The organism is Mesorhizobium sp. B2-2-4, from assembly GCF_006442375.1.
Lineage (GTDB): Bacteria > Pseudomonadota > Alphaproteobacteria > Rhizobiales > Rhizobiaceae > Mesorhizobium.
The window spans coordinates 458,464-516,134 of sequence record NZ_VFWB01000004.1 but is presented as its reverse complement, the minus strand read 5'-3'; the positions used below and the strand labels follow the sequence as shown (position 1 = coordinate 516,134).

Annotated in this window: 51 protein-coding genes and 2 pseudogenes (2 of these 53 only partly in view); 25 read left to right on the top strand and 28 right to left on the bottom strand. The window is 59.0% G+C overall.

The annotated features are described in order from the left end of the window. A protein-coding gene (dacB, locus tag FJ959_RS13475; RefSeq protein ID WP_140562247.1) for a D-alanyl-D-alanine carboxypeptidase/D-alanyl-D-alanine-endopeptidase crosses the window boundary here: on the bottom strand, positions 1-142 show its start. It extends 1,460 nt beyond the left edge of the window; only the first 142 of its 1,602 coding nucleotides appear in the window; its start codon is at positions 140-142; the stop codon falls past the left edge of the window. A 66-nt stretch (positions 143-208) separates the two neighbouring features. Beyond that, positions 209-1,861 (bottom strand): ShlB/FhaC/HecB family hemolysin secretion/activation protein, encoded by a 1,653-nt coding sequence (locus FJ959_RS13470; RefSeq protein WP_181172033.1) that lies wholly within the window; start codon positions 1,859-1,861, stop codon positions 209-211. A gap of 634 nt (positions 1,862-2,495) precedes the next feature. On the opposite strand from FJ959_RS13470, the gene FJ959_RS13465 reads away from it, so the two are divergent. Continuing rightward, positions 2,496-3,053 carry a DUF1003 domain-containing protein gene (locus tag FJ959_RS13465; RefSeq protein WP_140562244.1) on the top strand — a complete coding sequence of 186 codons (558 nt, stop codon included), beginning with the start codon at positions 2,496-2,498 and terminating at the stop codon, positions 3,051-3,053. A gap of 217 nt (positions 3,054-3,270) precedes the next feature. Here FJ959_RS13465 and FJ959_RS13460 read toward each other — a convergent pair whose 3' ends face one another. The 3 genes from FJ959_RS13460 to FJ959_RS13450 all read right to left on the bottom strand — a co-directional run bounded on the left by FJ959_RS13460 (position 3,271) and on the right by FJ959_RS13450 (position 6,349). Beyond that, positions 3,271-3,558: a DUF768 domain-containing protein gene (locus tag FJ959_RS13460; RefSeq protein ID WP_140562242.1), complete on the bottom strand. Its 288-nt coding sequence runs from the start codon at positions 3,556-3,558 to the stop codon at positions 3,271-3,273. A gap of 1,120 nt (positions 3,559-4,678) precedes the next feature. After that, a complete protein-coding gene (locus FJ959_RS13455) occupies positions 4,679-5,929 on the bottom strand; it encodes a phospholipase D-like domain-containing protein (RefSeq protein WP_246679065.1) in 1,251 nt (416 codons plus the stop codon). Between the two features lie 93 nt (positions 5,930-6,022). Beyond that, complete coding sequence (locus tag FJ959_RS13450) at positions 6,023-6,349, bottom strand: low affinity iron permease family protein (RefSeq protein ID WP_140562275.1); 327 nt, start codon at positions 6,347-6,349, stop codon at positions 6,023-6,025. A gap of 513 nt (positions 6,350-6,862) precedes the next feature. Here FJ959_RS13450 and FJ959_RS13445 point away from each other — a divergent pair. The 6 genes from FJ959_RS13445 to FJ959_RS32605 all read left to right on the top strand — a co-directional run bounded on the left by FJ959_RS13445 (position 6,863) and on the right by FJ959_RS32605 (position 12,471). Further along, positions 6,863-7,621, top strand: a complete 759-nt coding sequence (locus FJ959_RS13445; protein ID WP_224704873.1) for a Crp/Fnr family transcriptional regulator — start codon at positions 6,863-6,865, stop codon at positions 7,619-7,621. 365 nt (positions 7,622-7,986) lie between these two features. Then, entirely contained in the window at positions 7,987-10,671 is a 2,685-nt protein-coding gene (locus tag FJ959_RS13440; RefSeq protein WP_140584666.1) for a PAS domain S-box protein, read from the top strand. A 106-nt stretch (positions 10,672-10,777) separates the two neighbouring features. After that, on the top strand, positions 10,778-11,143 hold the full coding sequence (locus tag FJ959_RS13435; RefSeq protein ID WP_140584665.1) for a response regulator: 366 nt from the start codon (positions 10,778-10,780) through the stop codon (positions 11,141-11,143). A 173-nt stretch (positions 11,144-11,316) separates the two neighbouring features. Further along, complete coding sequence (locus FJ959_RS31770; RefSeq protein ID WP_181172032.1) at positions 11,317-11,487, top strand: hypothetical protein; 171 nt, start codon at positions 11,317-11,319, stop codon at positions 11,485-11,487. Beyond that, complete coding sequence (locus FJ959_RS31765; RefSeq protein ID WP_181172031.1) at positions 11,478-11,654, top strand: hypothetical protein; 177 nt, start codon at positions 11,478-11,480, stop codon at positions 11,652-11,654. The genes FJ959_RS31770 and FJ959_RS31765 overlap by 10 nt, the downstream gene beginning before the upstream one ends. A gap of 460 nt (positions 11,655-12,114) precedes the next feature. Beyond that, on the top strand, positions 12,115-12,471 hold the full coding sequence (locus FJ959_RS32605; RefSeq protein WP_140584628.1) for an EF-hand domain-containing protein: 357 nt from the start codon (positions 12,115-12,117) through the stop codon (positions 12,469-12,471). Between the two features lie 411 nt (positions 12,472-12,882). On the opposite strand, the gene FJ959_RS13425 is transcribed toward FJ959_RS32605, so the two are convergent. Further along, positions 12,883-13,104: a DUF768 domain-containing protein gene (locus tag FJ959_RS13425; protein WP_140562268.1), complete on the bottom strand. Its 222-nt coding sequence runs from the start codon at positions 13,102-13,104 to the stop codon at positions 12,883-12,885. 371 nt (positions 13,105-13,475) lie between these two features. Further along, positions 13,476-13,646, bottom strand: coding sequence for a hypothetical protein (locus FJ959_RS31760; protein WP_181172030.1), 171 nt, complete (start codon positions 13,644-13,646; stop codon positions 13,476-13,478). A 146-nt stretch (positions 13,647-13,792) separates the two neighbouring features. Between FJ959_RS31760 and FJ959_RS13420 the strand changes: the two genes are divergently transcribed. After that, a complete protein-coding gene (locus FJ959_RS13420; RefSeq protein WP_224704875.1) occupies positions 13,793-14,005 on the top strand; it encodes a hypothetical protein in 213 nt (70 codons plus the stop codon). A 651-nt stretch (positions 14,006-14,656) separates the two neighbouring features. On the opposite strand, the gene FJ959_RS13415 is transcribed toward FJ959_RS13420, so the two are convergent. The 3 genes from FJ959_RS13415 to FJ959_RS13400 form a co-directional block, all read right to left on the bottom strand. Beyond that, positions 14,657-17,278, bottom strand: a complete 2,622-nt coding sequence (locus FJ959_RS13415) for an EAL domain-containing protein (RefSeq protein ID WP_224704877.1) — start codon at positions 17,276-17,278, stop codon at positions 14,657-14,659. Positions 17,279-17,814: 536 nt separating this feature from the next. Further along, positions 17,815-18,903: a class I SAM-dependent methyltransferase gene (locus FJ959_RS13410; protein ID WP_224704878.1), complete on the bottom strand. Its 1,089-nt coding sequence runs from the start codon at positions 18,901-18,903 to the stop codon at positions 17,815-17,817. An 885-nt stretch (positions 18,904-19,788) separates the two neighbouring features. Next, a protein-coding gene (locus FJ959_RS13400) for an IS5 family transposase (RefSeq protein ID WP_224704923.1) occupies positions 19,789-20,552 on the bottom strand; the annotation gives its coding sequence in 2 pieces (ribosomal slippage) (positions 19,789-20,243 and positions 20,243-20,552; 765 coding nt in all). A 258-nt stretch (positions 20,553-20,810) separates the two neighbouring features. Here FJ959_RS13400 and FJ959_RS13395 point away from each other — a divergent pair. Both FJ959_RS13395 and FJ959_RS13390 read left to right on the top strand, forming a co-directional pair. Beyond that, positions 20,811-21,212 carry a hypothetical protein gene (locus FJ959_RS13395; RefSeq protein ID WP_140584629.1) on the top strand — a complete coding sequence of 134 codons (402 nt, stop codon included), beginning with the start codon at positions 20,811-20,813 and terminating at the stop codon, positions 21,210-21,212. 175 nt (positions 21,213-21,387) lie between these two features. Next, entirely contained in the window at positions 21,388-21,615 is a 228-nt protein-coding gene (locus FJ959_RS13390) for a hypothetical protein (protein ID WP_140584630.1), read from the top strand. Positions 21,616-22,895: 1,280 nt separating this feature from the next. On the opposite strand, the gene FJ959_RS13385 is transcribed toward FJ959_RS13390, so the two are convergent. From FJ959_RS13385 to FJ959_RS13360, 5 genes are all read right to left on the bottom strand, one after another. After that, positions 22,896-23,267: a cupin domain-containing protein gene (locus FJ959_RS13385; RefSeq protein WP_140584631.1), complete on the bottom strand. Its 372-nt coding sequence runs from the start codon at positions 23,265-23,267 to the stop codon at positions 22,896-22,898. Continuing rightward, on the bottom strand, positions 23,267-24,235 hold the full coding sequence (locus tag FJ959_RS13380; RefSeq protein WP_181172029.1) for a Crp/Fnr family transcriptional regulator: 969 nt from the start codon (positions 24,233-24,235) through the stop codon (positions 23,267-23,269). Before FJ959_RS13380 ends, FJ959_RS13385 begins: the two co-directional genes overlap by 1 nt. Before the next feature lie 1,351 nt (positions 24,236-25,586). Next, the gene (locus tag FJ959_RS13375) at positions 25,587-25,982 is read right to left on the bottom strand and encodes a hypothetical protein (RefSeq protein WP_140646494.1); all 396 of its coding nucleotides are present in this window, start codon (positions 25,980-25,982) and stop codon (positions 25,587-25,589) included. A gap of 837 nt (positions 25,983-26,819) precedes the next feature. After that, entirely contained in the window at positions 26,820-28,388 is a 1,569-nt protein-coding gene (locus tag FJ959_RS13370; protein WP_246679030.1) for a pilus assembly protein, read from the bottom strand. A 1,358-nt stretch (positions 28,389-29,746) separates the two neighbouring features. Next, entirely contained in the window at positions 29,747-30,154 is a 408-nt protein-coding gene (locus FJ959_RS13360; protein ID WP_140584634.1) for a LuxR C-terminal-related transcriptional regulator, read from the bottom strand. A 302-nt stretch (positions 30,155-30,456) separates the two neighbouring features. Between FJ959_RS13360 and FJ959_RS32255 the strand changes: the two are divergent. Then, positions 30,457-30,627, top strand: a pseudogene (locus tag FJ959_RS32255) (nucleotidyltransferase); the annotation flags it as partial. Positions 30,628-30,754: 127 nt separating this feature from the next. On the opposite strand, the gene FJ959_RS31755 reads toward FJ959_RS32255, so the two are convergent. From FJ959_RS31755 to FJ959_RS13335, 4 genes are all read right to left on the bottom strand, one after another. Continuing rightward, complete coding sequence (locus FJ959_RS31755) at positions 30,755-31,168, bottom strand: hypothetical protein (protein WP_181172028.1); 414 nt, start codon at positions 31,166-31,168, stop codon at positions 30,755-30,757. A 98-nt stretch (positions 31,169-31,266) separates the two neighbouring features. Next, a complete protein-coding gene (locus tag FJ959_RS13345; RefSeq protein WP_140584635.1) occupies positions 31,267-32,481 on the bottom strand; it encodes an ATP-binding protein in 1,215 nt (404 codons plus the stop codon). 8 nt (positions 32,482-32,489) lie between these two features. After that, positions 32,490-32,903, bottom strand: a complete 414-nt coding sequence (locus FJ959_RS13340) for a response regulator (RefSeq protein WP_140562225.1) — start codon at positions 32,901-32,903, stop codon at positions 32,490-32,492. Continuing rightward, positions 32,896-34,194, bottom strand: a complete 1,299-nt coding sequence (locus FJ959_RS13335; RefSeq protein WP_140630301.1) for an ATP-binding protein — start codon at positions 34,192-34,194, stop codon at positions 32,896-32,898. Before FJ959_RS13335 ends, FJ959_RS13340 begins: the two co-directional genes overlap by 8 nt. A gap of 797 nt (positions 34,195-34,991) precedes the next feature. On the opposite strand from FJ959_RS13335, the gene FJ959_RS32250 reads away from it, so the two are divergent. Next, a complete protein-coding gene (locus FJ959_RS32250; protein ID WP_246679064.1) occupies positions 34,992-35,372 on the top strand; it encodes a hypothetical protein in 381 nt (126 codons plus the stop codon). Then, positions 35,369-35,857 carry a hypothetical protein gene (locus tag FJ959_RS32245; protein WP_246679063.1) on the top strand — a complete coding sequence of 163 codons (489 nt, stop codon included), beginning with the start codon at positions 35,369-35,371 and terminating at the stop codon, positions 35,855-35,857. Before FJ959_RS32250 ends, FJ959_RS32245 begins: the two co-directional genes overlap by 4 nt. 35 nt (positions 35,858-35,892) lie before the next feature. Here FJ959_RS32245 and FJ959_RS13325 read toward each other — a convergent pair whose 3' ends face one another. The 5 genes and pseudogenes from FJ959_RS13325 to FJ959_RS13300 form a co-directional block, all read right to left on the bottom strand. Next, positions 35,893-36,759 (bottom strand): serine hydrolase domain-containing protein, encoded by an 867-nt coding sequence (locus FJ959_RS13325; protein WP_140584636.1) that lies wholly within the window; start codon positions 36,757-36,759, stop codon positions 35,893-35,895. 621 nt (positions 36,760-37,380) lie between these two features. After that, positions 37,381-38,870 (bottom strand): annotated as a pseudogene (locus FJ959_RS13320) (ABC transporter ATP-binding protein); the annotation flags it as partial. Positions 38,871-39,930: 1,060 nt separating this feature from the next. Next, entirely contained in the window at positions 39,931-40,620 is a 690-nt protein-coding gene (locus FJ959_RS13310; protein WP_140547177.1) for an RraA family protein, read from the bottom strand. Further along, positions 40,613-41,863 (bottom strand): alpha-hydroxy acid oxidase, encoded by a 1,251-nt coding sequence (locus FJ959_RS13305; protein WP_140559966.1) that lies wholly within the window; start codon positions 41,861-41,863, stop codon positions 40,613-40,615. Before FJ959_RS13305 ends, FJ959_RS13310 begins: the two co-directional genes overlap by 8 nt. Further along, positions 41,860-42,765: an SMP-30/gluconolactonase/LRE family protein gene (locus tag FJ959_RS13300; protein ID WP_140559967.1), complete on the bottom strand. Its 906-nt coding sequence runs from the start codon at positions 42,763-42,765 to the stop codon at positions 41,860-41,862. Before FJ959_RS13300 ends, FJ959_RS13305 begins: the two co-directional genes overlap by 4 nt. Before the next feature lie 568 nt (positions 42,766-43,333). Here FJ959_RS13300 and FJ959_RS13295 point away from each other — a divergent pair. The 6 genes from FJ959_RS13295 (at position 43,334) to FJ959_RS32480 (ending at position 47,037) form a co-directional block, all read left to right on the top strand. Continuing rightward, a complete protein-coding gene (locus FJ959_RS13295; RefSeq protein WP_140630299.1) occupies positions 43,334-45,178 on the top strand; it encodes a winged helix-turn-helix domain-containing protein in 1,845 nt (614 codons plus the stop codon). A gap of 102 nt (positions 45,179-45,280) precedes the next feature. After that, entirely contained in the window at positions 45,281-45,577 is a 297-nt protein-coding gene (locus FJ959_RS13290; protein ID WP_140581860.1) for a DUF4242 domain-containing protein, read from the top strand. Between the two features lie 130 nt (positions 45,578-45,707). Continuing rightward, positions 45,708-45,866, top strand: a complete 159-nt coding sequence (locus FJ959_RS13285) for a DUF1127 domain-containing protein (protein WP_140559970.1) — start codon at positions 45,708-45,710, stop codon at positions 45,864-45,866. A 27-nt stretch (positions 45,867-45,893) separates the two neighbouring features. Then, positions 45,894-46,115 carry a hypothetical protein gene (locus tag FJ959_RS13280; protein ID WP_140559971.1) on the top strand — a complete coding sequence of 74 codons (222 nt, stop codon included), beginning with the start codon at positions 45,894-45,896 and terminating at the stop codon, positions 46,113-46,115. A 323-nt stretch (positions 46,116-46,438) separates the two neighbouring features. Beyond that, complete coding sequence (locus FJ959_RS32485) at positions 46,439-46,888, top strand: sulfotransferase family protein (RefSeq protein WP_210239947.1); 450 nt, start codon at positions 46,439-46,441, stop codon at positions 46,886-46,888. Next, on the top strand, positions 46,861-47,037 hold the full coding sequence (locus FJ959_RS32480; RefSeq protein WP_281405963.1) for a sulfotransferase: 177 nt from the start codon (positions 46,861-46,863) through the stop codon (positions 47,035-47,037). The genes FJ959_RS32485 and FJ959_RS32480 overlap by 28 nt, the downstream gene beginning before the upstream one ends. Positions 47,038-47,667: 630 nt before the next feature. Here the strand turns inward: FJ959_RS32480 and FJ959_RS13270 are convergent. Further along, positions 47,668-48,054, bottom strand: coding sequence for a RidA family protein (locus FJ959_RS13270; RefSeq protein WP_224704881.1), 387 nt, complete (start codon positions 48,052-48,054; stop codon positions 47,668-47,670). 149 nt (positions 48,055-48,203) lie between these two features. Here FJ959_RS13270 and FJ959_RS13265 point away from each other — a divergent pair, with 149 nt between their 5' ends. The 5 genes from FJ959_RS13265 to FJ959_RS13245 are packed head-to-tail and all read left to right on the top strand — an operon-like array spanning position 48,204 to position 52,959. Next, positions 48,204-48,845, top strand: coding sequence for a TetR/AcrR family transcriptional regulator (locus tag FJ959_RS13265; RefSeq protein ID WP_181171873.1), 642 nt, complete (start codon positions 48,204-48,206; stop codon positions 48,843-48,845). Next, positions 48,830-49,843, top strand: coding sequence for a TauD/TfdA family dioxygenase (locus tag FJ959_RS13260; protein WP_140581855.1), 1,014 nt, complete (start codon positions 48,830-48,832; stop codon positions 49,841-49,843). Before FJ959_RS13265 ends, FJ959_RS13260 begins: the two co-directional genes overlap by 16 nt. Positions 49,844-49,867: 24 nt before the next feature. After that, a complete protein-coding gene (locus FJ959_RS13255) occupies positions 49,868-50,815 on the top strand; it encodes a sugar ABC transporter permease (RefSeq protein ID WP_140559974.1) in 948 nt (315 codons plus the stop codon). Next, a complete protein-coding gene (locus tag FJ959_RS13250) occupies positions 50,805-51,641 on the top strand; it encodes a carbohydrate ABC transporter permease (protein WP_140581853.1) in 837 nt (278 codons plus the stop codon). Before FJ959_RS13255 ends, FJ959_RS13250 begins: the two co-directional genes overlap by 11 nt. Positions 51,642-51,669: 28 nt before the next feature. Further along, positions 51,670-52,959: an extracellular solute-binding protein gene (locus FJ959_RS13245; RefSeq protein ID WP_140559976.1), complete on the top strand. Its 1,290-nt coding sequence runs from the start codon at positions 51,670-51,672 to the stop codon at positions 52,957-52,959. A 1,282-nt stretch (positions 52,960-54,241) separates the two neighbouring features. On the opposite strand, the gene FJ959_RS13240 is transcribed toward FJ959_RS13245, so the two are convergent. Further along, on the bottom strand, positions 54,242-54,451 hold the full coding sequence (locus FJ959_RS13240) for a hypothetical protein (RefSeq protein WP_140560141.1): 210 nt from the start codon (positions 54,449-54,451) through the stop codon (positions 54,242-54,244). Between the two features lie 958 nt (positions 54,452-55,409). Here FJ959_RS13240 and FJ959_RS13230 point away from each other — a divergent pair. Next, on the top strand, positions 55,410-55,625 hold the full coding sequence (locus FJ959_RS13230) for a hypothetical protein (RefSeq protein ID WP_140559979.1): 216 nt from the start codon (positions 55,410-55,412) through the stop codon (positions 55,623-55,625). Positions 55,626-56,207: 582 nt separating this feature from the next. Here FJ959_RS13230 and FJ959_RS13215 read toward each other — a convergent pair. After that, complete coding sequence (locus FJ959_RS13215; RefSeq protein WP_140559981.1) at positions 56,208-56,453, bottom strand: DUF982 domain-containing protein; 246 nt, start codon at positions 56,451-56,453, stop codon at positions 56,208-56,210. A 143-nt stretch (positions 56,454-56,596) separates the two neighbouring features. Further along, positions 56,597-57,671 carry the 3' portion of an aldehyde dehydrogenase family protein gene (locus FJ959_RS13210; protein ID WP_140630297.1) on the bottom strand. 380 nt of this gene lie beyond the right edge of the window, so the window shows 1,075 of its 1,455 coding nt (coding positions 381-1,455); the start codon falls outside the window, past its right edge — the gene reads right to left on this strand; the stop codon is at positions 56,597-56,599.

Sequence of the window (57,671 nt, the reverse complement as noted above, 5' to 3'; positions counted from 1 at the left end):
CTGCTATGACAGCAGAAACGCTTGCCGGCGTGTCGCCTTCGATCCGGGGAAGGGTGTCGGCGCGCACGCCCGTACTACATAAGACGCCCAGGTTTACTAGAGCCACGAGGCTGGTCACGGACATCGAACGGATCGTGATCATGGGCAATTCCTTTTCATGAGCGTGGATCCACGCGCTGGGCGAGGTTTGAGCGTAGAGGACGCATGGTTAGAAGCGCACCCCCGCCGCGACGCGGAACAGGGCGCCCTCGACACCGAGCTGGGCTTCATCCTTATAGGGCGTAGCCACGTAGGCCAGGAGGTTGAGGTGGGTTCCGATCCCGGCGCGGATGCCGATACCGACGGAACCGAGCGAAGCGAACTCATAATCCCTGCCCGGCGGGTTCCACACCGCTCCATAGTCAACGAATCCGAACAGGCTGGGATTAGCCAGCCACGGCATGGCGGCATCGATCCCTTTCCGAAGCTCGAACGCGGCCGCGATGCCATCGTCGCCGGTGATCGAGGAGCTGTCGAAGGCTCGGCTATAGGGGTCGCCTCCCAGGTCGAAGCGGACCGCCGAAGGGAGCTCGGTGAAGGCGTACTGGCCGGTGAACTGCAGTTGCGCCGTGAGGGTATCGGTAATGTCGCGTGAGAGCGTGCCTTCACCGAACATGTAGGTGAAATCGGCGTTCTCGGTATTCGAGCCGAGACCGCTTAAACCCCGGCCCAGGCCGGCCTCGGCGACGACGGCGACACCGCCTATGGTGGTGTCAAACGTGGCTGCCGCCGTCAGCCATCGATTGCTATTGCGCGCCGCCGGATCGCCATTGACGTCGACTGCCACATCCTTGGTATTGATCGCGAATTTGGCGAAGAGATTGTGGTCGATCGTGCGCACAATCGCGTAGTTCAAAAAAGCCTTTCCGAACGTGCTCCCGACGTGAATGTCGTCGTCGTCCAGCGGATTCGACCAGACTTGGCCGAACTCATACCCGGCGACGAACCCCGACGGCCCGAGCGGAAATGCCTGCCCGAACCGGAGAAACACGAGCTTGTCCGGGTCGGCGGGATTGGTCACCGCGAGCGCCTCGGTGCCCTCGAACAATCCGAGAGCATCGTTGACGCGCGCGATACCGGAAAGCTGCAGCGGCCCGGTTGATGGCGTGCCCAGATTGTCGAGGCGGGCATCGAGCCCGCTCCTCTTGAAGTCGACCTTCAAAACAAGCCTCCCCGCAGCCGGATCGTCCTCGACCTTGGAAAGCTTGGCCTCCACCGTGAAGCCGGGGATATCGGCGACGAGCAAGGCGTAGCGCTCAAGGTGAGAGACACGGACCGGTCGTTCCGCCACCATGCGGGCAATATACGGCTTCAGCCGTTCCTCGAGACCGGGCTGATCCGATTCCACGACAACATCGCGGAGATAGGATTCGTAGACGACGATGCGGATCCGGCCGCTGCTGAAATCCTGCTTCGGGACCAGGGCCGCCGCATAGTAATCGTGTTCACGGTAGATGCGTTCGATTCCGTCGATGATCTCCTTCATATCGAGGAGTGAAACCTCTCGACCAATCAGTTTCCCCCAAAGCGCAGAGAAGATCGCCGGATCGAGCGTCACCGCTCCTTCGAGGTCGATTTTGCGGAGCCGGAAGCGGATGGTTTTGAGCTGCTCGGGGGACAGGCCGGCGACCGGCGCGGCATGCGTAACGGTGATACTTGGAGGCCGCCGAGGCGGCGGCTCGAACCGCTCAATGACAGTTGTCTGATCTCTGATGACGCGGTCCGCGTCCTGCGCCTGAGCGCGAGCGACCAGCACCGCCAGAAAGCTTGAGGCGATCAGCACCAGTCTGGTCGCCAGACAAAGCCGGTCGTGGTGAACCACTCTTTGCTCCAAAACTGCCCACGAATTTCTCAAGCCGCAGACATTCTAACCGAGAGCAATTGTCTCAGAAAAAGAAGTTGTCTCAGATAAATGGTGACGCGTGCATAGAATTCTTTGCCTTTTCCAGGAAAAATGATCCTGGAAATTCGGAGCGGTTCCGCAGTTGAGCAATAAGAACAAAGGAGTAGCGACGGCGCGGAAAACTGATCAGAGCTGCGTGCGATGCCGGCGCATCTGGCCACCTCGTCGACATAGTAGCTGGCATAACATTCACGCTTAGGATAAACGCGCGGATTTTTTTACGCCGTAGGCTGTTTGCGATATCGGTGCGCCAGCTCTCTTCACGGGGAGCGCGGGCGAGGTGTGCGGCCCCAACTCTCGCGCGCGGACCCGCTCTGCCGCGGATGCCGTCGCTTGTGCGAGCCCCGGACTCGACATCGCAATCGTATGGAAGGCACGATCAGCGTCGCCAGGCCCATCCGTGCCGGTGACCGTCTCGCTATCACAACGTCTTCTGACAGGTCTCTCACTGGGTGAGCCATCGTAATGAGATTAGGTCAACGCTCCTGAGACTGCATGGATCGAAACGCCAACCGGCCAGTTAGGTGGGTCAGGTGCAGACACGGAGAGAACTGTGAGCCCGAATGCCTCAGGCAATGACATAGGACACGCCACCCCAACCAGACCAGCCGCGGACGGTCTCGCTCCGGCCTTGGCCCGCAACATCGAAGCAATTGTTCAACGACGAAAGCGCGATGCGAAAGCAGCCACTGCGGAGCAACGCGCTGCGGCAGCAATCAGCAAGTTCGCAGGCAGCATGATCTTCGTCTATATTCATCTTGTTTTCTTCGGCGGCTGGATCGTCCTCAACATTAAGCCCGTTGGCTTTGTTCAGCCTTGGGACCCATCCTTGGTCATCCTTGCAATGATTGCATCCGTGGAGGCGATTTTCTTGTCCACGTTCGTGCTCATCAACCAGAACCGGATGGCCGCTGAGGACGATGCCAGAGCAGACCTCGATCTTCAGGTGAGCCTGCTGAACGAACATGAGACGACCAAGCTTATCAAGATGGTCGAGGAGATTGCCAGGCGCTTGAATATTCGCACGGAAGCGGATGATGAATTGAACGAACTGAAGCGCGACGTCGCGCCTGAAGCTGTTCTCGACAAGATCGTGGAGGCAGAGGAGTAGGCAACTCTGGGGGAGAGGGCGTCGCCAATGTCCCACCGATAGCGACACTTGTCCATGAGCGCTCGTCGTGCTGTGAACGCGCTCTGGTTGACTTGATGGGCCGCCGAGGACAGCGTGTCTCCGCCGAGGACAGCGTGTCTCGTCGGACGACACAATATTCCACAGCACACCATGATCAGCGGCCCCTCTCACCACAGTCACTACCGGCAGAAGCGGACTATTCGGGTTCTGCCGCCTCAAGAGCGTCGATGACCGGAGCAAGCGAGTCATCTTCCTGACGCGGCGCCTGCAACTCGCTGGTCGCATTCGCCTTGTCGAGGGCTTGCTGGATGGCGTCTTCTATGTTGTCGATCTCTTGTTCGCGAACCTCGCGCCCATATCCGGCAGCATCCGCATCCTGTTCGAACTGCTGCACGAGCCCTGCGACGGTGACTGGTGCGTCCGCAGGCACATTGCCGACATTCTCCTGCAGCCAGCTTCGAAAGAACTCTATGGTCGCACTCATCTCGCCTCCTGAGCCGGACAACTGCCGCAGAGAGTGGTTGTTCCATGGCCCTGTCAGGAATTGCGAACTCCACCGGCATCGACCGAAGTCCCCAGCATGCCATTGCCGCAAACGAAGCGAGCCGCCTTCCCCTTCACCGTCGCCTGTCAGCAACTCATCTGTCTTGGTTGGTTGGATCCCCTACGCTAGATCGGTCTGCACAGCCTGGATGGAGTTCGACGCCGATGGCGGCGATGGACCGATGCTGCCCGCATTGTGCTCGCGCTTCGGCGCTTTCGCAGGCAGTCCGGTTGGGAATGCCGCATGCAGAAAAGCACTCCGACAGTCTTCTTCACGAGTGATACTCATTTCAGTGACGCGCGCATCCGGCGGATCGAGCGGCGGCCGTCCAGCTCGCTCCTTGAGCATGACATGACGCTTATGACGCTCTGGCAGATTACTGTAGAGGGGCGAATGGGTCCTCCGTGCTGGCCACCCGAGTCGGCGGCGACGCGGTCTGCACCGCCGACCCACGACATTGTTCCCGCGCGCGCGCTCTTCGATGAAAGGCGTCGCCAGAGCACGGCGATACCTCGCCTTGCAACGATCGCGCATGTCCAGGTGGAGCGCCCGGCGGGCGTCTAGCCCCGTGGTCGGGTCGTCGAGGATCGGGAGGCGCGACCGGTGCATCAACGCCCGGGAGATCTCGCCGCTGCTCAGCTGGCGGCCCGAAAGCGAACGGACCCGCTCATCGCGCCAGTCGAGCTCCTCGCAAATTCTCCTTCGCCGACGTCTGCGGCAAGTCCATGCAGCGTGGGTTAGCGTAGGTTTTCGGCGGCGGTGAGATGGGGCCAAGTGCCGGCGGCTTGGCCGGCATGGAATGACCCACACACCGATCAGCCCGAACTGGGCGTGAAAGAAATCAGTGACTAGCGAGAACAGTTCCGTGTTCCCGGCGCCGCTGGCGCTGCGTGTATGACAAGGTGGGCACTCATGCATCGGCCGATGAAGTTGCAGGGCGCGTTTTGAGCAATTCGCTCGGTGTTATTGCGGGGTTGCTCCCATTCTTGCGCGTGGCGCACCATATTAGCCATTTGACGGGCGCAGATGCCGTTTGCGGGGACTCGCCCACCAAGAGGCTCTAGAGTTGCGAGTGTAGTCTGCTGGCCAGCCAGTCCGATACTTTTTCGGTCAGGGGGCGCGCTTCCCATTCGCCCAAACTGATCTGCCTTGATCGCGCAAGATCCTGGCTGAACAGGTCGATCTGCGTTTTGGCAAAATCCCGGCCGTAGACATTCAGCGTGGCTTCGTCGTTCAGTCGCAAAGAGCGCTCGTCCAGGTTGGCAGAGCCAAAGCTCGTCCAGACGTCGTCGACGATCAGGAGTTTGGGATGATACATCGTTGGCTGGAACTCGAAGATCCGGACCCCAGCTTTGAGCAAGTCGCCCCAGAAGTACCGCGAGCCCTTTCGGACCAGGGGCACGTCTGTGAGCCAGTTGGGCACGATCACGTCGACTGCTACCCCTCGTTTCCTGGCGTCCAGGATCTGCTGCAGGGCAATATCGTCAGGCACGAAATAGGCCATTCCGATGCGAAGATGATCCTTGGCGGCAGCTATCGCGGCCAGCATCATCAGTTCCATGTTCTCCGAGCCATTTGGCTGCGAGGATAGAATCAACTGAGCTCCAAGCGTCCCCGCAGGTTCGGAGGGTGGGTAGAACTTCTCACCCTGCAATGTCTCCCCGGCCGTTTCCAACCAGTTTTCCGCGAAAGCCGCCTGGAAGGCAGACACTGCGGGTCCTTTGACTTGATAGTGCGTGTCGCGCCACTCATCTGGGTTGCGGGCGTTTCCGAGCCAGTTGTCGGCAATACCGACGCCGCCGGTGAACGCGACCAGCCCGTCGACGATCAGCAGCTTGCGATGGGTCCGGTTGTTTACACGATCCAACGTATACCAATGGATAGGTCTATAGCGCTGGAACCGCACGCCGGCGCTTGTCATGATCTCGATCAGCTCTTCATCAAAAGGCAGGCTGCCGACCCAGTCAACGAGCACACGGACCTCGACACCGTCTCGGGCTTTGGTTGCCAACGCGCTCGCGAACTCATAACCGACGACCCCCGACCAATAGATATAGGTCTCGAAATCAATTGTAGAGCGAGCCGCATGGATCGCCTGCAGCATCGAAGGAAAGATCTCATCTCCGTTGACAAGGGTTTGTACCGAGTTTGATTCGAACAGCTGTCCTTGCGAATAACTGCTCATGCTCCTGACAAATTCAGGATCCGCCGCGTCGAAACGGTGCGGCACAAGCGTTCGCAAAATGCGTGGCTCTGGTGCCAAGTTTATGCTCAGCAACGTGATCAGGCTGGCGACGACGGCAACGGCCACGTATTTGAGGCCCTTGAGCAGCCTTCGCAGATTTAGGCCAAACCTCACTGGGTCCGCGCCCGCCCGTGGCGCCGCGAGTCCGCTTGGCACATCTCAATCGCCCTGCTGTTTACGAGTGCGATGCTTTTCGATTTCCTCTGGTTCTTCATCATCGATTCTGGTGATGTTTGATGCCGAGCTATTCGTTCGCAACATCTCATCCAGCTTGGCATGGATCGCCTGCGTGTCGCGATGCTCTGCGCGCTGAATGAACAGTGTCATGGCCCAGGTGAACAGGGTCGCCGCGCCATGCCAGTTCAAACTTTCCCTGTCGAAAAATAGCCAAAGGGCGGCGTAAGCCAGCAACACCAGGAATGCTGCCGGCCGAGAGGTCAATGTGCCGATTGAGGTGAGCACGCTCGTGATCGGGTGATTTGCCATCATCAAGAACTTTCGACTGCAACGCGGGTTCCCATTCTTGGCCCAAGCTCTGCAAACGTGCTTGAAGGTTTTGCCGCAAGCTGATCCGACATCTTGGGTGGCCACAGTTTAGGACGAACCCGGAACTTGGTGACCATGGTCGGATGCGGCGGCGTGAAGGTGTCGCTCCACGGCAAGATATGAAGCCTTCTTCATGTGTGGCGGAACCTTCGGCGTCGTGCAGCTTTACGTTCTTTAGGTGGAGATCATGAGGGGAGATGCAGCTTGTCTTCGCCGGCGTGGGTGGTGTGCAGCACGCGGGCGAGCGCTCGGTGACGCCACTGTGATGTCCGTGCGAAAAAAATGAATCGCTAGCTTGCCGCCTTCGACCCCGCAGACAGTCGTACCATCATATTGGTCCGACACTCGGCGATTCTCGGAACGTGACTACTTCCAAGTGATGGGGTGAGGTATGGGACACGATACTACCTGACCTGAGCTTTTGAGCCCGCTCGACATTAAGGAGGTAACCCCTTGCCAGGTGAGATGATACTGCCGAACAGATCAGGTTTCGATTTATCCGTGTTGTTCAAGGTGCTGGAGCGACGGGACGATCTCACGGTCCAAGACCGGGCAGTACTTCAGGACGGCCCCTGGCGCGTGCGTGATTACGAAGTCGACGACGAAATCGTCGTGGAGCACTCCGAACCCAAGGAGAGCTGCGTTATCGTCTCGGGGATCACGGGAAGAAATGTCACCTTCGCCGACGGCAGGCGCCAGATAACGGCCCTCCACATTCCAGGCGACTTCGTGGACCTGCATGCATTCCTGTTGCACGTTATGGACCACAACGTCGTTGCTTTGGCGCCAACTCGCATGGCGTTCATCGGGCATGATACGCTGCGTCGGATCACCGAGACCCACCAGCACCTGTTCCGCGTGCTGACAACGGTATTGGCGGTGGATGCCGCCATCCAGAGGGTTTGGATCGCGTGCCTCGGGCGCCGGTCCGCAGAGGCCCACCTGGCGCACATCATTTGCGAGATGTTCCTGCGCATGGAGGTCGTCGGCTTGACCCGGGAATGGTCATTTGAATTTCCTGTCACGCAAAGCATGCTGGCGGATACGGTCGGGCTGTCTGTTGTCCATCTCAATCGGACGCTCATGGCATTGCGCCGTGCTGGCCTTATCACATGGCAGCGTAAGGTGGTGACCATCACGAACTGGGATCGCTTGGCGCGAGCCGCTGAGTTCGATGCGACTTATCTCAACCTTCGCAAAGAGCCGCGATAGAGACTTTTATTCGCGGGCTTCGTCGTCTCCAGCAGCAATGATGGCCCAAGCAATGGCGCACGGCACGCTCGGCTTGAGAGGCAGGTGGAAGACCCCAACGGGCAAATTGCCGACGCACTGCTCAACCACCTCGACCCGTGCACAATCGTGCCGACGCATAGTGCTTCGGGCCGCACGGCAGGCGATTTCTTCTGGCTCCTCTGCTGCATTTGAACCTATCCGGGCGGCCCTCAAGCATGGGATCCGCGATGTTCATGCACCTTGGGTTAACGGATCTGATGCGTCTGGCGCCGATTAAAGCGATCAGTTTGGAACTTTTCATCCCCACAAGCGTTTGAGGGGGCTTGTGGGAGACGGGGTACCAAATGAAGCAAGGGGTTCTTCCTGCTCAAGTCGACGAGATAGCCTCTCTCTCGGAGGTGCCCGACCCGATACTCACCAATGAGTTTGAGGATTTCTTCGAGAATGCCGCCATCGCACTTCACTTCGTCGGGAAAGATGGCACCATCTTGCGTGCCAATCGCGCAGAATTGCAAATGTTGGGATTCACGGCCGAGGAATATGTAGGCCGCAACATTCGCGAATTTCACGCAGATCCGGTTGCTATTGCAGACATATTGGACCGCCTGTCCCGGCGGGAGGAACTTCAAAACCACCGCGCGCGGCTGCGGGCCAAAGATGGCTCGATCCGCTGGGTAGAAATAACCTCCAACGTTCGCGCATTGGGTGACCGTTTTCTCAATACCCGCTGTATCACCACCGATGTGACTGAAACGGTCAAGGCGCAGGAGCTGATACGCGAACAGGAGCGGCGGCTTGCCATTACCTATGAGAACGCTGCCGCAGGTATCGTGGAAGCAAACGCCGAAGGCCAGCTGCTGCGGGTAAATTCCTATCTGTGTGACCTTTTGGGTTACTCGCAGGATGAGCTGATTGGGCGATCGATTTTTGACCGCACCTTTCCCGCCGATGCTGAAGCAGATCGCGAGCAGTATCGACGGCAAGTGGCTGGCGAGATCGACAGCTACACACTTGAAAAGCGATTTGTTCGCAAGAATGGATCAGTTTTTTGGGCTGTTGTGAATTCGTCGAGCGTTCATGACTGCGACGGGTCATTTCGATACGCTGTACGTGTTCAGCACGATATCAGCGAGCGCAAGCGGGTTGAGGCGGCGCTTGCCAAACGTGCCGAGGAGCAGGGTGCGATACATCGATTCACCGAAATGCTGCAGCATGCGCGCACGCAAGAGGATGTGTATGCGCCGGCGCTCGATGCAATCCAACGTGCGCTCCAATGCCAGCGTGCTTCGATATTGCTGTTGGATAAAAACGGGCGCATGAAGTTTGTGGCTTGGCGTGGCCTGTCCGACACTTACCGCGTAGCGGTGGAAGGACACTCGCCTTGGTCAGCGCAGAGCCAAGATCCGCAGCCGATCTGTGTCGACGATGCACAGCAAGCGGATTTGCCGGAAGAATTGAAACAAGCGATCCGGACTGAGGGCATCGGTGCGGTCTACTTCATTCCGATCACACAAGGTGGACGGCTTCTGGGCAAATTCATGGCCTACTTCGACCAGCCTCAAGAGTATTCGGAACAGCAGATTGAAACGGGTCGGACCATCGCTCGTCAACTCGGTTTCGGCATCGAACGCATAAAGGGCGAAAATGCTGCTCAGAGGCTGGCAGCAATCGTGGAGTCTTCCCATGACGCGATCGTCAGCAAGGATTTGAATGGGATCATTTTGACATGGAATCGCGGAGCTGAGCGCCTGTTCGGCTATTCGGCCTCGGAAGTGCTCGGCAAGCCCATCACGATCATCATCCCTCCGGATCGGCTGCAAGAGGAGCCGCTCATCCTGGGTCGGATACGCAAGGGCGAAATTGTCGATCATTTCGAAACAGTCCGGCGCCACAAGGATGGGTCGCTAGTGGACATTTCTCTGACGATATCGCCTGTCCGAGACGCAGCGGGCCGTATCGTTGGCGCCTCCAAAATTGCCCGGGATATAACTGCGCAGAAAATCGCGGAAGCAAAGGTGCGCGACAGTGAACGTCACCTTCAGGATCTTCTCGCCGCCATCCCTGCTGCAATCTACACGACCGACGAGCAGGGCAAGATCACCTATTTCAATGAGGCAGCGGTCGAACTCGCCGGCCGCACGCCGGTGATCGGCAGTGATGAATGGTGCGTCACCTGGAAGCTCTATTGGCCAGATGGAACGCCACTTCCTCACGACCAGTGTCCAATGGCTGTTTCCCTTCGTGAAGGGCGGCCGGTCCGGGGAGTTGAGGCAATTGCCGAGCGGCCGGACGGCACGCGGATTCCATTCATTCCCTATCCGACACCGATGCGGGATGCAGCTGGAGAAATTGTCGGCGGCATCAACATGCTGGTCGACGTCAGCGAGCGCAAGCAAGCTGAGACACAACAGCGGATCCTGCTTAACGAACTCAACCATCGCGTTAAGAACAACATGATGATGTTGAAGTCCTTGCTTTCGGTAGCGGCCAGGACCAGTCAAAATTCGGAGGCACGCAAGACGCTCGACGAGGCAAGCAAGCGAGTGGCGACCATGGCTGCGGCTCAACGTGTCCTCTACGACACGCCAGATGCATCCAATTTCAGCGCGCCACTTTTTCTCGGGGCTATTTGCGAAACGACAAAGCAGGTGTTTCCAGCGAACGTCCAACTCGTTTGCGACGCCGATCCCATCCAGTTGCCCAACGATATCGCGATGCCGCTTGCGCTCATACTCAATGAGCTTTTGGTCAATGCCGTCAAACATGGATCTGCGGGCAAGGCAAGCAACATTATTCGGGTTGGGATCAAGCAGCACGGTCAAAAGCAGGTGTTGACGGTAGAGGATGAAGGTTCAGGTTTCGATCTGAGGGCGGTGCGTCATTCCTCGTCAGGTTTGCGGTTGGTTGAGGGATTGGCGCGACAGATTGGTGGGATTCTCGAAGTTGAGCGAGATCCGTCTCGTTGCATCGTGATTTTTTCTCAGGCTCCCGGGGAGAACGGCTTTGACGTTAAAAACGGCAATAGTTGAGACAAGCCGGACGGGGGTTTCGAGCCGACCATCCAGACCTCAGCTAGTTTTCTCCAGAGACGATGGGACTGGTGCAGAAGCGAGAGTTTCCGGCAAACCATCCATCATGATCGTCGAAGACGACTACCTCATCGCCATCGATGTCGAGGCTAGTCTTGGCGATGCAGGTTTTGTCTTGGCTGGGATAGCCAGTACAGCCGAGGAGGCCATCATAATTGCGCGCTCGGCTCAGCCTGCGATTGCCCTGATGGATATCCGCTTGCTTGGCAAGCGGGACGGAATTGACGCAGCGTTGGAACTCTACCGGGACTTCGGCATACGGTGCATCTTTGCAACCGCGCACGCTGACCGCGACGTAAAGCTTCGAGCCGAAGCGGCAAGACCACTCGGCTGGGTTCAGAAACCCTACTCTACGGCGATGCTCATCGAAGCCATCCAAAGGGGTTTGCAGGAGCTCGACAACAAAGGCTGAGCGTCACGACCGGCAGCCAGTGCTGGCGGAGCCCTGGCTTTGAAATTAACCGACGCAATCTTCGTTGCAGTCGCGAATTGGTACGCTCCAAGCTGGCCGGCTGATCTATTGGGACTGTACGCATATAGACCACCGAAATCCATTTTGCCTGGCCTGACAACCCAGAAGGCCTGGTGTCTCAGCCAATTAACTGGGCCTACAATCATTGGCTGCTCGGACTTGTCGCGGGGATTTCCGATATGAGCTTCTTCGGCGAAGCCGCCGAACGCTGTCTCGACATCGTCGCACGCAAACACGCCCGCATGGAAGGACACCTTACGGTGGACGTCGCAGAGTGGGTTTAGCCAATCTCCCGACCGTCAATATCGGCCCGTGGTGGGCCGACTACCATAGATCGCTGGAGAGGCTGCACACCGGCTATGCGTGTTCGATGTCCTGCCCGTCTCTCGGCGATGTCTGCTCCAGGCTGCTCGCCCTCGTTCTGACCGGCGCTTTTTCGGTCGGCAGTTAGAACCCGGGGCCGTTCGCGCACCCCGAGGCTCCCGGCTTGGCCGAGTCCTCCTTAGCTTCTCAGCGCCGGCACGGAGCCGCTCTTCTTGAATGGATGCCGTCGACGACCGCTTTCCAGACGCAAGCGAAGGTGCCCCCGTTGCCCGACCTGAACATCGCGGACCGTCAGTCGGAAAGGACCGAGGCATCTGACTCGGCTGCTAGCCGAGCGTGCGAATCGGAACCAAAGTTTGAGGAGCAAGTTTGGCCGTGAATGCCAAAGTTTGGCACAACCATCCAAGGAAGGAGAATCCGATGAAAGTGCAATGCGGGCCGGCGGCAGTTGCCGCTGCTTTGGTCTTGTTGAGCTTGCCGGCGATGGCCCAGACGAGCGGGACACCGGACCTTAAACTGCCAACGCAGCAGTCTGGATCCACGCCGCCCCCGGCCCCACCGGACATATCGACGACCAGACGCGTGAAATGATGCGCCAGATGATCGACGAGATGTTGCAGGAAAAACAGCAGGGAGATGGCGGTACCGAAGGAGGACCTCCGCGCCGCAAAGATTGGCACCGGGACATCGCACAAGGGCCTCGCGAGGCGGGCAGGATATCTCGAAAGGCTGATCGCATGGGGCCCCGCATGATGTACTTTGCCCGTATGCAAATAATGTTTGCGATAATGGACGCCGACGGCGATGGAGCCCTTTCGCACAGCGAGATCCAGGACGTGATCGGGCGGATATTTGACGCCGTCGACGAGAACGGCGATGGCAGGATTGACCTCGAGGAGATTCAATCCTTCTCACAGGCTCGTGGAGGTGGAGACATGCAGTAGTAGCGCTGCGAACTTGCCTCGTGATCGGGTGACGGCCGCGATTGTATGGTCCACCATGGTGGTATGTTCGCCAGGAAGCGCGATTCCTCGAAACCGCGTCTGGGCCGATACTTTGCCGAGCAGGCATCACCGAACAGGTCCTCGAAATGCGTCAAGCGCCGCCGCAACGAGCGCCCATGTTGGAATTCGAGGCAAAAAAATTGCGCGGGCGCCAAAGCTATCCGGTCTCGGCCCGCCAAGTCCCGGGAACACGGCCGCGAAGAGGACCATTTGTCCACCTGGCCTGCGGCCGGAGGTGGCCATGCGCGGCCTGCGGCAGCTCTCATTTGGCATGAGAAGCCCGGTCACAGGTGAACCGGGGCGGCAAGGACGGCTGATCTGGCGATGAGGCGGAGAGATTCAGACGTTCCCTCAATCCGCCATGCCGGCCTCATGGTGTACTATTGCGTCAAGGATTGCGTTGTACAAACTGACGGTATCTTCCTCGATTTCTGTGCTGCTGATGCCAGCCGCTTTCGCATCCGAAAAAAGCTTCTGGGTGAGTTGGGCAACCGAGCTGACATCCGCCCCGACTGTTTCCGGGACGTTGCTTGATATCCATTTGTGAAGGAAGTTGGTTCCACGCGTGCTCATCGAGAGAACAACCACCAGATGAACAGCGCGCAAGCCCCAACCACAACCGCTGAGACCGCTATCAAAATGCCCCTGCCGTTCTGCCATCCGGGCGGCGGCGGAGGCACCACCTTTTCAGGCTTGGTTCGATCGTCCATTCCGCAACAAGCTGCGGGGAGATCTTAGGTTCCGCTAATCCCGTTTCCCGGAAAAATAACTTCCATGGCTGCCACATATTCAATTTTTCACTCCAGCGAAAGCGCCTTCGGCTCCGACCTGCAGGAGGTGCTAAGGCCGGGTCAGTGAGAACAGCACGCCTGGCGATTTGCTCGCGTCGGCATACCGGCGATTTCTGGCCGCGAACCGCGTATTGCTTGAACACATGACGTCCCTTAATTGCGGTCTCTCAAAAACCTCGCCTCCCGCAGCAATGAATTCCAATCGGGGCCGATGAGCTTGATCAGGTCACGCGCCTGGCGTTCCGAGATGCCGACTTCTTTAGCCAGCCGCCGAGCAAGAAGCCGCATGCCCTGGTCTTCCCGTTCGCTGCCGTCATCTTCCATCGAAACCTCCTACGGCCGAACGTGGCAGCGCTGGTTTGGTTTCGACAGGCAAAAAAAAAACGCCGGCCGGAGCAAGTGGGCGGATTATTATTGCCGAATTTGGCCGCCCTTCTTGACGAGACGCATCACCGCCACAGAACTACCAAATGACTTCAAGGATCGACGCAACTCGCGACCTAATGCTGTCGGATACAGCCGACCTAATTGCTGCTGCAAGTGCGGCCCGGGAACTCTATGGCCCAGACGCGGCAACGGCAGTGGTCTACTGCGGCATGGAAGCACATTTCGCTGGGCGGACAGCCGATTTTCATTTCTGGTTTGATGTTTTTCGCGACCTGATTGAGCCCAAAGCTCACTGAAGCGGCTTGAATAAAGGGCGAGGTACGAGGCCGTTTGACCGCGCGTCCTGGCCGTCTGGAATCCGTTTGGAGCACCGCAAGGACATGCTCCTGGAACTGATTGGGAATGGCCGAAGGAGCCGCGCTCGCTAGCAGCGAAGGCATCCTTCGATGAGAAGTAGCGCGGCCAGCACGAAGCTCTATCGCCGCGCATCACCCGACCTGACGCCAGAACATGGACGGCGTGCCATCGATGCCCGCGGATTAACTATCGAACTACGCGGATTATTGTCGAACTAGAAGCAATGACCGCCAGACCTGCTCGTTGCAAAAGAGGCGAAAGGCTGCCGCTTACGCAAACTAAGGAGCCCTGCAATCTGGACGACGCCGATTACATCATGGCCGCAAGCGGGGTGGCGCGAACCGGCATACTCGGATGCGGCTAGAGTTTCCGGGTTTTCGGCAATCGGGAAAGGCATTTATAGACGCCGGTGGACACCCGCATTGCCCCAGCCCGGCCCTGTTCGGCCTGTCGTGGGTCCACTGAGGAAACCGCCACCCGCGCTGGATCCGGTGATCCTAATTGCCGGCGAACTCGTCGACAGGGCTAAAGCGATGGCGCAGCATTGTTGGATATCGCCCACCGATTGAACCCCGGGCCGCGTCTGACACTTAGCTGACTGCGCGCAGGCGCCGAGACTGAACAAAGAGTTGTAGTCCCTCGGAATCCAACGCATGACCAAAGGCATAGCCTTGCAGTATGTCGCAGCCCAAATCTCCAAGCATCCGTGCGTGCTGCATAGTCTCGACACCTTCTGCTATAATCTCGATACCCAAGGACTTGCCAATCTCAATGATCGACGACACAACCTGCCTTCGTTGCGGAGATTTGACGATTGGAATAATCAGCTGTCGATCTATTTTCAACCGGCGAGGCTGCAGCTTGAGCAGGCTGACTATAGAGGCATAGCCCGTGCCGAAATCATCTATCTCTATATCGATACCGAGTTCCTTTATTTGATTGACGTTCCATGCAATCAAATCATCGCTGCCATCCAGAAAAATAGACTCTACAAGTTCGAACGAAATCGTTCCTTTTTTGATATTTAATTTTCTTAAGCTCTTTATGAGTTCCTCATCTTGAAGACGTCGCGCTGAAACGTTGACCGATACGCGTGGTATATGGAGATTTGCATTGGACCACTTTGCAAAGTCTGAAAGTGATTGGTTCAGTATGGATCGATCGATCATCGAGACGACATTTAACTCGTCGGCAATCCTTAGGAAGGCATCCGGCGCTAAAATTCCCCGCTTTGGGTGTCTCCATCGCGCGAGCGCCTCCACGCCGACGATTTCGAGGGTTTTTGCGTTAAATTGAGGCTGGTAGAAGGCTATGAACTCATTGCGCTCCAGGCCGCCGAGAACTTCGTCGGCAATCCGCTTGGTGTCGACGATCTCGCTTTGCATGACCTCGGTGAAGAAATCATACCGGTTGCGCCCACGCGTCTTTGCTTGGTAAAGCGCGATATCGGCATTCACCAGCAGATGCTTGCCTTCAATGTCATTGTCGTTCTCGACTGCAATCCCCACGCTAGCACCAAAGCGGCATCGGTGGCCTTGGTAGTAAACAGGTTCGCTCATCTTGCTGATGATGTCGTCAGCCAGCAGCCCCAGTTGCTTAGTAAGCTGCACAGTGCACAGGACCACGAATTCGTCGCCGCCAATACGAGCGACGAAGCCCCCCTCCCCTACCTTGGATCGCAGCACGGTAGATGCGTGAACCAGCATCGCGTCACCCGCGGCGTGGCCAAGTGTATCATTGATGTGCTTGAACCGATCGAGGTCGATGTGAAGCAGGCCCACATGACCGCAGTCTCGCCTAGCTTTTGCTGCGTAGTCTTTCAGTACCTGGTCGAGGTAACGACGGTTGGGCAAACCCGTCAGAGAGTCGTGAAGTGCGATATGCTCTATGCGCGCCTTGGCAGACTCGAGTTCTGCATTTTTCGTCTCCGACAGCTGTTTTGCGCGAACCAGGTCGCTGTTGAGCAGGACGTCGGCCGTCACATCCCATTCCGCGCCAATCATCTTGGGCGTCTCGTTTGGGGCTTGGTATATGGTGGCCTTGGATCGGACGTAACGGATTTCACCACCTGGACGGACAATCCGGTACTCCGACGAATATGTTCCGCCGCTGGCCACAGCACTGTTGAAATCTGCGTTGGCGCGGGCCAGATCCAAAGGGTGTATTGCGCCCGCCCAATCCGAATAACCGCGAGGACCTCCATCGCTGGGCTTGCCATATATTTCGTTGACACGATCATCCCACGACAGGTCATTGGTCGCGAGATCATGTTCCCAAACGCCAATGGCTGACGCCTCCAGAGCAAGTTCTAGGCGTCGGGACAATCGACGCAGTTCCGTATAATTGCGCTGCCTTTCACCAAGCAGCCGACCTGCTACCAGGAATGGGATCAGGATCAGCGCCCCGGCCGCGGCCATGATGGTACGCAAAAGCCAAGCGTTGCTGGGCGTCGAAGGCCAGCCGTTTTTGGGGACGGCTGCGATCTGCCACGAGCCGGACGGAAGCAGAACTTCGGCCGTCACCGGATTGCTTTTGCGGATGTCTGCAGAGCCGAAAAATTGAACTCCGCTTGGGCCAAGGGCATCTCTCCCTATGAGCGCGATATCAATCCCGAGATCATCGTCAAACAGGCCGCTCGCTTTGTAAAGGCGCTGCACATCGACGACTGCGGATATGATGCCCCAAAATCTTTCGCTGTTGCCCGCACTCGACACGAAAACCGGAAAACGGCCGATGAAGCCCTGGCCTCCTTGCTTCAGGTCGACGGGGCCGGCAAGAATCAACTTGCGCTCGTCTCGCGCCCTTAGCGCGGCCTTGCGTTGCCAATCATCCTTGCGGTAGTCGAGGCCCATCGCCCTCTCGTTGCCCTTCAGCGGGTACAACAAGGAAACGACCAGATCGGGCGCGCCGGCAATGTTGTTCAATTGTGAGTTTTCGCTGAACAGGTTTCTCGCGAGAGAAGCAAAGCGTTGCTGTCCCATATAGGGTTCCGTCACGACCGTCGCGACCAGTCCATGCACAAGTTGAAGGTTTCCGCTGATGTTACCTTCCAGCTTGGCGCGGATCAGATTTACCTTGACCAGGACATCCGCGCGGGCGGCTTGGTCCGAAACAATTTTGTTTTGATGGTCCGCATATGCTGCGCTGATGGCAATAACCAAGACCGCCATGGCGGCCGGAATATTCACCGAAGAAAAAACGGCATCCTTCATCCCGCCGAACCTAGCGCCGAAAAGGGGCAATGGGGTGGAACTCCCTGTGTGGTTCCGGTGTTCGGATGGACTCGTTGCTCCAACACTAGCGTTCATTGCTTAATTTTAAACTTCACACTCCTGAAAACTTTGCACTTCCGACGTTGATGTCATCTCGGGTCGACGCCGGTCCCTCGACGTTTTCACGCTGCCGACGACACCGATGACAACACTGATATTGATGGGAATCGTCGACAAGCGATTTCGTCACCTGCCCTGACCGCAATCAGAGAAGACCGGCGAAAACGGCACGAACCTGGGCTGTTGTGAACCCCTTATAAGCCGCGCTCCACGGCGCGGCTGGCCTATACGCAAGATTTAGGAAACGGCTACACTCAAGGTGAGGGCGTTCGCCTTGCAAACCAGATCGCCGTCAAAACCCGACCAGCCGGTGCTCGGCAAAGGCGGGTGCCTTCGACTGCGCGTCGTAGCAAGAGCCCTGTGCTCGGAAAGAACCCTGACCGCAGGCGACAGTCGTTTAAGCGGGATCCATACCGTCACATGGTTTTAGGAGCGGCGAGATACGGGATCATACCGGCGCTTCGCTTCGTCGCGCCGATGGAATAGGCCATCGGAATCCTGGGAGAGTTCTTTGGCAAGCCGTACATATTCTTGCCGGCCCTCACCGCAAATGAAAAGTGCTGCCACGAAACCGTGTCATGCTCATTCAGAAAATCGAGCGTGAGCCCAGCTGAAATCAGGGCGTTCACGACATCACTGATGGGATGAATCCACTCATAGTAGCGAGGATGCTTCAAGCGCCGGTCGTCGCCGGTATAGGTAAGTTCCTCGTTCCAGGCGAGCGGCTGAGCTATGGGCGTTCGCCAGTCGTGCTTCAACTCGAGTGCCGCGGCCTTGCGATCACACTGGAACATCAACGGATGACCCTCAGCCATATAGAGCCGACCGCCGGGTCGCAGGAGATCGGCAACCACTCGCGCCCACCGGCCCACGTCGTCGAGCCAGTTTACCGAACCCCAAGTCACGTAAGCGACGTCAAAGGTCCGGCCAAGCGCTTCGACTGCCTCGAATAGCGGCGCTTCCACGAAGCGCACATCGGTGCCTGCCTTGGAAGCGAAATCCCGCGCAGCGGCGATGGCAGTTGATGAAAAGTCGAGGCCGGTCACGCTGCGCGCGCCGAGATTTTTCAAGCTGATCGTGTCGAGCCCAATGTGACATTGTAGATGGATGATATCCTTGCCGACAATATTACCGAGCTCGCTCGTCTCAAGCTCATAGAGATTGGATCCTCCTGCCAGCACGTTTTCGATCTGGTAGCTGCCCGTTGTGTCAGTCGAATGCAGTTCGGCCCGATCATCCCAATTAAGGCGGTTCGTACCCAGAAACGATTCCACACCCCCTCCGATCGTCAGCGCTTGCTGATGCTTGGTAAACAAGTGGTTAATATCTTTGCAGCGAAAGGGCCGTGCGTCAATCTGAGGTCGGTGGACGGTGTGCCAGTTCGCAAAGCCCATAATCGCAGAGACAGCGGCGGGGTCTGAGGAAGGTGTAGGTTGCTCGAACTGAGTTGATGATGATTTAAAAAGCAGGCAGTTGCCGACGCTCGCCTGGCAGTAGTTCTGCAAGCTCGGAAGAGAGCGCCAGCGACATGCTCAACGAGGGAACTGTTTCCGCTCGTCTGCGACGACCCGCGCGGACCTGATCGGATCGGGTCGGTTTGCCTCATCAACAGCGCATTTGAGTGCCCCTCATGCCAACGAGCATCACATGATCGATTTCGGCAAGTCGGCAACGGATCTGAACGGGCCAGCGTAGGCGCGGTTCTCGCCGCCCGTCGATCAGCCCACGCTACCAGAGCTCCAACGGCGATCGCGGTCGCATGGCGCACGGACCACTTACAGCATCGGTATCCCGCCATCGACCACGTATTGCCTGCCGGTCACATATGCAGCAGCATCCGACAGCAGGAACCACGCGAAGGCTGCGGTCTTCGCCTTCCGCGCGGGCCAGAACTTGCGCTCAGCAAGTCGTCTTGGGAACACGAACCCCCCGGGTTCCGCAACGCGAGCCCAGTTCGTCCCCTACCAACCTCTACCCCTGGCACGCCCCCACGGCGGATGCGCCATCCCTTGAAACCTATGGTGCTCGGAGCTTCGGCATCGCAGGTGTGCCGAGGGTGCCACTTAAGGGTGCCCCATCTCTAGATAGAGAGGTCGATCCAGACGGCTGCGCCCGCGATCTGCTAGTGGCGTCCGTCAAGAACTATGCGAGGCATGACCGGGCCTCGCCTCGATTCCCTAGCCCGCCTCGCCATTTTGTACCTGCGTCGGGCCCTGACTTCATCCTCCGCTTGCTTGCGCGATATCTCCACCGCACCAAACGGGATCTTTTCTGGCATTCGATTGTCGTTTGAATTTCGAGTGGCCGTCATATTGGTTCTCCGTTGTGGAAGCCGAACTTCGAGTTTGCGGAAGTGTTCCCTGCGGCGCGGGATCGATGCCTCGGGAGCACTAGGTAGCGCGGACAAACCTGATCCACCGTCTGATCGTTGCGAGTTGAACGAAGCCGAGGAAGCTTGAAGCCAGCTTGTCGTATCGGGTGGCGGTGCGGCGGGAGTGCTTGAAGCGATCGAAGAAGCGCTCAATGCGATTGCGCAGCCCGTATGTCGCCTTGTCGACCGGGCGCTGAACTCTGCGGTTCGACTTTGTCGGGATCACCGGGCCTGCGCCGCGCCGCTCGAGATCGTCGCGAATGTCGTCGCTGTCATACCCCTTGTCGGCCAGCATCGCGGCCGGATCGGGCGCCTCCTCCTGCATGAGGTCCCCGTAGGCGGCCATGCCCGACGCCTGCCCGGGCGTTAGGCAGAAGCCGATAGCACGGCCCTGCGCATCCGTTCGGGTATGAAGCTTGGTCGTGAGCCCACCGCGCGAAGGGCCAATAGCATTTCTGTGAATCCCCCTTTTCCGCCGGCTGCGTGCTGGTGCGCCCTCACGATCGTGCTGTCGATCATCTGCATGTTGGTGTCGGCCGCGTCGCTTTCGGCAAGGGCTGCTACCATGACGTCCCAGATGCCGGCTTCCTTCGACCGGCGATACTGGCGCTGAACTGAGTTCCTGTTGCCGAACTCGGCCGGCAGATCACGCCAGGCCGAGCCCGTCCGCGTGATCCAGAAGATGCCGTCCAGCACCTTGCGATGATCCTGCGGACGCCGGCCGCCTCGAGAGCGGTTCTCGATCAGGAAAGGCGCGAAGAACGCCAATTCCGCCTCGTCCATCAGTCCTCGAAACAAAGCTGCCCTCCTCAAAGATCGGTGTTGAATGACGCGTCGGGTGAGATGGGTATCCCGTTGATCTGCGCGACCTACGCGGGCTGAAAAGTTCTTTTCGCGAACCTCCTGACAGAGGGCTGTCAGGGAGACTGTGCGATATTCTCTGTCTAATGCCGCTCAACAGGAGGGTTTGGATCCGACGGTCCGGTAACTGAATACGCGAAGGACATGGAGCTTTATGGGTGGCTCATTGGAAGCTGGGAAATGGAGACGATTCATCATCTCCATGACGGCACGAAACACAGATCGACGGGGGAAATCCATTTCGACTGGGTACTCGAAGGCCGTGCGATTCAGGACATCTGGATCAGGCCCAAGCGCCCCGCTCCATCCACCATGTATGGCACGACCTTACGCGTTTTCGATCCTGAGATCGGTGGTTGGCACATCATTTGGAGTGACCCGCTCAACCAAGATTACCCGCGCCGGATCGGGCGGGCAGAGGGCAAGGACATTGTTCAGCTGGGTGAGGATTCACGCGGGCTCAAAGCGCGGTGGCGATTCACAGAGATCACTGCAAACACCTTCCATTGGGTTGGCGAAGAGCGCTCTTTGGAGAGTGACCCCTGGCAGATCACGTTTGAACATTTTGTCCACAGAACCTAGTTGACCAACACCGACGAGCAAGATCGGGAAACAGAGCGGCGACGTGGCTGGCGACGGCAGATCCAGGGCGGACATATCATAGTTAAGTGACGGTGCAGGAGCAGGATGCGATAGGGGTGCTCAGCGGCTCCCTTAAGCTGCTGAACAAAGGCAGCGGCTTGCGGAGGACTACAGCATGCGCATGCATCATCCAGCAGACATCGCCATTTATCCAACCGATCTCGAACTGCTCCAGCGGGTTCTTATCCGGTATTGTTCAGAGAGACGGTGCAGCCTGGATTCCGCCATGGCCAACGACGCAGCATGTGAGCTGATGGCGCTGTTTCAGGCCGGCATCGAGGACGAAGGCGAACTCGAACGCATCATTTCCCGTCATGACATGCCGCTTCGGATGGTGGGTTAGGTCCCCTCCTGCCCTGTAGTGGGCATGCTGTAGGGTTCAGGCCGCACCGCGCGGCTGGCAGGTTTACCCCACCCGCCCCCCGCAAAAAGGGCGCCGGCCACCTTGGCTCGGCGCGGGTGCGAGCAAATTGTTTGCAAGAACAGCCTACATCGAGCCTCGGTACCGGGTAGCCTCAATCCATAGTGCGAGGGCAATAGCTGGCGACCGCCCCTTAACTTCCAAATCGCGACCTCGATAGCCGCCAGCCGCGATCCATACTGTCTTTGAACGCTGGTAGATTGTAATGCCCCGTGCGCTCGCCCAAGCGCACAGGTCTGCAAAATCTCGCTTCATGAATTCCCCACACGCAGCAATCGGAACGCTATAAACTGCGAAGGTGGAGGTATGTTCCACGATGCAAAAAGAGCCCGCCACCTTTCGGCGGCGGGCAATCAGCGGGAACACAGCACTGAATGGGAACAGTGCGAGGGCCCAACATCGCCAGCTCGAAATCGTTCCATGCTTCGGCAGGGATCATGTAGCGGTTGCTTGACGAACTTGCCGACGTTCGCCGGAAGTCAAGGATGCCGCTGCCCTCCGCGCGCTTTCCTAGCGGATGAAAGCATAACCGCTAGGCTACTATGCCAATGGCAAATCCCTTGCGCGGCAGATCGTCGATCTCCGCTTCATGTCTTGGCCAACGCGTTCATTTGCCCTGGCGCTGGCTATTTCGATTCCACGCCTTGCTCCGACTCAACGCCGATTGTCGCCGTCACATAGACCGCATCATGATCCCAATTGTTCGTCTTGTCGGGAGCTTTGACGATAGCCTCTCGGTTATCCCTGTCGGTTATCCCTGTCTTTTTTCCTTGCGGGGCGCGGGTCTCGGTATATCGGGCGATTATTTGGCCCATATGTTCCTCTTAGGAATGGCTGGATCCCACCGGTCCGAAAACCGCATCAGCAGATTTAAGTTCTCCTACCCCCTCAACACACGCCAGATGTCTGACAATAGGAGTAACGAGCGACGCCAACGCGGAGTCGTCATGGGTGATCTTGGCGGGCTGACGCCTGAAGAGAAGTCGGTAGGCTAGATCCCGGCATGCCCTACAGCCACCCTCAAGACGCGGTTACGCCTGTCCCCGACGCTCAACATCCAATGTGTCCGCTTTCGAAGCACCAAACAATATTTAGCCTCTGGCAGGTTCCTGTCATGAATTGAGAGACGATTGTCTGCTTTGCGCCAGCTCTCGACAATGCGCAGTTCCGGGGGCTGAAGCTGTGAGGGAACAGTTTGCCGGCTACGGGCCGCCCACTGGCGAAATAGTCCAGATCTTGATCTCTCCGTCCAGTCGTTCGAAGCGGTGCGGACAGCCTCTCGGGACGAAAATGACGTCGCCAGCGGTGCACTCCATAGCCGCATCATCGCACCGCAACACGCCGAAACCAGCGACCACGACATATACGGTCTCCCGAGAACCATCGTTAAGCCGGCCATTGTCTGCATGAGTTAAGCCACGAACATCCAGCGCAACCAGCTCGCTTGGTCCGGTCACGCCGATGGTTTTGCAGGCTTCAACCCAAGGCATCGGTTCCGCCGCTGCGGTCAGATTGATCGGTTTTGATGGCCTAGATGGCATCTCTATCGGCTGCTCACCGCCGGTAATCCTCATCAGATTAGACCATTGACCCGTCGCCCCGCCTCGCTTGCCGGCTCCCGTTTGGCTCGGTCCAAATGCAGGTAGCTAGCCTCGTATTGAGCGGCTTTGCGCAGGCCTATAGGGTCAAGTACAGTCCACGTCGTGCCATCAATCGCGATGAGATTTTGCTCGCGAAGCTGCTTCAGCATCCGATTGACGTGAACAGGTGTGAGGCCTGTCGCGTCCGCCAGGTCCACTTGGGTAATCGGGAATTCAAACTTCTGGTCAACGATGTCGCCGAAAGCCCGCATGCGCACGAAAATTTCATATATCAGAAATCCAATGCGCGAATAGGCGTCGCGCCTTCCCTCATCGATAATGCGTTCGCGCAACACTCCTTCGTCCTGAAGCGTGTTCCACCAGAAGGCGAGCGCGATACTAGGGCGGTTGAGAAGCAGTTCCTTCATGCGGGTGCCTGAGATCGACGCAACCACGCTCGGCGCCAGAGTCCCGATGTTGTGGTCCATCGCGTCCAGGATGAATATCTCGGAATCGCAGGGATCTCCCGGCACAAGGAATGCCATGATCTGACGCGAGCCGTCCTCGAGGAGTTTATATCGACATGCAAGCCCGGAAAGCACTACGTGGATGTCTTTGGAGTGCTCACCCTCCCGAATAATGTCTTGGCGGGCACCATAGCGTTTCTGTCGCTCTGACGTGAGTTCGTTGATGAGACACTTGTCGTCCTCGGAAAAATCGGAGAACTGCACCAGCTTCTTGAGCAACGGACTATCCATGGGGACCCTCCTGATCATGGGATGCAGGAAAAAGCCGATTCGATAGCTTTGGTTCCGCCAGGGCGATCTTGCTGCAAGCTTGATCCAGTTAAGTTCGATAGCCGCCATCATCGCGCATACCGGCGTCATGACCAGCGAGCGGCCGATCTTTAATCCTGGCGACAAGAGGCGGTATTCAGCCTCAAACGTCTCGAAAAATAACAATGAATCGCGTCGGCAAGGGTGCGCTGCTAATCGGCTCACCGCCACCCTCATTGCGGTCGAGAATAACGTGCTTACCAGCATCGCAGGAACGAACGAACGTCTGCATCGCTCCGTGGGGATCATGACTATCAGCACGGAACTGATCGCGATCTCTCATCAGGCGCTCGCGCGTTCGAGAGATCTGCTCAACAGGCGCCAGCCGGCATGACCGATGTTCGCGAAAATCGAGGTTCCGGTTGTGGCCAATGCTGCTGGGCCGCGCAGAGCGGAGATGTCGAATTATCCAAGCGATTAGATATTGACCGGCGCGGCCGCTTCCGGGGTGAGACGAATCCCGGCCGGCCGACTTGCCGCGAAAAAACAGACGTAACGCCGCCGGACCTCTGGGAAAGCTGCGAGCCTTCGAAAGCTGCTTCCTCATTGTCCTGGAGCGATGCCCACCCGCACTACGTGAATTCGACGGCGGCCGCCTCAGATTCCCATCGACATACCGAGCTGGCCACTTCAGAGGCCTCAGGTTGGGATTGCATGTCGAAATATGTAATGCCGACAGCACAGCGCAGGAGTTGACGTTGGAGGTTCCATCGTTGATGGCGAAGTCATGGTCCCGAGATTAAGGACTGTTGACTTCAAGGCGCTGCCCAACGCCATCACTCAGCGCTAGCATGGTTGGCGAAACGAACTGTACGAGTCCGAGGCAGTCAGTCTTTGATGAGGCCGAAGGTTCGTGAAAGCAGCACTATGCCCCTGTTCTCCAGTCGAATGGACCATTGTCCTTCATATTGATCGGATGGCCTCCCTTCAAAGTGATGAAACCAATAACACGGATTGCTCTCCCGCTTCAGATATACGTGCTCAAAAATGTACGCGGACATCTTCGTAGTGCCATCGTCAAGCCTCTCAGGCCAAACTACTACATGGTCGATCTGCAATCTCTCGCCCGAGGGCGGAGCTGGACCCGGCACCTGATGACCAAACGCGATGCCTGCTTGCAGCGGCATGCGGCCGCCTCTGAAGGCAATGGTTTTGGCATGAGCAATCCAAGTGTTTCCCTCGCTGGCAGACTAGCGACAGGCCGATCGGTGATCGGCGTGGAGTGCATACGGTATACGTAAACGTTGGCTACTCGCCATTCGTCAAGAACTGTCTCAATTACATCGGGCTAGAGCTTCGTCATTTCAGCAGCTATTGACGGCTTCATTCATGCGGGAGTCGATGCCCAGCTCGGCAAGGGCCGGCAACAAGAGCACGCAGTGACGAAGCAGGACCTGAAGTCCAGCCAGCGAGATTCGCCGAACAACTTTTTCGCAACGAGAGAGGGGCGACTGGCAACCCTCCACGGCGGCAGTGCCTACTTGCGGATGATCCAGTTTATCAAGGCTGGTTCGATCTGTTTGTGGTCGGTAAATTCCAGGATCAGGCTTGTAGCCAGATCGCGCCATTTGTCTTCCGGCACTTTGGTTTCCAAGACAAGTTTTTTGAACACTTCGCGCAGAATGTCGCAATCAAATGCGGAGATGTCGCTCGGTGCCTTTGCCGCTTTTCCGATGAATGCGGAGCACGATCCCGGCGGGCGATCTTTCTGCTGCTCATGAAGGCGCTTCAAGAGTTGGCGCGAGGCTTCGACGGCTTTCCGGGAAAAGCTCAGGCTCCGGTGAAGTTCGTCAATCTCCCGTCCGGTACGCCGAACACTTAACCGCGCAGCCTCGATAAACGTTCGAGTGGTATCTGTTTGCGTGGCCATCATCGCCATTCCTCCCCAGCGATGTTTGTCCAATCTAGGCACATTTGATGGGTCAGTTCAATGCCGACGCCAGCGGAATTCTTGGGTGCCGGCCTGTAGGATCTTGAGCAACCGTTCTTCGTCGGCCATGTCGCTTGGCAGTCAGCCATTCAGAGCGGGACCGATTGTATGGACGGGCAGCATGATCACCATCGAGCCTGTCGTTTGGGCTATAACGGCTTGCCGAAAACAAGGAACACTCACCAAAACCGCTGCGAACACAATCATGTACCAGGCTGCCGGCCAAGCCACCATATAGTACCCGCCACACGAAGCGAGCGTGGCGGGTACTCAATCGACCGGCGATGAAGGGACTGATGATCGGCGGTCGCCTTACTAATGTGACCACGCCTGCGTTGTTTCACGCGTTCAGACCTTTGCGCTTCGGAATCAGACTTTGGTCGGGTTTGGGCGGTCCGATTTCAAACCGCCTGGCAAGGCGCGCCAGATGTCGACCCCAAGCGGTCACGAGCGATGCCACAGCCACCGCGATTCTGGCGACCTAAAGGCGGCCAATCCCCGCAAGTTTCCGACGACAAGGCTATCACGTTGCGAAAATCCCCGTTCAGCCCGAACCCGAACGGGGCGTGCATATGTGCTGCCACGCCAACCTGGCAATGGATTTGAGTGGCAAGCCAAACGATACCGAGGACGGTCAGCGTGCGCGAGACGCCGTCCTGAATTCATGCAAGCCAGAGAAGCCCGCCATCTGTCGGCAGCGGCGTTCCGCGGCGCGTGTCCCGGCATGCTTCTTTGCTGCTGAAGCTCGGCGCGATCGATTCATCTGAATAGGACGGCGATCTAGTTGGTCAGTTGTAGCACCGTGAACTTTCGAGCGATTTCCTGAAACACGTTGGGCAGTTTGCTAGGGTCGTTAACGGCGTAGTAGTTGCTCGGATCAGTGGCGCATTTTCCGTAAAGCGTTCGGTTGGCCGCCGTGTCGGATTGCAGGGTGATCGTGTAAATCTGGACCTGCTGCGCTTTCAGCTTTTGACAAACGTCAAGGGTCCAGCGATCGACCGTGCGCGCCGCGTCCGTCTGGTTGCTCGAACCGAAGCGGCCCGACGACAGAAAGCCATATGACGTGTAGTCCGATTTTTCCGGTTCGTTGCTGGCTCCAAAGACTACATTCTCGCCGTCAGTCAGCAGAACGACGATCTTGCTCGTGTTGGGTGCCTTCCATGCGGCCCCGCCGGTGTAAGGTGCGTCCGGCGACAGCACCCGCATACCCCAGGAGAGCCCTTCGGAGACATTGGTGCCAGAGCCATTCCATTCTTGCATCTGGGCGGCGGCGGTCCGCAGTTTGTCGAGGTCGATGCTCAACGGGACCACTGGTGTGGGGCAAGCGCGATTGGGACCGACCGTAAGTGGCCCTTTCTTGTCGTTAATCTTTTTCGCTTTCGGGTTCTTGTATTTCGCAATTTTCTTGTCTTTTCCTTTCTTATCCGCGCCGTCCTCAACGTCATCGGAGAGATAGGAGTTGTTGTAGACCTTGGTATCGTTGCCATAGCTGGCCGATGGATCCGTGGCATCGCCGGGGTCATCTGGAGCGAGATAGGGCACGAACAAGGTATCGGCATCAGTCTGGTCCGGCGCGATATCGGAAATGCCGGCACTTCCTGGACGGGCCTCGACGCAGCCCTTCCAGCCTGTGCCCTTCCAACCGGTTCCCTCGGCCAGGTCCCTGAACAGGTCCATGTGATTGACGCGCTTGCCATCGGGCAGCAAAGGGAAGTTGACGCCGTTGGTCGACGACTTGCCATCCATGTCGATCCAAGATGGGTCGAACTCGTCGCCATTGATGTTGACTGCGGTGACAAAGGGGACAAGTGCAGCACTCACCTTGCGGTTGGGTGACTTCGCTCCCTCCAGGCTATCAAGCAGCGCTTTGGTGGCATCCCGAAGAGCCTTGATCTTGGCCCCTGCCATGGAGCCGGTGTTGTCCAGAACGAGGACGACTTCGAGGTTGTTGGTGGCCTCTACCGCGCCCGAGTCAACCTCGATGCGCTGGTTGGCACCAAATAGAAAGGCAAAATTGAGGGCCACATCGGCGGAAGCAACAGCTTTGGTCTTGATGTAGTTCAGACCCTTGTCGACGGAAAAGGTCACTCTCGCATTCGAGAGTTCGCCATGGTTGGCGACGTTCGCCTGAAAATAGCGATCAAAAAGCTGCCTGCGGTCGGCTTCATTATCCGACAGATGCGACGAGGCGAGAGTTGCAGCGTCCAGGGAGCTTTGAAGGCTGACCTTCGCCCGCATTATGGTGGAGACGTCCGTCGCAAAACCCACGGTCGCCAGAATAGCGGGCAACGCCAAGCCCATCAGAAGCGCAAAATTTCCGCTCTTACAACGCCAAAAATCCTTAGGCACAACAACCCCCTGTCAGCCAACCTCTTCCCTTTGCACGAACGTGGTTGATGGAGGATTGAGACAGAGGCCTATCTGTCGGCAAAGCCCCGGCTTGGTTAAACAAGCCTTAGACCGAACCCTGTGTCACGGTGAGGCTCACCTACTCAAACAGCTCGCCAGATGCCTGAACAGTAAGTGGGGACCAGCGACGCCGCCATACCGTCGCACCCAATAGGCCAAGCCCCATGAGCTTTCCAACGGCATCTCGGTAGCATGGGAAAAGCCCCGCAAGCTGTTCCGCGGTCTGTTAATGATCCGGCTGGTCCCGCCGATCGGCTCGCCTCTTTTCGGATCGGCGGCGCACCCGAGAGCGGAAGCCCCACTGAAGGCCGCCTACCGGCAAGATGACGCCACCGGGCGCGCCCTCGGCGCTCGGCAAAGATGTTGCCTAGAAACATCCAAGGATGGATTTGACACTCAAGACATTCCAACTTGCCTTGGGCCCGATATTCGCGCCCGTTTCCGGACTGCTTGAAACCGCAAAATGGGGCGCGCGGATCCCAGGCCGGCTAGTTGAGATGAGCCTGACCGGAGCGAATCTGCGATGCGAGACGCATGATCGTCATCTAGACCTTCGACCGATGGAGGCAGCCGCGGGGGCCCCGGACATATCGACACCGAACCCGGAGAACGCCCCATGACCGGCATTGTATCATCCAGCATTCAGCCGCAGGCACTCAGCCTCCGGCGGCGAACCCACGTGTGTCCAAGGTGATCTTCAACGCCGACAGAGCCGTGCCCAGCAGCGTGCCAGGTCGACAACATCGCCTGGAGGCGCAACGAAGCGGCCGTCGGCATCCATCTCCGCCCTCCCTGGCGACGTCCCAGCCATCGCCGACATCAGCCGCAGATCGAAATCTCCATAGCCGTCGCCTGTGGCCCCCGGATTCCTTCCTCGGGGACTTTCGTACGCCTGCCGGCGCCCGAAACTCTTCGCGAAGACGACTGACGGGTTTGGGCACGTAGCAAAGCTAAAGTTGACGTCTGCCAAACCCACTTGAGTGAGTTCGGCTTATGCCGACGAGCAACTCTTCTGTGCCGGCGATGGGAGTCCTGCGGCTCCGGCGGCCTGTATCGCGCCTTTGCATACATGGAACGCACCGATCACCTGCGGCAAGCCTGCGGGGTGCCGTAACGCAGTGGCCGGCGCGGGTTGCGCCGGGGCGAGGCAGGGAAGCCGTGATCTGTCCGCCGGATCGCTTTCTAGACTAGCAGCAGTGGTTACAAAGTGCGTCTTTGAGATATCGGATGTAGTGGCGTCGAGCTGTAGAAGGTCCTCACGACCTGCTGGGGCATTACTAAGCCGGACTGCGCTCCGGCTATTGTCGCTCGTAAAGGCCACTAGCCCCGATAAGGCGAACCAATTCCGCCTGTCGCCGCGTCCCCGTCTTTTCGAATACGTGCTGCAGGTGAGTGCGCGCCGTGGTTAGGCTGATTTCGAGCTCATCTGCGACCGCCTGTAGCCCCGCGCCGTGTGTAATTGCCATGGCCACGGCCGCCTCGGACGGGGTCAGCCGATAGAGACTGCGCAAGTGTTCCTGCGCCGTCGGAGGCGCGCTGTCTGGATCGGCCAAGAACACGATCGCGGCGGAGCGGCCTGTCACAAACCAGGTCGTCTCGATAATCAGCGGCGTTACCAGCACGCTCAGCGGCCGGTGCGGCTCAGGCCGCGCAAGCGCCATCGCGCCGCCTGAGCCGCCCACTCGCTCCGCGGCCGTGGCGATCAACCGGCGAAATTGCTTGGCATCCGCCGGCTTGGCTGCGCACAACTCCAATAATAAGAAAAATGAGTTTCTCTTATAACAGGATGAGATCAAGCGACGCAAGCGGCGTTATAAGACAGTTGCAGAGATCTTATAACGCCGCCGCATCATCCAGGTCCCGGCGCGAATAGGGACGGAAATAGGGCCTAAGATTTCGCCCGCGCGCGCCATTGGACGTGGCCGCATTGCGACACCTGCGCAACGCCACCTTTCGCACTGCATATAATCTGCACCGCGAAGCTTTGCTTGACATGTCCGCCGGCGCGAATACTGCACTCGGGGAGGGTCAGTATTTCTTCCTAGACGTTCGTCGCGAGGGGATCGTGCTCTACGAGCTCGACGAAGAGCCCCCTGCTAGTAGTCCCGTACCTGCTGGCCCAGATGACGCCCTCCGAGCAGCTGAGGAATACTTCGCTGACCGGCTGCCCCACGCGAGAGCTTCGTCGAAGGTGCGGAAAAGTGGCCATAGCACGCTGTTGGCATAGCCGTTGTGGTAGAGCGTATACTCCTGGCGCGGCAGGGTGAGCGCAGCCGTCTCAATCCTTCCCACGTGTTCAAGGTGGATCAGCGGTTCGTCGCCCGCGGCAGAGTCTTGATACTCGGTGCTTGCTCCAGCCATAGACCGCCACGCTCGGCCAATGCATCCGCGATGCCTACTGCCAGCCAGCCCGCCTGCGCCGGATCGCGGATATTCCCCAGCCGATTTGAGAGGACAACCAGGCGGCGCGGTATGCCACCATTGGCCCGCTGCTTAGCCTCGCTCAACACGGGGTCGCGCACAATAAAACCACCATTTGCAAAACCACCATTTGCTTGCGGGGCCTCGTTATGGGTTTCGTCAGGCCGCGGCAACAAAAGCTCGGTACCAACCAAGCTTACTAGATTTCGAGCCTGCGCTTCGGTGATGCCGGTTTTCTTGGCGAGGAAGCGTGCGAGGATCGTGGTCATCTGCTCGCGATCCGGTTTATTGTCACCCATGCCTGGTCCGCTCGTTGAGGCTGCGAGCAGAAGCTGTGAGAGTGCAACTGGTTCCTACCTGTTATGGGATTTGCTGTGTTGCACTTTCCAGCAGTGCTTCAGTGGCGATCCGGGCCACCAACCGGAAGCGTCACTTTAAATATAGTGCCCTCTTGGTCCGTGCTGACTACTTCGATGGCACCATTGTGGGCCTCGACGATGCCTTTGCAGATTGCCAGCCCAAGTCCTGCGCTGTTCCGGGATGACCGATCGCCTCGCCAGAACCGATCGAAAATATGAGGCATTTGCTCTGGGGCGATCACCGATCCGGTATTCTGGACGGCAATTTCAACACAACCGTCGTGCTCTTCAGCGCGAACGGATATGCTCCCTTGGTCAGGTGTGAACTTCAGCGCGTTGCTGAGCAGATTGCCAACTACCTGAAGGAGCCTGGAGCGATCGGCCATGACTGCGGGGATGTTCGGCATAACGCCAAAATCGACGGCCAGATTTCTGCCCTCCGCGGAGAAATCGAAGCTTTCCCGCGCCTCTTCGATAACCTCCAGAAGGTCAACGGGCTGGCATTCTACCGCGAAGCTTCCCGATTCCAAGCTGGAGAGGTCTAACAGATCGCGCACCAGCCGATCCATTTCGCGAGCGGCGCGCTGGATGAACTCAGCGTAGTTTCTCTGTCCCGATCCTGCCTCAGGCTCCGGCGTTCTTCGCGCGGCACTCATGATGACCTGAATGGGGTTGCGCAAATCGTGCGCCACTATGGCCAAAAGCTGATCGCGGCTTTGCGTCGCCTGTTCGGCGCGGGTTCGTGCCTCGTGCTCCCGCTTGAGCAGCAGCTCCCGTTCTGCCAGCACGGCCCGCAATTCCTCCTCGGCCCGCGCCTTCGCCTTCTTCACTTCTCCGAGCTCGATCGCATAGCGCAGCGCCGCAGCAAGGCGTTCAGCTGTCATTGAACTCTTGGAAAGATAGTCCGAGGCGCCGGCCTTCATGAATTCGACGGCGAGATCCTCATGTCCACGTCCCGTGCAGATGACGATCGGAGCATTAGGGGCAGCCGCTCTGATTTTCTCGATCAACTTGAGTCCGTTGATGTCGGGCAGATAGTAGTCCAGAAGGACGCAGCTATAGCCACTGCTTTCGAGGTACCCCAGCGATTCCGCGCCGGAAGCCGCCTCATCAATCGCAACCGACAAGTCCGTTTGCTGCAGAAGTCGTCGGATCGAGGCTCTATCGGTTTCGTCGTCGTCTATGACGAGCACACGCAGGGGCCGACGCTTGTCGGCGGGAACAGGAATTGGGAGGGGCGGAGATTTCGCCATCACAACCTTCAGGGTAGCTCCACGAGCGACCAAAACTTGTTCAAAGCGGCCATTTTTTCGCAGAAATCTGTGAAGGTCACGGGCTTAACAAGGTATCCGGCAACGTTCAGGCTATAGGCATCGCAAACGTCCTGCTCGTCTTTGGAAGTGGTCAAAACTACGACCGCTGTCGTGCAAAGATCAGGATCCCGCCGCAGTTCTCGAAGGAACTCGATCCCATTCATCCGTGGCATATTGAGATCGAGCAGGATCAGTCTTCTCTGCTTCGGAACCTCACCATTTCGCAATTTCTCCAACGCCTCGATCCCGTCCGACGCCACATAGACCGGATTTGCAACGTGATTCTTGCGGAAGGCGCGCCGTACATTCATGACGTCCACTTCGTCATCTTCAACGAGCAGGATGTTGAGTTGATCACTCACGGTGGCTCACGTCCTCTTGGGTACTCTTCGGCCAAACAAAGCGGAATGTCGCCCCTTCGCCGAGCAAGGATTCGACGGAGACTCTGCCGCCGCGGCGCTCGACGACCTTCTTGACGACTGAGAGGCCGATGCCGGTTCCTTCGACGTCATCTCGCCTGTTGAGAGTCTGGAACATTGCCCAGATTCTATCGTGAAATTGTGGCTCTATCCCAGGGCCGTTGTCTGTGATCGCGAATTCGACGCCGTCATCGACATCGCGCCATTCGATCGCAATTGCGGGATCGGGTCGCACGGCCAAGGTAAATTTGATCGCGTTGCCGATCAGGTTCATGAAAACCTGCTGGAGAGGCACGAGTTCTGCTTCTATCGTTGGCATCCGCTGGGGCCACTGAACTCGCACTTGCTCTGGCGGGTTGAGCAGGTCGACGATCTCGCTTAGAACCGCACCCGTATCTACTTGTTCTTGCGAGCCGTGTTGGCGGCCCGCGCGCGAGTAGGTGAGAATGCCCTCGATGAGCGCAGTCATGCGCCGGACGCGCACCTGAAGGAGGCGCATGTGCTCAATCGACTCTCCCTCGATCTTCTCGCCAAGATCATCCTGCAACCACTCTACGAGATTGCCGATGCCGCGCAGTGGCGCTTTCAAATCATGGGATGCGATGTAGGCGAACTGGTCAAGCTCGCGATATGCCTCCCTTGCGGCCTCTGCCGAGAGTTCTGCCGCGTTGCGGGCTTCCTTGGTCGCATCCAGCGCCTCCTTCAATTCGGCAGCCTGTTCCTGCAGCTTTGAATTAAGTTCCGCTAGCTCCTGACTGCGCAGCAGTGCTGAATCGCGGGTCGCCTGCTCCGCCGCCAACTGCCGGGCCTGCTCTTCAGCTTGGCGCCGCTCGGTTAGATCGCGCGTCACTTTAGCGAAGCCCAGCAGTTCCCCATCCGGCGCTCGCAGCGCGGTGATGACAACATTGGCCCAAAATTGTGAACCGTCTTTTCGAACCCGCCAGCCTTCGTCTTCGAATCGGCCATACTGGCGCGCACTCTCCAACTCGCGCTGCACATGCCCGGACTGAACGACCTCGTTTGAATAGAAGATCGTTATGGGTTTGCCCATGATCTCGTCCGCGGAGTAGCCCTTGATCCGCTCCGCTCCCTCGTTCCAACTCGCAACGCGTCCCTCGGGATCGAGCATGAAGATGGCATAGTCCTTCACGCTGCGAACGAGGAGCTCAAACCCAGCTTCATGTTCGCGTCGGCTTTTTTCGCCGAGTTTGTGCGCATCCGGGCGGCTGTTCATGGCGAGAACCCCATGCAAAATCGCAGCGAACTCACCGGGTCCAGCGTAGAAATGCTAGGGGGCAGACAAAGGGCAGCGGGTTCGGCAGTCATCTCGAATATTCTTGCCGCATGGCAGTTGTCAACTAAAGGGTCAGTTTACTCTACACAAGCGCTGGTCCCAATGCAGCAGGAGGACTCGCTTAGGTGGGTCATAGGTCCTCTTGGAGCGCCGGCAGGCACGGCAATGTGGCGGCGGCAATCGTGAGCCGCGTGCCAGTTTGTCCGCTCGCGATTGGCAAGCCGGCGAATTGAGGTTGAATGAGCTTTGCCTCGCACCGGATCCGCGATATGCCACCGATGCCGGTGGCGGTCATATAGCGCCGGTGTGGCGGCCCGCCGGCGTCTCGAGATCGTGCGCAGGTTTTCGCTCGGCATCTAAATTGTGTGTTCAACGTGGGACTACACGTTGCGGCTAACACGGCCAGGAACACCGTTCGGCTGAGCCGTACCGAGCTGTGCTATCGTTGCGCCGGGTGCGAAACTTCGTCGATCCCTTATTGGTGATGTGAAACGTGCCTCTAGGCGTATGAGTGAAAGGTAGCAGTCGCCAATCGAATTTCTTCAACGGGGCCGATTCCAGACTGACCGGTCTCGGATCTGCTCAAACGAAAGTTGCCGTCGGCAAGCGGCCCTTCCAAGACGTTCATTGGGCTTGATCACACGATCACAAACCGGACATTCTGCTCCGAAGAAAATCGTGTCGCATTTATTGGGGTTTTGCGACAGCGAAATTATTCACTGGAGTTGGTTCTGCTGATGACACCGGACGAATTGAAGATCGTGCGCCGAGCTTATGCGAAGCAGATCACGGCGGCTGGTAGAATTGTCGATGAGCGTGTTGAGACAGCTTTTGCCGAAGTCCCGCGAGAAGATTTCCTTGGTCCCGGTCCCTGGCCGATCTTCCGAATGCGAAAAGCCTATGTGCCAACCCCGACCGCCGATCCGGTCTACCTTTATACGAATGACATTGTTGGCATCGTCCCCGAGCGCCACATCAATAACGGGCAACCGTCACTTCATGCTTTCCTGCTTTCGCAGGCTGCGCCGCGACCAGGCGAGCATATCGTGCATGTTGGTGCTGGTGCCGGCTACTATTCTGCGATCATGGCGAACTCGTTGCCGCATCCGGCAAGGTGACGGCGATCGAGTTCGAGCCGGAGCTTGCTGCCCGGGCTAAAGCAAATCTCACTTCCTATCGGACCGTTTCCGTGGTCCAGGGGGATGGCAGTTCTGTGGCTTTCAATTCAGCCGATGTGATCTATGTGAATGCTGGAGCAACCCGACCGGCGGATATCTGGCTGGACCGACTCAATGATGGCGGAAGGCTGGTCCTACCCCTGACGACCGATCTTGGATTTATTAGCAGCAATTGGGGCAATATGCACCTTCGAGGAGCGGTGTTCCTCGTGACGCGCAGGGGTGAGGAATTACACGCGCAATGGATTTCGCCGGTGGCTATCTTCCCCTGTGAAGGAATGCGCGACGATGAATCGGAAAAAGCGCTCGCTGCGGCATTCGAGAATGGGGAGCACAAGAGAGTGAAGCGGCTGTACCGTAACGATGAGGTACCAGCCGAACGATGTTGGGTTCGCGCTCCCGGCTGGTGCCTAGCCTATGCTTAGGTAACAATGCGGCATCATATATCGCGTCGAACACATTAGAACCGCCCATTCCGCAGACATCGGAAAACCTCCGCTTCTGGATCAGTGCCGGATGTTGTGGTAGCCCACATAGCACTAGTCGTCTCTCGCTGCGCATAGACGGCGATTTGACTGCCTGGACCGCTTCCACTGTGTCCGACAGGATGATTGAGCAAGTTTGTCGCACTCACCATCAATCCCAATCCGTATGCCGGATCGGGGCGAAGCTCGGAGCGAAGTTGCGGAAGCGGCCTACGATCAAGCATTCTGATCAACGTTTCAGGTTTGACCAAAGCACCCCTCAACAGGCCATGCAGAAGGCGAGCCGCGTCGACCACCGTCCCAACGACCAACCCGTGATAGACCCACCCCGGATGGTAGCCAACGACATCACCCATGCAAACGCCCCCCAAATCATCAGGTGTGGTCGCCAGTCTTGCCGTGGTGATTTTGGCTGGGGAGAAAACCATGTCGGTAAGGGCATCGGCCAGTTGCAGCCCTGATGCTCTTTCGATCAGCTGGGCGACTTTCAGATAGCCGACGTTCGAGTAGGCCCAATCCCGTCCGGGGACGTATCGCGGCCGTTCCGCTTCGACCGCTTTCAATAGATCGTTAGTAGACCAGGGCGGACGGCCCGCTTCAACATCCGCATGGTAGCTTGGAAGGGAACCATAGTCCGGCAACCCAGCTTCATGCCGCAGGAGTTGAACGGGAGTGTAAGGCTCACCTTCGACTGGTTCGTCCAGGCTGACCCTGCCGTAATCCGACAGACGCAGCAGAGCAATCGCCAACGCAGTCTTCGTGAAGCTCCACCACGGCACCGGGTCCGAAACACCCCCTGCGTCCGTTTTGCCGTCCTGGCGAACGAGCACCCTTGCTTCCATGCCGCATCCTACTTTGCCTGCGAGCACGACGCGAGAACCTTGCGCTTTCCGAAAAGGCGAATGAACTACCGCAATGGCAAAGTTGAGTTGAGAGTTGTCGTTCCGGCCTGAGGTCACCTTTCAATGGGCGGTCCAACCTGGCCCCGTCATGCAAGGGTTAATGTAGCTCAACGTCGGCCCAACAAGCGCGCCAGACATCAGAGTATTCTAAAAACCTGCAACGGGGTAGAAAGCGGACATTTAAGTGAGACGGTCAAGCAGCGCGCTGTATGCGCGGAAATCAGAGAAATCGCTTTGCTCATTCGCCGTGACGAGCCTCGAGACTATTAGTCAATTCATCAGTTACCGCTCGTGCCTTCGTCAATGCCTTTCAGCGATGGAGCGGAAGCCCCGTTAGTTGATCTGCTGCGGAAGGGATGTGCGAGCCGACACCAAAATGAGGAACTGAAGCTAAAAGATCCAAGGGGGTATGGTCGACTTTGCCGCCTCCCGACCTTCATTCTCGTGCGCGCCCGGAAGCCGGATCGGGTCAGGCGTCTGATTTGCGGCAGTGTCGTCCAGACCTTCCCCTCTGTAGGAGCGGTCATCAAGCGGCATAGCATAGGTTATCTGATCTCGTCAGCCCTTGCGGCCTTCCCCGTCCGCAAGATCGGCAATGAAGGCATCGGCGGCTGCCATTTTCGCCACCTCTTCGATCTCCCGCTCGCTCGAATCCGGTCGGCCATAACGGATATTGTCGCCGACCGAACGATGCAGCAGCGCGACATCCTGCGCGATGACACCGATCGGGCGCCGAAGGCTTGCCTGGCTGATGGCGCGGATATCCTGCCCGTCGATCAGGATCGCGCCCTCCTTGATATCGTAGAAACGCAAGAGCAGGTTTGCGAGCGTGGTTTTGCCCGCACCAGAGAGGCCGACGAGGCCGACCTTCTCGCCGGGGCGGACCGTCAGCGACAGATCTTCGATGACAGGCTTTCCGGCCTTGTAGGCGAAACGCACGTTTTCGAAACGGATCTCGCCGGTCTCGACCTTGAGATCCGCGGCATCCGGCCGGTCGGTGATGGTGGGTGGGGTTATCATGACCGGCATGGCGTCCTTGATCGTGCCGATCGCCTGGAAGATCTGCTGGCCCATCTGCAGGAACGTGAAGATCTGTGTCGACAGGCGCTGGAGGATGTAGACGGCGCCGACAAACTGGCCGATGGAGAGAAATCCGTTGACGAGACCGGAAAATCGGATCCAAAGCATGGTCAGCCACAGGACCATGTTGAGGACGACGACCGTCAGTTCCGAGGTGCGATAGATGCGCTGCTCGCTGTGTTGCGTATGCACGGCCTGCTGGATGGTGCGGCGGATAGCCCCTGCCTCGCTGTCTTCGGCGGCGAACTGCTTGATCATCTGCATGTTGGTGTAGAGATCGGTGATGGCGCCGGCCACCAGGCTGCGCTGCTTGGCGGTGCGGCGCGCGCGTTCGGCAAAGCTGGGAACCACTCTAACGGTGAATGCCACATGAGCGCGAACCAGACGATGACCGGCAAAGTCAGCTGCCAGGACAGCGCGCTGAGCAGGCCGACCGAGCCGACCAGTTGCAGCAGGAAGCGCGGAATGGATTGGAGCGCGGCAATGATCTGCTGCTGGACGGCAGATCCCACCTGCTGCAGGCGCGAGGCAACCTGACCGGCATAGAGATCATGGAAAAAGGCGAGATCCTGCCGCTCCACCGCCTTGTGGCCCTGCCACTGGATGGCGGCCGGCATGCCGACGCCGAGCGTGTGCGAGGTCAGAGTGTTGAGCAGGAACGAGGCTACCGGCATGGCCGGAAAGATCAGCAGGCCAAGGAAAGTCAAAAGCGGCCATTCGTTTTGCAGAAATGCGGAAGCGCCCTGTTACGTGACGCCGTCGACGATGACGGAAAGCCCCCAGACGATCGTCAGATTGATGGCTTCCATCGCCATGGAGGAAAGCGCGAGCGCGATCAATACCGCCCGGAACATCGAGATGAAGTGCATGAGAACCGCCACCGGCCCCTTGGAGGGCAGCGGCCGGTAGGGAATTTCAAGTGGCCGGATCAAATTTTCGAAGGGACGGTAGATCGCGTCTGAAATTGAGATGGGCCACTCGGGTCAAATCGGAAGGAGGCGGGGTAGCTCCACGGGCCGGGATAGGATCCGTTACCGGCTGCAATGTTAGATAGAACATCTGGCAAATGTCAGGATATTTGCGACCGCGCCGCCGAAAAGATCAAAACTTAGGGCTTCTTCCCCTTCTCCGAATTCGATCGGACAACCGAGCGGCATACGCTTTTTCATGCCCCTGGGAGTCGGGCTTGGTTTTCCCAAGCCAATGCACGGCCCCTTGGCACAACCGAGTTCACCACTCGCGCACTGTACGCGCCCCATCTCCTGCCGTCAGCTTTCGGGACAGCCACAAGCAAGCTCGAACGACCGAGTTGAAGGCGCATTGCTGCCATTCACAACGCGGACATTGAAAAGGTCATCGTTGGGTCGAGCTCCGTCTTTCGGAGCGGTTTGGGTTTTGAGCAACGGCATCAGGGTCCTGAACGTGCACGGCGGCGCGCGCTCACGAAGCCACTACACCTCCGCCAAGGGACAAACCCCGGCCGAGGCGCTCTACGATGGGACTTTGCCTGTGTTTCCTGAGTCTCGCAGGTGTGGCCTTAAGTCGCAAACTATTGGCCTCAGAAGCGGGGCGGTCGGACTTCATTGACGGCGCGACAAGCACCATATGCTGATCCAAAGCCCTCCAAACGAGAGAAGCTCGCCCGACGTCGCACTGCGGTCGTCAGCCAGCAATGGCTATGGACTAAAGGAACCTGGAAACCATCATGCCTGAAAATATCAGACTAACGTCAAGAGACGTTCCCCTCATTCAGCTCGGCGTATACCAGTGCCGCTTCCCGGTGAGCGAAGACCCGTCAGTACCTGGCGGCTACCGTTTTTGTGCCGGGCCAACTTCGCCTGATCGCGTCTACTGCGATCACCACCACAGCATCGTGACTGCCGTCGACCCTCGTCGAGCCCGCTCGGGTCCCCATTTGCCCCAACGGCGCGCCGCGTAAATTACGTTTGAGCGCTCCGCACGCTGGCAGTCGCGTCACCTCATCGGTATGATGTTGTCCTCAAATCTTTTTTGCAATTCGGCAACCCCATTTCAATCAACGAAGCGCGTCCTGTCAGACTTGAGGACGACGGTGGCGAACTCGGGCATTTCCAGACCTTGGCGCACCTTGGCATCAAGATCCTGCTCGGCCGCCTTGATGGCGGCGAGCCGCGCCAGCACGGTCCTAGCCTCCAGGCGGGGTACCACGGCGACGCCATCGCGGTCGCCGATCAGTATGTCTCCCGGCGAGATAGTCACGCCTCCCAGCACCACCGGAAAACCGACTGTGCCTGGACCATTGCGCGCCGGCGAGTTCGCGATAACGCCAGCACAGTAAACCGGCAACCCGACCGCCTCGATCCCGATAACATCGCGCACGAGGCCGTCGGTGACGAAGCCGGCGACCCCCTTATTGCGCGCCATGCCAAGCACGAGATCCCCGGTGACGGCCGCCCCGGCAAAGCTGTCGGTGGCCGCAATGATGACATCGCCACTTACGGCGACGTCCAGCGCCCCAAACAGCGCGAGATTGTCGGAAGGGCCGCACTGACAGGTCACGGCGACGCCGACCAGCGTAGCAGCAGCTGGTGATAGCGGCTTGATCGCATGGTGCAAGGCTCCGCGCCCGCCCATGGCGTCGACGACCTGGCTGACGGGCACGCCGGAAAAGGCACTGGTGATGTCTGCCGCAGGCCGTTCGAAACGGCGCTTGATAGTGAGCAGCGGCGGGTCTTCAATCATGTGGCAGCCTCGTAGCTTGAACGAACGAAAGACAGTCTGGACCGAGGTCGCTAAGGCTCCGTGCCCCCATCAGCCCCATGACCCGGTCGATCTCCTTGCGGTAAAGTTCGAGCACGTGTCGCACCCCATCTTCGCCGGCGACCGCGAGCCCCCATAGCTGTGGCCGGCCGATCAGACAGCAGGACGCTCCGAGCGCCAACGCCTTGACGACGTCGGAGCCCCTCCTAACGCCGCCGTCAATCAGTACAGGTATGCGGCCATCGACAGCCGCGACCACCGCAGGCAGCGCGTCGAACGACGCGACGGCACCGTCAAGTTGGCGTCCGCCGTGATTGGACACGATGACGCCGTCGATACCGCGCGCCACGGCCTCCGTGGCTTCTCCGGGATGCAGGATGCCCTTCAGCAACAACGGTCCGGACCAAACGGTGCGCAGCCAGTCGACGTCGGCCCAGGACAGACCAGGGTCGAGCAGTGCGGCCATGCGGCCCGCCAGCGCGCCAACCGTCGCCGTCTCGCCGGGACGCAGGTAGTTGCCGAAGGTCAGTTTCGGAAGCCGGGTGCGCATGCGCAGCAGCCACGCCGCCTTGGTGGCGGCCGCCAGCGTCCCTGCCACACCGAAGCGCGGCGGGATGGAAAACCCGTTGCGGATGTCGCGTTCCCGGTTGCCGAGCAGCTGGTTGTCGACGGTGAGCACCAGCGCGCCGTATCCTGAGGCACTCGCCCGATCCACCATTTCCCGGGTGAAGCCGCGATCGGTGTAGATGAACACCTGCATCCATCGCGGGCTGGTCCCGGTGGCTGCTATGTCCTCCAGTGTGCAGGCCGAGCCGTGACTGGCGCAGTAGAAGGTGCCAGCGGCTGCCGCTGCTCGGGCTGCCGCGCACTCGCCGTCGGGCCAGAACAGACCAGCCAGGCCAGTTGGCGCGATACCGAGCGGGATGGCGAGCTTTGCGCCGAAAAGATCAAGGGAGAGATCCCGTGTCGCTGCACCGTTGAGGGGCCTCGGCAGGATAGCAACGTCGTTGAACGCCTGTTCGTTGCGGCGCAGCGTTCGCTCATCCTCGGCGCCGCCGTCGGCGAAGTCGAACACCGGGCGCGGCAACGTCCGCAGTGCGGCGTCGCGCACCGCGGCGATGCTGTACAGGCGCTTCAGCGCCGCCGTCGAAGCAGGTGATTCTGCAACGCCCGCACCGCCGTTGGCCCGAGGGCCTATGTTCGAGATAATCGAGGAACTACTCACGGTTTCTTACCGCCGATGCGACCGTAATGCGTCGGTCCTCCGCCCCCCGGAACACGCACACAGCAGAGCGTGCCGTCGAAGGAGGGGTCGCTGCCGGTCGCCAGCACGCCGGCATTTGTCACCCAAAGCATCTCGCCGGAGAAGACGCAGTTGGTCGTTGCCTTGCCGCAGATGAAGAAACCTTCCGCGGTACCGTCGGGCTTCAGCACATGAATACCATTGGCGGCAATATCTGTGACATAAAGGCGGCCATCGGCGCCGACCTTCAGCCCGTCCGGGATCGGATTGGTTCCAGGCAAGCGGCCAAGATCTTCGACGCAACCATTGGGACGCTGCCGCTTGACGTGCCCCGTGTAGGACTCAGCCCAGACGATCGAGCCGTCCGTCTCGATCGCCACTCCATTCGGGAAGGTCGGCTCGTCGAAGCCGACAGCAAGGTAGGCACTGCCATCGGGGTTGACGGCAAAGATGTAGCTGGGGTCCGGATTGCTGGGGTTGTATGTGCCGGGATCGCTGAAGATAAGCCGGCCATCAGCAGCAAACACGAGATCGTTTGGGCCATTGACCCGAATGCCCGCAACTTCCGTTAGCAGGATTTCCGGCTTTCCGCCTTCGGCAACTCGCTGGATCGATGGCGTTGTCATCTCCGCGGCCCGCCAAGGTCCGGTCGTGCCACCATTCTGACAGACGTAGAGCAGGCCATCCGAACCGAGAACGCATGCATTCGGCGCTCCCGCAACATACGCGAACTGCCGAGCAGTTCCTTCACGATCGATGGCGGTCAGCTGGCTGCGATAGCTTTCGACGATGACAACGCGCCCATCGGAAAGCATCGTTGGACCCTCGGGCCAGCCGAGGCCAGTCGCGACAACCTCGACTGCGAGCTTTTCAACCTCCTTCATGGTGCGATCTCCAGACCGGCAGCCTATCAAGATTTGTCGGGTCTAATCCAGCCGTCTACGCGTTCGTTGAATACATTGTGCGGCGATTGCAGGCATCGACGCATGGCCGCTTTGGGGCGCGAAGTCGACAGGAGCGTCGGCACCAGCGACGTCCGCTTCTAGAAGCCGGACGGTGGTGCGGGAATGGCTGAGATGAGGCGCCTTGCTGACTGGCAGGAATTGGGGCCGAAGGCAGACAGTCCGCTTTTGTTCGTGAGCGAACACTGATGGACATTCTAACGTCAACGTGTCAGCCCGCGCAGGCGCTACTAAGCGACTCCTAGGAGACGACCGCGCATCTGTGAACGTCTGCCCTCGCCCGCCCACGCCTATTCCACACAAGCCGCTTTCGCCGCATCGGGCTCGCGGAATACTAAAACAATTTGCGCCTAAGCAGACCGTTCAGTTTTGGCGGGCTATCGCTAAAGCAGCCGTTGGGTTACGGACCAAGTTAGGCCTCCCACCTTTCGATCCAGACCCCTCCCGCAGTCAAAGCCGATAAGGTAGATTGTCGCATCGGGATGAGACGATGCAACACGCATTTGGACAATTCGAACTTGACGAAGCTGCCCGCAAACTGTCGCTAGGCGGCGTTGAGCAGAAGATCCAGCCGCTTGTCTTTGATCTGCTGGTGTATCTGGTGCGCAACGCCGGCAGGGTGGTTCCAAAAGACGAGCTGATGGACGCTCTGTGGCCGGATGTCATCGTGACGGAAGCGTCGCTACAGCGCGTCGTCAGCCTCACTCGAAAGACGCTTGCAGCGGGCGGGTTGCAGTACGCAATACACAGCTACGTTCGCCACGGTTATCGCTTTGCCATCGATGAACCGGGACTGGGCTATGTGCAGCCTGCCTCGTTGCAAGGGGACGACAAGCTTGCCGAGGCCCGCAGGCTGGCAGCCCTGCGCGACTGGAGCACGGCTGCAAAACTGTTCTCGCATTTGGCGGACAATGAGGGTCTCTCTCCTGCTGACGTCGATCTCTGGGCACTGGTGGTCGAATGTGGCGGGCGGCCGACCGAGGCGATCCCTGTGTTGGCCCGCGCGGTGGCGGCTCATGTCGAGGCAGGCGACTTCGCTCGCGCCGCCAGATCGGCTGTCACGCTCGCCAAGATCCAGGCCGAGCGCGGATCAGGTGCCGTCGCAGAGGGATGGCTGGAACGTGCTGCATCGCTTCTTTCCCAGTCGAAAGACGATAGCGCACAAGCCTATCTGCTATGGATGAGGTCACGCCTGGCATCCTCGGGCGGCCGTCCCGAGGAAGCGCTGCAACTGGCGTCAGCTGCCTACGCGATAGCTGAACATTGCGACGATCCCGGCCTGCGAGCCCTGACACTGACATACAAGGGATTTTTCAATCTCGCCCTCGGCAAGATCGAGGAGGGCAGCGAGCAGCAAAACCATGCGGCGGCGATCGCTTTGTCGAGCCAGGTCGACCCGATCACCGGCAGCTTGGTTTACTGCAATATTCTCTGGAGTTGCAGGACGTACGCGGATTGGCCCCGTGCCCGCCAGTGGAGCGAAGGCTTCGAAAGCTGGTGCACCGCAAGTTTTGCGCAGACCTCGGGCGCTTGCGACCTTCATCGTGCCGAAGTGGTCGCGGCGCAGCAGATATTGCCTGAAGCGCTGACCTGCATAAACGAAGCGCTGCCCAAACTCTCCGCGGAGGAATCCTGGTCGCTCGGCGAAGGCTTCCGTGTCCGCGGCGATATCTTCGCCATGATCGGCGACCTCGCATCGGCGCGCGCCGACTACGACCAGGCTTATGCGCTAGGTTGGGACGCGGAGCCGGGCAATGCCGTGCTTCTGTTCGAAACAGGCGATCTGGACGGGGCGCTGGCCACACTGGACAGAGCCCTGCATGGGGTGTCGTGGTTCCATCTGCAGCGGCGCGGAAACCTGCTGGTGCACGCAGCCTGCATTGCAGCGCGAGGCGGGCGCTCAGCCCAGGCGAAGATCTATCTCGACGAAATAGACGCGCAGCCCGAACGCTGGCGGCAACCGGCAACGCAGGCATTGATAGCCGAAACCAAGGCCGCACTTTGCGAGCCAGGCGATGCGAACGGACATCGGCTTCTGGCCTTGGCCCGGCAGCTCTGGACCAGCGCAGGCGTCGAGTATCACGCAGCAAGGGTTCGGCTGCAGCTCGCCAGTGCTTTGTTGAGTTCCGGCGACGTCAGCGGAGCGAAGGTGGAAATCACCGCTGCAGAGAGATCGGCCCGCCAGCTGGGATCACGACGCCTGGAAGAGAAAGCCGCGACCCTCCGTCACAGCTTTTCGCGCGAGAGCCAGCACCCTGCCAATGCCTCAGGACGAGCTGCTGATCGAGCTTATCGGGTGACAGCGAAAGATCAGCCAGAGATCAGGTCCCGGTAAGGACGATCAGTCCCCCTAGAGGTAATTTTTCCCCAGCCAGGCAGACACGCCTGGCAATCAATGGCGCCGCGAAGAGCTGGCGCGAAATCGAAGGGAAAGATCATGAACCTGTTTGTTATTCGCCGCCCCAGCGCTTGGGCATCTCTGCAGGAACTCGAAGCCGCCGGCGCCAAATCGGCAAAGGTCGCCAAGGAACAGATGTCGGGCACGGTCAGCTGGATCCGCAGCTATGTCGTGCACGAACCCGACGGGCGTATCGGCACCTTCTGCATCTACGAGGCCAAAGACGGCGAGGCGATCCGCGATCACGCCAAGCGCGTCGGCATGCCCGGTGAGGAATTCTACCCGATCCTCGACACGGTCGTCCTTCGCAATGATCCGATGACGGCGGCCGCCTGACGACGTCCAGTTGCTGCCCCGCGTAATCAAAGCGGGGCAGCGTCATCCCAAGCAGTAAACAATGAACAGACGGCACTCGGGGCGGCATGCCGCTTGCCAGTGCTGCGATTCCCCACGAATGGAGAAACCAATGCTTCAATATCTAAGACGCGTTTCGGTCAGTCTGAGGGCCCGCAGGGCCGAGAGAGCCTTGCAGGAGCTGCCTGACCACATCTTGAAGGACATAGGCATTCGCCGCGGTGCGATCTCCTATGCCGTTCGGGAGCACTTCAAGGATCGTCTCGTCTGAGTGGCCGCCCAATTGGAAACCAGGGACATGGAACTTCTGATAAACATGGCGAACATCCTGTATGTGATCGCCTACTTCACACTGGACATTTTGCGGCTGAGGATTCTCACCACCACGGCCGCAATCTGCCTTGCCGTGTATTTCTACAGCCAGCCGGCGCCGCTCATGAACGTCGTCGGCTGGAATGTTTTCTTTGTGCTTCTGAATCTGGTCCAGATCGGCCGCATCTTGAAGTCTCGCTATGGTTGAAGCAACGCTTGCTGACCTGATGCGAATGGAGGCGCCGAGCCGCCGTTGGCACTTAAATAGCTGCCAGTCCTCTTCCACCCCATGATGGACGGAATTGCCAGATTTCTAGCGGGCTATGATGCTGGAACCAAGGCCGCCGCCTAGCTCCCTGCGGCTCGGATCGCTATCGACGCCGTAACAGGCCGGCCCGCATGTAGCATTCGGGCAGAGCGAGTTTGGCGCATCGCTCGATATCCGATTTGGTATCCCAGGGTGAGCGCCAGGACCATCCTCCCTTCCCAACGTCTGCAATCTATGATCCGCTCCCGCCACAGGAGGCTCTCATGGCATTATCTGTTATCGGGGCTGGTTTCGGCCGCACCGGCACGCACACTCTGAACCTGGCGCTTGAAATGCTCGGGTTCGGGCCGTGCCATCACATGGAGGACGTCAACTCTAACCCCGAGCACCGCAACCTGATCCGCGCCGCCGGGCGCGGCGAGCCGGTGGATTGGGACGTCGTCTACGCCGGTTACAAGTCGGCAGTCGACTGGCCGACGGCCTATTTCTGGCGCGAACTCGCCGAGTATTTCCCCGACGCCAAGCTCATCCTCACCATTCGCAACGCCGAAGACTGGTACAGGAGCGCACGTGCCACGATCTTCAACACCATGGGCGAGACCTCCGACCCGCAAAGTTTTGGCCGGGCCGTCATAGAGAGGAAATTTTCGGCGGTCGTCTCGACGACGAAACCCATGCCATCGAAGTGCTCGAAGCCCACAACGCCGAAGTGATCTCGGCTTTCCCGCCGTCGCGCCTGCTGGTCTATCAGGTGGCCGACGGCTGGCCGAACCTGTGCGCCTTTCTCGCCGTGCCGATCCCGGCCGAACCCTTCCCCCACAGCAACACCACTACCGAATTCCGAAGCCGCTTCGCCAAATAAGCCCCGCACCGAGTTTGAGGCCGCAGCCCGGGTAACGCGCGTAGCAGCCTGTCCACGCCGGCTCCGATGCTTGTAACCAATAGAAGTGGGTGCACCAGCAAGGGGAGGGTGGCCGCTGTTGGGCGAAAGCGCCATTGCGGCTAGCCGCTCGGATGTCTGCTTCTGGACGGCGGCCATGATAATTTCAACGGCCAACTTGAGGCGCAAAGCGGCCGCTCAAACCTTCCCGTTTCGACACGAGGAAGCCGAGGCCGTCAAACAGGTTAGTCGCGCCTCCAATCGAAATGTCGCCGGGCGAAGAGGTCAGATCGTAGCCACAAGTTCTTGTTCGATTTAGAGTTGCGACAGTCGGGGCCACTTCCCGCGAAAGCTTCCGAATGTGGAATGACCCGCTTGTGTCGCCAGCGGCGCCAAGAACGGTCTGGGCGGGATCGACTTCAAGTGCTCGCCTTAAGATTAGCCAGGGCACCCGGCGATTCTTTTCAACTGCGGCCACCGACATGCCAAGCTACGACGCTCGCACCGCGACCGGCCCGCGTTCAGAAAATGACGGATGTACCCGAAGCTCGCAGAACTGCACGGTAGCCCATCTCTGTCTCTGGGTGTTGAGGACCGCCAGACAGCGACGTTTCAGTGCGGTAGCATGGCGATGGCGTCAATCCCGACGAGGGAACCATGATGGAGCTCCGTCACGGGCACGACGATGCGGGCAGGACGGGCGTCGGGCAACAGAGCGGCGTAAACTGCGTTGAAGCGCGGCCAGTTGGACACACCGACAATGTAGGCGGTCACTTTCAGCAAATCGCGGGGTCCGCCGCCACCGGCCTTAAGGATTGCCAGCATATTAGCAATGTTCTCCCGAGCTTGCGTCTCGAAATCCTTATCGCGGCAAAGACTGCCCTCGGCTGGAACCGGGGTTGGCCGGAGATGTAAAGCTGGCCTCCACCGGCCATGCCGTGCGTATAGTGGCCGGCAGGGATCGACACCTGGTCTGCCCCAACGGGGACGACTAGACACCTCCCGAAAGCTCACATCTAGCTAACTGCATTTTAGATTTGCACGGGGTGAAAGAACAGACATGTACGACGCATATATCCATGACATTGTATGATGGGCGCGCCGATCGCATCGTCACAGCGCAGAGCGGCTTGGATTTTGGAAGGGATATGAGAGGCAACACTTCAGGACCTTCCGGTGACGAGGCATCCTCCACCCGCAGCAGGATCAAAGAGGTCGCGGCCGACTTCTATGTCCTGCGCGGCCACGACGGTTTCAGCTTCGGCGATATAGCGACGGCGATCGGCACGACGCGGGCTAACATCCACCATCACTTCGGCAACAAGCGTCAGTTGATGGAGGAACTGATCGCCGACTTCGCCGTGAACGCGGAGGCCCGGATCAAGCGCTTCTGGACGACGCCCGACGCCCGGTTCTTCGACCGACTCGATATGCAGCTCGAGGATCTGCGCCGCTTCTACGAACGTTTCAACGCAGAGAAGGGAGCCCGCAATATGTGGAGCCCGCTTTCGCGTCTGCGTCACGACCTGCTCGTTCTCGGCGAACCAGCCGAACATGCCCTGGAGCGGGTCAACCAGGTCTATGAACAGAGCCTGCGCGATGCCGTGAACCAGGCTGTGAAGGACGGAGAACTGTCCCCTCACACGCTTAGGGACGAACTCGTGCACATGCTGCGCATCACGCTTCTGTCCTGTCCACCGATGACGCAGGACACAGGAAGCTTCGACGAGGTCGCCAGGACCTTCGCCGCACTGGAGGCGATCATCCGCGCGGCATGGCAGGACGGGTAAGAGCTCACCTCAAGGCTAGACGTCCAGCAAATCAAAGCAAGAGCGAGTTGACAGCTGCTCGCTTTCGCGTTACTTACTTACACGTAAGTCAGCCAGCCCATGCGGATGACGCTGACGGTACAAGGGAGGATCACGTGCTGCGGGATGACGAATTTATCCGTTTCGAGGTCAGCCCCTTCACCGGAGCGCTCGGCGCAGAAATCCGCGGGATCGATCTGGCGAGTGCGAGCGAGGATGGTTTCGAAGACGTTCGCCGGGCACTCCACAAGTACCACGTGCTCGCCGTGCGCGATCAGCAGCTTGATGCCGCTGGCCTCCACAAGGTCGCCCGCCGGTTCGGCCGGTTTAGCGGCAATCCGGTTCATACGCCGATCGACGGCTTCGACGACATCGTGCGCTTCGTGCGCGAGCCGGACGACACGGGCAAGGTGATCGGCGAGGACTGGCATATGGACCTCGCCTGGCTACCGAAGCCGCCCGGCATCACCATGCTCTATGGCGAAGAGGTGCCGCCGGTCGGCGGCGACACGTGCTTCTCAAGCCTCGAAAAGGCGTACGCCTCGCTTTCGCCGCGACTGATCGAAATCCTGCAAGGGCTGACCGGCATCCATAGCGGCCGCGGGGTCTTCGCCATCAATGCGGCCCACAGCCGGCTCGGCGTCAAGGCCGATGTCGAGGCGATCGAGAATGCCGTCGTCGAGCACCCTGTGATCTGCCGGCATCCCGCGACCGGCCGGCGCTATGTCTTTGTCAGCAGCGTCATGACCAATTTCAAGGGGATGACGGAGGAAGAAAGCAAACCGATGATCGACTTCCTGATGGCGCGGGCTGTCCGGCCCGAGTTCAACTGCAGGCTCCGTTGGGAACCCAAGACGCTCGGCATGTGGAACAATCCCCACGTCCTGCACACTGCCATCAATGATTACCCCGGATACCGCCGGGTGATGTACAGAACGACGGTGGAGGGTACCGTTCCACTTGCCGCCGCGGACGGCTGACGCGCAACCGCTCAGGGAGGAGCAATGGCATTTGGTTCCGAGGCCTCCGTTGGCCACACCAGGGAAACGGCGGCGCAATCGGTTGGCGGGACCAAGAGGCGGCGCCTCGCGCTTTCGCCTGCCTATGTTTATGCGACACCCGTGCACCTCCTGGTGCTCGGGATTATCGTGCTACCCGCCATCTTCGTCCTGTGGCTGAGTTTCGAGGCCTCGTCATTCGGCCAATCGGCAACGTTCGTCGGGCTCGACAACTATATCCGTGTCCTCACAGATCCTTATTTCTGGCGCTCGATCTGGAACACAGTTCTCGTCGTCGCCGTGGCTGTCCATCTCGAACTGCTGCTCGGCCTCGGCCTAGCCCTGCTTTTCACCTCCGGGCTCCCCTTTCAGCGTGTCCTGCTCGTCGTGGTGCTCGCTCCCTACGCCATCAGCGAGGTGACCGCGGTCGCCATGTGGCGTTTCCTGTTCGATCCGGACGTCGGGCCGATCACGCTTATGCTGCGATACACCGGGCTGCCGACGCTCGACTGGACGTTCATCCCTTCCCACGGCCTCATCCTCGTCGGCCTGCTGACGATCTGGCTGCACCTGCCGTTCACATTCATCATCCTTTACGCGGCAAGGCTCGCGGTTCCAAAGGAGCTTTACGAGGCTGGGCGTACCGACGGGGCCAACGCGTTCCAGCTCTTCCGCAACATCACGCTGCCGCTTCTGGCGCCAGCGATACTGATCGCGCTGCTCTTCCGCTACATCTTCGCCTTCCGTCTCTTTTCCGAGGTCTGGCTCCTGACCCAGGGCGGCCCGGCACGTACGACCGAGGTCGTTTCGGTTTATCTTTATCAGGAAGGCTTCCGCTACAACTCGTTCGGCACGGCGGCCGCGACGGCGTGGATGATGGTCGTCATCTCGCTGCTTCTGGCGACTGGCTATGTATGGCGGCTACGCAAGGAATCAGTGGCCAATGCGTCCTGAGCGTCTCGCCATCGGTGCCGCAAAGACGCTCGCTGTTGCGGCAATCGTCGTCTGGTCGCTGTTCCCGATCGGCTTCATCGTGCTCTCGTCGTTCAAGCCCGGTCGCGAGATTTTCGCGGTTCCGCCGGAGCTCTTCTTCAACCCGACCCTCGACCACTACGCCTCGCTATGGCTGCGCTGGCCGGCCTTCTTCGAGGGGCTCGTCAACAGCCTGATCATCACCGCCGGGGCGACGGCGCTTGCCGTCACGGCGAGTTTGCTCGCCGGTTATGCCTATTCACGCTATCGCGGTGTCCGTTTCCTGGAAGGATCGGTAATGTTCCTGATCGGATCGCGGCTGATCCCGCCAATCGTGGTGACGCTGCCACTCTTCCCGGTCGTCAACCGGCTTGGGCTCAACGATACCCATTTGGTGCTGATCTTGCTTTACGCGAGCTTCTTTGTCTCGCTCGGAACGCTTTTGATGCGCACCTTCATCGATCAGGTGCCGCGCGAACTCGACGAGGCGGCGGTCCTCGATGGCGCGCGGCCGCTGACGGTCCTCGTGAAGATCATCCTGCCGCTCGTAGCGCCAGGCATGCTCGCCGTCGCCGTCTTCGTCGTCGTCTTCGCGTGGAACGAGTTCCTGTTCGCTTACATCTTCACCGCCAACAACGCCAAGACCGCGCCTCTGGTCCTCTCGGAGATGATCAGTTCGGTCGATGGCGTCGACTGGGGCGTGCTCTTTGCGGCCTCTACCGTCCAATTGTTGCCGGTTCTCGTCTTCGTGGTGCTGATGAACCGGTTTCTTGTCGCCGGGCTGACCGCCGGCGCGACCAAAGGGTGACGTCGTCACCAGGAAAGGGAGGAAGACAATGCCTTTGCATATGACACGCAGAGCCCTGCTGACGACCGCGATGGCCGCCGGCGCGACGGGCGCATTGGGTCGGCTCGCCCATGCCGAAGCGAAGACGCTGAACGTGCTTTGCCACCGCGTCCACCAGACGAACCTGACGACCGGCGCTGCCGGCAATGTGATCAAGCCCTGGGAGGACAAGAACAACGTCCAGATATCCTGGACGACGCTCGACAGCAATCCGCTCCAGGACCGGCTGTTCCGCGAGGCGAGCCTGAGCGCGACCGACTTCAACGTCGGCTACGTCATTGACAACCGCATGACCTCGCAGATCGCCTCACTCTTTGAGCCGCTCGACGACTTCCAGAAAGTTGAGCCGATCGAGGACTTCGACGACATCGCCGAGGGCCTGCGCCAGTCGATGACGGTCGACGGCAAACTTGTCGGCATCCCAGTGCGCCACGCCACGCAGGGGCTTTTCTACAACGAGGATCTGCTTCAGGAGGCCGGCATATCGGCGCCACCAAACACGCTGGAGGAACTGGTCGAGCAGGCTAAGAAGCTGACCTTCACCTCGAAGTCGGGCACGCCGGTCGTCGGCATGGTCCTTGCGAGCGATCTTGCGGTGTTCCCGGTCATGTTTGCCCGCGCCTTCGGCGGCGATTTCATCGACAAGCAGTTTCACGTGGTCCCTAACCCGGAGGCGATGGAAAAGGCCCTATTCGTGCTAGCCGACCTCTTCAAGGTCGGGGCGCTCCCCCGCAGCTATGCCACGACCCGCAACGACGACATGGTGACGTGGATGCAGCAGGGACGCGCAGCATTCGCAGTGCTGCCTTTCGCCCGCCACGCGCAGCTCAACAACAAGGAGCAGTCGACCGCGCCGGGAAAGATTAAGGCAATCGAATTCCCCGGTTCCAAGGTCCTCGGCAGCGGCCAGGAAATGCATGCGGTCGTCGAATCCTGGGCAATGGCCATTCCCGCCAATTCGGCTGACAAGAAGCTCTCCTGGAATTACATCCGCTTCGTGGCAAGCAAGGCGGCCACACTCGGCATGGCGCGCAACGGCAACGGCCCCGTCCGCGTATCGACCTATGGCGAGCCGTCGTTCGTCGAGTCGCAGCCGCAAGCGAAGGTCGAGGCCGCCGCCCTTGCCAAGGCGAGACCGGCCTTCCCGGCTTTTCCCGAAGCCGTTCGCGCGCAGTCGACATTCCTCGAGGAGGTTCAACTGGCCGTCCTTGGGCGCAAGAGCCCGAAGGAAGCGGTCGCTGCTATTGTGGAACGTGTCAATCCGCTGATGCGGGCGTAGTCATTGTAGATGGACCGGCATCGGCCTGTATCGTCCGGCAATTGACAGACTAGCCGCCGCTTCCTGGCTGGCTCTGGCGGCGTTGCTGTTGCCAGAGCCTGTTTCGTGCAGGGCTTCGCCGAAGGACGAGTATGCTGTCTTGTGCGCGTCAATCAGCGTTCGCAATTTGTTGGAGCGTGTGTTTGGAGCTGCGCCATCTTCAACCCATTCGCACCGGTCCGCCTGCCCCGCGAACTCTGGGCCGTGCTCAATGTCGGGGCCGCCGCTCTGTTCGGCATTGTTGCATATCGCCACCGCGGTTAATTAGGCATCAACGCTGGTGACGAGCGATCCGTAGGTCTTTCCTTGTCACCCCAGAAACTGCTGGATGTGCCAAGTGATCTTGCCGTCGACCCTCATCGGCTTATGGATCATCAGACATGTTCAATCTCTACAATCGCACGATCCAAATCGTTTGCGGCGGGCTCCAGCCGCCACTAGCCCACCGGAAGGGCAAAGTTACCAACTTTGACGATCCGGGATCTGGTTGATGCCGTGCGTGCCATTGAAGCGGGCGAAGAACTTTATGGCGACCCAGCAACAGCAGTTGCGCACTGCGCGCTGACTGCTCATTTGGACGGTCCTGTGGATGACTAACGTTTCTGGTGCGCGGTCTTCGCAACCTTTTTGCGTCAGGTTACCAGGCATGAACACCAGAAACCGAACCGCTTGAGATCTATTCGCGCCGATGTTCCGTCATCGCGAGCGGTGGTGGGCTATTGGGGCCCCGCGTTCTCGCGCTTTTTCCTAGGCGCCGAACTCGCATAGGGAATGTCAGCCGTCAGCCGCTGCTCCCGCAGCCGAGCTGTTTTCGCATCCCGTGCCGCGCGCTCGACCTCGATCAACTCGCGCGCAGCATCCGAGGTGCGCTCCGTTCTGTCTTGTTTTTCCTTCTCGGTGAACCGTTGCCTTTTCCGCATCACTACCCCGATCTGACGTTGCCGCCCAGTGTTGCCGCACAGAACGAGTGTCTCCAGGCCGGGTTCCACCTGGACAGCAAAAAGCCCGCCACCTTTCGGCAGCGGACGCGTTTGTAATGGCCGCCGTGGCATCGCCGAAATGCAAAAGCAGCCCGCCTCAAGCCATTGCCGTGGGGCGAGACGGGCTGCGGAAGCTGGGAGTATCGCTGCGAAGCTTCCGGCGCTCCAACTTCGGAAAGAGTACGTTGTTCCGCGTCAAAGAAAAAAGACCGACAAGGCCCCGAAACGCAAAAACTGGGCAGGCGGTAAGTTCCGCGAGTTGGCTAACGGCCCAGCGGCTGCTTCGAGAGCAAAACCAACTCCGCCTCGTCGACCACACCTGCCATGTAATTCGCGATAATTCGGGAGGCAATGAACTCGCGCTCATCCGGCGATGGGTTGCCCAGCTTAAGGTTGTCGAAAACCCGCCCAAGCAGTGCCAACTCAGATGCGTCGAAAATACCGGCCTCCGCCGCCTTTCGTTGAATTGGCATGATTTTCTCCCGGGAATCCAACACCGAAAACATGCAGCAAGACCTCCGGCCGTGCAAGACCTTCAAGGGCAGCGATCCTGGCCGAGATCACAACGGCCAGCGCTGGTTTTTCAGGAAACGGGCTTCGCGCGCAAAGAACTTCAGTCGGTACCAATGAGCTTGATCAACCCGCGCGCTTCTCGTTCCGGGATGCCGACCTCTCAAGCCAGCCGCCGAGCAAGCAACTGCATGCCCTCGTCATCTTCGGGTCCGCCGCCGTGCTCTCTCATCGGAACCTCCTTTAGTCTCCGAACTTGCCGGAAGCGGCTTCGTTTCGCTGGATGACTGAAAACCCCGCCGGCCGGAGCCAGCGGGGCCCGATGGACTGCGAGTTCCTGCATCGAGGGGCACATGGCGCCATGCAGGAAGAGCTCGGCATCCTGGTTGCCTTCAGCAGGTAGAGATATGCCTTAAAGGGACGAGGCGGGCCTCAGAGTTCCGCGTGTTCGATGGCCGAAGGGGAAGAGGAAGCCAAACGAAGAGCACTTCTCCGCGGCCAGGGCTATGATCATCCCATCGATTCTTCAACCGTTTCTCTGCTCACTTGATCATCCCCATGAAGGCACTGACGCGCACGCTTCAGGTGTCGGCGTGCGGCCCGCTTCCGTCTTCCATCACTGTCAGGCATAGCCCAAAAAGGGATTTATTCCTCGTCTCGTCATTTCACTCTTGACAGCTTTGTTCCGTTTTTGTTCACTGTCCATCCACGACATTAGGAGGCGTTCAGGTGGATTGCGTTGTGTCACTCGACAGCCGGCAAGAGGCTGCCCTTCAAGCCACCGTCGACAGGTTCGTTGCCGTACACAAGGGCGACGTGATGAAGGCCCTCAAGGAAATGATCGTTCTCAACGGTTACCTTCAGGACCGCCTTGACGCGCGCTCGGCATCCCGCAGAGCAACCCGTTAGGAAAATACTGCAATGGCCACGATGCACCTAGACGCCGAAACCAAAGCCGAATTACACGCGGAGGCAGAGAAGCTCATCGCCCGCTACGAAACGCCCCTTGAGACCGTAAAGGCGCTCATGGCTTACAACTGCGAGCTTGAGACACAGATCCTCGCCATCGCTCACAGGCATCCGGGGCTCGTGGCGATCAGCTTCGATCCTACGCCGCCTGTGCTGGGGTCAGACTGACAACCCTCAATGCATGACCTTATCGCTTTCATTGGGAGTAACTCTGCACTGGTAGCGGCCAACCCGGCAGCCTTTGCCACGTTTGCCGTGCTGTTTGGAGGTGGCGGGTTCGCTGTTGGACGGTATTTGCTGACTGAGCGTATCGCCAATCTGGAAAGCCGAATTGCCAGACGCGACGAGGAAATAGCGGACCTTAAGTCAAAGCACACAGCGCCAGAGCAAGGGGGCCTATCGGTGCCTCTATTCGAGATGACCGAGGTTCTGCCCCCTCCACCGCTCAACGTCCACCGGCTCTTGCTCCAGCCCAAAGAGGACCCCCATCTCAGATAACCTGATGCCGCAACATAAAGCCCCGAAGCTAATCGTCGTCACCGCCTTTGGCCGCGATGAGACTGGCGACCTCCGGCCTGTCTTCGGACCAGCCGACTGGAGATCGGGCGATATGGACCGCAAGGACTTGGCTGGGAACCATGCCGGCGTCATTGCGAGGTCGCGTGAAGCCAACCCGGTACTGCGCGAATACGGGAGCCGACGACGCTGTTTGTGGGTGGCGACGTGCCAGACATGGAGTAAGCTATAGTCTCAACCGCTGGCAAGCAGCTTGCCTCCCTCCTCAACAGCGGCAATGAACGCCTGGCGGACATCCTCAGGTGTCATGTCGCCAGCCAAACAGGACAGGCAGGCGCGTACCGCAAGGTCCCATTTGGGGCCTCGATCGTTCCACCCCATGAGCTCCCGAGCTGCACCCTCGACGTTGTTGCAGCTATACGTCATGCCAGGCTTGCCAGTCCTGATAGAGACCGGGGGATTGAACCAATGGAGGCTCATAAAGGCTCTCTGAGGTCGAACAGGACGAACTGGCCGCGAAACTTGGCTTCGTTCATGATGATCTCGACCAATTCACCGTCGGTCTCTTGTACTACGGGCATGAATGGCTCCGACGGCGCGCCTCTGCGCCGGGCAAAGATGGCCTAGAAATAGCCGAGGATGGATTTGACCTCCAGATATTCCAGCATGCCCTCGATCCCATATTCGCGTCCGTTTCCGGACTGCTTGAAACCGCCAAACGGCGCGTGCGGATCCCAGGCCGGGTAGTTGAGATGCACCTGACCGGAGCGAATGCGCGATGCGACGTCTCTGACGGCGTCCATATCATTGCCCTGCACATGGGCTCCCAGACCATAGACCGTGTCATTGGCAATGCTGACGGCCTCATCAACTGTGTCGTAGGGGATGATGCAGAGAACTGGACCGAAAACCTCTTCCTGTGCAATGCGCATGTTAGTGCGCACGTCCGAAAAGATCGTCGGCTTCACATAGAGGCCGACGTTCAGATCGTGTGCACGACCCAGTCCGCCGATGATGAGCCTGGCGCCCTCCGAAATACCGACGCCGATCATGATTTGGATGCGATCGAATTGGGCACGGTTGGCGATTGGACCGTGAGTGGTGGCGTCCGAAAGAGGATCGCCGACGACGATCTGGGCCGCGACCCTCTTGGCGATTGCCTCGATCTCGGACAGCCGCTCGCGTGGCACGATCATGCGTGTCGGAGCGCTGCATGACTGGCCGAGATTGCGGAAGGCGGCGGCTATGCCCAGGGAAACGGCGCGGTCGAGATCGGCGTCCGGCAGGATCACGTTCGGGGACTTGCCGCCGAGTTCCTGCGCGACACGCTTGACTGTCGGCGCTGCCGCCTGGGCCACCGCAATGCCCGCGCGGGTGGACCCGGTAATGGAAATCATGTCGACATTCGGATGGGATGCCAGACTAGCACCCACGCGTGCACCATCACCTTGCGCCAGATTGAACACTCCGGCAGGGAAGCCGGCTTCCTCGATCGCCTCGGCGAACAGCAGAGCGTCCAGGGGAGAAAGCTCGCTCGGCTTCAACACGACCGTGCAGCCTGCCGCGAGCGCGGGCGAAACCTTGGCGGTGATCTGGTAAAGGGGCCAATTCCATGGCGTGATCAAGGCGCAGACACCGATCGGTTCGTGGGTGACGGCGGTTTGGCCCCGCTGCTTGACGAAGGGAAAGGCTGTCACC

Coding starts and splice junctions, on each gene's coding strand:
- FJ959_RS13415 (WP_224704877.1), bottom strand. CDS start 17,278: ATGAAGGATGCCGTTTTTTCTTCGGTGAATATTCCGGCCGCCATGGCG.
- FJ959_RS32605 (WP_140584628.1), top strand. CDS start 12,115: ATGATGCGCCAGATGATCGACGAGATGTTGCAGGAAAAACAGCAGGGA.
- FJ959_RS32485 (WP_210239947.1), top strand. CDS start 46,439: ATGGCATTATCTGTTATCGGGGCTGGTTTCGGCCGCACCGGCACGCAC.
- FJ959_RS13250 (WP_140581853.1), top strand. CDS start 50,805: ATGCGTCCTGAGCGTCTCGCCATCGGTGCCGCAAAGACGCTCGCTGTT.
- FJ959_RS13375 (WP_140646494.1), bottom strand. CDS start 25,982: ATGATGGCCACGCAAACAGATACCACTCGAACGTTTATCGAGGCTGCG.
- FJ959_RS13285 (WP_140559970.1), top strand. CDS start 45,708: ATGCTTCAATATCTAAGACGCGTTTCGGTCAGTCTGAGGGCCCGCAGG.
- FJ959_RS13325 (WP_140584636.1), bottom strand. CDS start 36,759: ATGGAAGCAAGGGTGCTCGTTCGCCAGGACGGCAAAACGGACGCAGGG.
- FJ959_RS13295 (WP_140630299.1), top strand. CDS start 43,334: ATGCAACACGCATTTGGACAATTCGAACTTGACGAAGCTGCCCGCAAA.
- FJ959_RS32250 (WP_246679064.1), top strand. CDS start 34,992: ATGACACCGGACGAATTGAAGATCGTGCGCCGAGCTTATGCGAAGCAG.
- FJ959_RS13395 (WP_140584629.1), top strand. CDS start 20,811: ATGGAGACGATTCATCATCTCCATGACGGCACGAAACACAGATCGACG.
- FJ959_RS31755 (WP_181172028.1), bottom strand. CDS start 31,168: ATGGGTGACAATAAACCGGATCGCGAGCAGATGACCACGATCCTCGCA.
- FJ959_RS13420 (WP_224704875.1), top strand. CDS start 13,793: ATGACTTCAAGGATCGACGCAACTCGCGACCTAATGCTGTCGGATACA.
- FJ959_RS13290 (WP_140581860.1), top strand. CDS start 45,281: ATGAACCTGTTTGTTATTCGCCGCCCCAGCGCTTGGGCATCTCTGCAG.
- FJ959_RS13450 (WP_140562275.1), bottom strand. CDS start 6,349: ATGGCAAATCACCCGATCACGAGCGTGCTCACCTCAATCGGCACATTG.
- FJ959_RS13435 (WP_140584665.1), top strand. CDS start 10,778: ATGATCGTCGAAGACGACTACCTCATCGCCATCGATGTCGAGGCTAGT.
- FJ959_RS13310 (WP_140547177.1), bottom strand. CDS start 40,620: ATGATTGAAGACCCGCCGCTGCTCACTATCAAGCGCCGTTTCGAACGG.
- FJ959_RS13335 (WP_140630301.1), bottom strand. CDS start 34,194: ATGAACAGCCGCCCGGATGCGCACAAACTCGGCGAAAAAAGCCGACGC.
- FJ959_RS13460 (WP_140562242.1), bottom strand. CDS start 3,558: ATGAGTGCGACCATAGAGTTCTTTCGAAGCTGGCTGCAGGAGAATGTC.
- FJ959_RS13390 (WP_140584630.1), top strand. CDS start 21,388: ATGCGCATGCATCATCCAGCAGACATCGCCATTTATCCAACCGATCTC.
- FJ959_RS13425 (WP_140562268.1), bottom strand. CDS start 13,104: ATGAGCACGCGTGGAACCAACTTCCTTCACAAATGGATATCAAGCAAC.
- FJ959_RS13385 (WP_140584631.1), bottom strand. CDS start 23,267: ATGAGGATTACCGGCGGTGAGCAGCCGATAGAGATGCCATCTAGGCCA.
- FJ959_RS13300 (WP_140559967.1), bottom strand. CDS start 42,765: ATGAAGGAGGTTGAAAAGCTCGCAGTCGAGGTTGTCGCGACTGGCCTC.
- FJ959_RS13265 (WP_181171873.1), top strand. CDS start 48,204: ATGAGAGGCAACACTTCAGGACCTTCCGGTGACGAGGCATCCTCCACC.
- FJ959_RS13440 (WP_140584666.1), top strand. CDS start 7,987: ATGAAGCAAGGGGTTCTTCCTGCTCAAGTCGACGAGATAGCCTCTCTC.
- FJ959_RS13215 (WP_140559981.1), bottom strand. CDS start 56,453: ATGAGCCTCCATTGGTTCAATCCCCCGGTCTCTATCAGGACTGGCAAG.
- FJ959_RS13240 (WP_140560141.1), bottom strand. CDS start 54,451: ATGCCAATTCAACGAAAGGCGGCGGAGGCCGGTATTTTCGACGCATCT.
- FJ959_RS13345 (WP_140584635.1), bottom strand. CDS start 32,481: ATGGCGAAATCTCCGCCCCTCCCAATTCCTGTTCCCGCCGACAAGCGT.
- FJ959_RS13255 (WP_140559974.1), top strand. CDS start 49,868: ATGGCATTTGGTTCCGAGGCCTCCGTTGGCCACACCAGGGAAACGGCG.
- FJ959_RS13245 (WP_140559976.1), top strand. CDS start 51,670: ATGCCTTTGCATATGACACGCAGAGCCCTGCTGACGACCGCGATGGCC.
- FJ959_RS13280 (WP_140559971.1), top strand. CDS start 45,894: ATGGAACTTCTGATAAACATGGCGAACATCCTGTATGTGATCGCCTAC.
- FJ959_RS13260 (WP_140581855.1), top strand. CDS start 48,830: ATGGCAGGACGGGTAAGAGCTCACCTCAAGGCTAGACGTCCAGCAAAT.
- FJ959_RS13230 (WP_140559979.1), top strand. CDS start 55,410: ATGGCCACGATGCACCTAGACGCCGAAACCAAAGCCGAATTACACGCG.
- FJ959_RS31760 (WP_181172030.1), bottom strand. CDS start 13,646: ATGGAAGATGACGGCAGCGAACGGGAAGACCAGGGCATGCGGCTTCTT.